The 54,639-nt window shown below is 62.4% G+C and carries 40 protein-coding genes, 1 tRNA gene, 2 pseudogenes and 1 riboswitch (1 of these 44 cut by a window edge); of the genes and pseudogenes, 30 read left to right on the forward strand and 13 right to left on the reverse strand.

The features are described 5' to 3' along the window. The 3 genes in view from UCMB321_RS19885 to purM are tightly spaced (at most 11 nt apart) and all read right to left on the reverse strand, a layout consistent with a single transcriptional unit that may run on beyond the window. Positions 1–704 carry the 5' portion of a DUF3108 domain-containing protein gene (locus UCMB321_RS19885; protein WP_040070141.1) on the reverse strand. It extends 10 nt beyond the left edge of the window, so the window shows 704 of its 714 coding nt (coding positions 1–704); it begins with the start codon at positions 702–704; its stop codon lies beyond the left edge, outside the window. A gap of 8 nt (positions 705–712) precedes the next feature. Next, a complete protein-coding gene (gene purN, locus UCMB321_RS19890; protein ID WP_040070179.1) occupies positions 713–1,363 on the reverse strand; it encodes a phosphoribosylglycinamide formyltransferase in 651 nt (216 codons plus the stop codon). 11 nt (positions 1,364–1,374) lie between these two features. Beyond that, the gene (gene purM, locus UCMB321_RS19895; RefSeq protein ID WP_040070142.1) at positions 1,375–2,433 is read right to left on the reverse strand and encodes a phosphoribosylformylglycinamidine cyclo-ligase; all 1,059 of its coding nucleotides are present in this window, start codon (positions 2,431–2,433) and stop codon (positions 1,375–1,377) included. 376 nt (positions 2,434–2,809) lie between these two features. On the opposite strand from purM, the pseudogene UCMB321_RS19900 reads away from it, so the two are divergent. From UCMB321_RS19900 to UCMB321_RS19925, 6 genes and pseudogenes are all read left to right on the forward strand, one after another. Beyond that, positions 2,810–3,874, forward strand: a pseudogene (locus UCMB321_RS19900) (DUF2066 domain-containing protein). A 49-nt stretch (positions 3,875–3,923) separates the two neighbouring features. Further along, positions 3,924–4,997, forward strand: coding sequence for an AI-2E family transporter (locus tag UCMB321_RS19905; RefSeq protein ID WP_040070143.1), 1,074 nt, complete (start codon positions 3,924–3,926; stop codon positions 4,995–4,997). A gap of 124 nt (positions 4,998–5,121) precedes the next feature. After that, positions 5,122–5,826 (forward strand): DnaA regulatory inactivator Hda, encoded by a 705-nt coding sequence (gene hda, locus UCMB321_RS19910; protein WP_017127762.1) that lies wholly within the window; start codon positions 5,122–5,124, stop codon positions 5,824–5,826. 210 nt (positions 5,827–6,036) lie between these two features. Beyond that, the gene (locus UCMB321_RS19915) at positions 6,037–6,672 is read left to right on the forward strand and encodes a C40 family peptidase (RefSeq protein WP_040070144.1); all 636 of its coding nucleotides are present in this window, start codon (positions 6,037–6,039) and stop codon (positions 6,670–6,672) included. Between the two features lie 232 nt (positions 6,673–6,904). Beyond that, complete coding sequence (locus UCMB321_RS19920; RefSeq protein WP_040070145.1) at positions 6,905–7,441, forward strand: C40 family peptidase; 537 nt, start codon at positions 6,905–6,907, stop codon at positions 7,439–7,441. 24 nt (positions 7,442–7,465) lie between these two features. After that, positions 7,466–8,128, forward strand: a complete 663-nt coding sequence (locus tag UCMB321_RS19925) for a class I SAM-dependent methyltransferase (RefSeq protein WP_040070146.1) — start codon at positions 7,466–7,468, stop codon at positions 8,126–8,128. 8 nt (positions 8,129–8,136) lie between these two features. Here UCMB321_RS19925 and UCMB321_RS19930 read toward each other — a convergent pair whose 3' ends face one another. Continuing rightward, positions 8,137–8,715 (reverse strand): hypothetical protein, encoded by a 579-nt coding sequence (locus UCMB321_RS19930; protein ID WP_040070147.1) that lies wholly within the window; start codon positions 8,713–8,715, stop codon positions 8,137–8,139. 129 nt (positions 8,716–8,844) lie between these two features. Continuing rightward, positions 8,845–9,065: riboswitch (cobalamin riboswitch) on the forward strand. Positions 9,066–9,148: 83 nt separating this feature from the next. Between UCMB321_RS19930 and cobO the strand changes: the two are divergent. The 13 genes and pseudogenes from cobO to UCMB321_RS31615 all read left to right on the forward strand — a co-directional run bounded on the left by cobO (position 9,149) and on the right by UCMB321_RS31615 (position 20,052). After that, a pseudogene (gene cobO, locus UCMB321_RS19935) lies at positions 9,149–9,767 on the forward strand (cob(I)yrinic acid a,c-diamide adenosyltransferase). After that, the gene (locus UCMB321_RS19940) at positions 9,764–11,122 is read left to right on the forward strand and encodes a cobyrinic acid a,c-diamide synthase CobB (protein ID WP_040070148.1); all 1,359 of its coding nucleotides are present in this window, start codon (positions 9,764–9,766) and stop codon (positions 11,120–11,122) included. The pseudogene cobO and the gene UCMB321_RS19940 overlap by 4 nt, the downstream one beginning before the upstream one ends. Continuing rightward, positions 11,119–11,769 carry a 5,6-dimethylbenzimidazole synthase gene (bluB, locus tag UCMB321_RS19945; RefSeq protein WP_040070149.1) on the forward strand — a complete coding sequence of 217 codons (651 nt, stop codon included), beginning with the start codon at positions 11,119–11,121 and terminating at the stop codon, positions 11,767–11,769. Before UCMB321_RS19940 ends, bluB begins: the two co-directional genes overlap by 4 nt. Beyond that, entirely contained in the window at positions 11,766–12,674 is a 909-nt protein-coding gene (cbiB, locus tag UCMB321_RS19950; RefSeq protein WP_040070150.1) for an adenosylcobinamide-phosphate synthase CbiB, read from the forward strand. Before bluB ends, cbiB begins: the two co-directional genes overlap by 4 nt. Further along, entirely contained in the window at positions 12,667–13,659 is a 993-nt protein-coding gene (gene cobD, locus UCMB321_RS19955; RefSeq protein WP_040070151.1) for a threonine-phosphate decarboxylase CobD, read from the forward strand. Before cbiB ends, cobD begins: the two co-directional genes overlap by 8 nt. Then, positions 13,656–15,110, forward strand: a complete 1,455-nt coding sequence (locus tag UCMB321_RS19960) for a cobyric acid synthase (RefSeq protein ID WP_040070152.1) — start codon at positions 13,656–13,658, stop codon at positions 15,108–15,110. Before cobD ends, UCMB321_RS19960 begins: the two co-directional genes overlap by 4 nt. Positions 15,111–15,125: 15 nt before the next feature. Continuing rightward, entirely contained in the window at positions 15,126–15,647 is a 522-nt protein-coding gene (gene cobU, locus UCMB321_RS19965; protein WP_040070153.1) for a bifunctional adenosylcobinamide kinase/adenosylcobinamide-phosphate guanylyltransferase, read from the forward strand. Further along, entirely contained in the window at positions 15,644–16,699 is a 1,056-nt protein-coding gene (cobT, locus tag UCMB321_RS19970; protein ID WP_040070154.1) for a nicotinate-nucleotide--dimethylbenzimidazole phosphoribosyltransferase, read from the forward strand. The genes cobU and cobT overlap by 4 nt, the downstream gene beginning before the upstream one ends. Then, the gene (gene cobC / locus UCMB321_RS19975; RefSeq protein ID WP_040070155.1) at positions 16,696–17,271 is read left to right on the forward strand and encodes an alpha-ribazole phosphatase family protein; all 576 of its coding nucleotides are present in this window, start codon (positions 16,696–16,698) and stop codon (positions 17,269–17,271) included. The genes cobT and cobC overlap by 4 nt, the downstream gene beginning before the upstream one ends. After that, positions 17,268–18,005: an adenosylcobinamide-GDP ribazoletransferase gene (locus UCMB321_RS19980; protein WP_040070156.1), complete on the forward strand. Its 738-nt coding sequence runs from the start codon at positions 17,268–17,270 to the stop codon at positions 18,003–18,005. The genes cobC and UCMB321_RS19980 overlap by 4 nt, the downstream gene beginning before the upstream one ends. A gap of 253 nt (positions 18,006–18,258) precedes the next feature. Further along, the gene (locus tag UCMB321_RS19985) at positions 18,259–18,672 is read left to right on the forward strand and encodes a MarR family winged helix-turn-helix transcriptional regulator (RefSeq protein ID WP_040070157.1); all 414 of its coding nucleotides are present in this window, start codon (positions 18,259–18,261) and stop codon (positions 18,670–18,672) included. A 61-nt stretch (positions 18,673–18,733) separates the two neighbouring features. After that, positions 18,734–19,933, forward strand: coding sequence for an MFS transporter (locus tag UCMB321_RS19990; protein ID WP_167337451.1), 1,200 nt, complete (start codon positions 18,734–18,736; stop codon positions 19,931–19,933). After that, positions 19,930–20,052, forward strand: coding sequence for a hypothetical protein (locus UCMB321_RS31615; RefSeq protein WP_280806659.1), 123 nt, complete (start codon positions 19,930–19,932; stop codon positions 20,050–20,052). Before UCMB321_RS19990 ends, UCMB321_RS31615 begins: the two co-directional genes overlap by 4 nt. Before the next feature lie 108 nt (positions 20,053–20,160). On the opposite strand, the gene UCMB321_RS19995 is transcribed toward UCMB321_RS31615, so the two are convergent. The 3 genes from UCMB321_RS19995 to UCMB321_RS20005 form a co-directional block, all read right to left on the reverse strand. Then, positions 20,161–21,438, reverse strand: coding sequence for an OmpP1/FadL family transporter (locus UCMB321_RS19995; RefSeq protein ID WP_040070159.1), 1,278 nt, complete (start codon positions 21,436–21,438; stop codon positions 20,161–20,163). Positions 21,439–21,581: 143 nt separating this feature from the next. Further along, positions 21,582–22,064, reverse strand: a complete 483-nt coding sequence (locus tag UCMB321_RS20000; RefSeq protein ID WP_040070160.1) for a hypothetical protein — start codon at positions 22,062–22,064, stop codon at positions 21,582–21,584. Positions 22,065–22,354: 290 nt separating this feature from the next. Further along, positions 22,355–22,579, reverse strand: coding sequence for a hypothetical protein (locus UCMB321_RS20005; RefSeq protein ID WP_040070161.1), 225 nt, complete (start codon positions 22,577–22,579; stop codon positions 22,355–22,357). Between the two features lie 1,184 nt (positions 22,580–23,763). Here UCMB321_RS20005 and UCMB321_RS20010 point away from each other — a divergent pair. Then, the gene (locus tag UCMB321_RS20010; RefSeq protein WP_167337452.1) at positions 23,764–25,128 is read left to right on the forward strand and encodes a DNA recombination protein RmuC; all 1,365 of its coding nucleotides are present in this window, start codon (positions 23,764–23,766) and stop codon (positions 25,126–25,128) included. A gap of 148 nt (positions 25,129–25,276) precedes the next feature. Here UCMB321_RS20010 and UCMB321_RS20015 read toward each other — a convergent pair whose 3' ends face one another. Further along, a complete protein-coding gene (locus UCMB321_RS20015) occupies positions 25,277–28,747 on the reverse strand; it encodes a hybrid sensor histidine kinase/response regulator (protein WP_040070163.1) in 3,471 nt (1,156 codons plus the stop codon). 235 nt (positions 28,748–28,982) lie between these two features. Next, a complete protein-coding gene (locus UCMB321_RS20020; protein ID WP_040070164.1) occupies positions 28,983–29,525 on the reverse strand; it encodes a TetR/AcrR family transcriptional regulator in 543 nt (180 codons plus the stop codon). Positions 29,526–29,615: 90 nt separating this feature from the next. On the opposite strand from UCMB321_RS20020, the gene UCMB321_RS20025 reads away from it, so the two are divergent. Continuing rightward, complete coding sequence (locus UCMB321_RS20025) at positions 29,616–30,812, forward strand: MFS transporter (protein WP_040070165.1); 1,197 nt, start codon at positions 29,616–29,618, stop codon at positions 30,810–30,812. A gap of 90 nt (positions 30,813–30,902) precedes the next feature. Beyond that, positions 30,903–31,643, forward strand: coding sequence for a hypothetical protein (locus UCMB321_RS20030; protein ID WP_157016014.1), 741 nt, complete (start codon positions 30,903–30,905; stop codon positions 31,641–31,643). Here UCMB321_RS20030 and UCMB321_RS20035 read toward each other — a convergent pair. Next, entirely contained in the window at positions 31,610–32,572 is a 963-nt protein-coding gene (locus tag UCMB321_RS20035; protein ID WP_040070166.1) for a GlxA family transcriptional regulator, read from the reverse strand. The two genes, UCMB321_RS20030 and UCMB321_RS20035, sit on opposite strands and share 34 nt — an antisense overlap. 124 nt (positions 32,573–32,696) lie before the next feature. Between UCMB321_RS20035 and UCMB321_RS20040 the strand changes: the two genes are divergently transcribed. The 7 genes from UCMB321_RS20040 (at position 32,697) to UCMB321_RS20070 (ending at position 51,670) form a co-directional block, all read left to right on the forward strand. Beyond that, positions 32,697–33,323, forward strand: coding sequence for a cysteine hydrolase family protein (locus UCMB321_RS20040; protein WP_040070167.1), 627 nt, complete (start codon positions 32,697–32,699; stop codon positions 33,321–33,323). After that, positions 33,320–33,631 carry a cupin gene (locus UCMB321_RS20045; protein ID WP_040070168.1) on the forward strand — a complete coding sequence of 104 codons (312 nt, stop codon included), beginning with the start codon at positions 33,320–33,322 and terminating at the stop codon, positions 33,629–33,631. Before UCMB321_RS20040 ends, UCMB321_RS20045 begins: the two co-directional genes overlap by 4 nt. Positions 33,632–34,094: 463 nt before the next feature. Then, positions 34,095–38,951 carry a Tc toxin subunit A gene (locus UCMB321_RS20050; protein ID WP_040070169.1) on the forward strand — a complete coding sequence of 1,619 codons (4,857 nt, stop codon included), beginning with the start codon at positions 34,095–34,097 and terminating at the stop codon, positions 38,949–38,951. 122 nt (positions 38,952–39,073) lie between these two features. Next, complete coding sequence (locus UCMB321_RS29570) at positions 39,074–43,609, forward strand: Tc toxin subunit A-related protein (RefSeq protein WP_052451323.1); 4,536 nt, start codon at positions 39,074–39,076, stop codon at positions 43,607–43,609. A gap of 84 nt (positions 43,610–43,693) precedes the next feature. Further along, on the forward strand, positions 43,694–48,355 hold the full coding sequence (locus UCMB321_RS20060) for a COG1361 family protein (RefSeq protein WP_040070170.1): 4,662 nt from the start codon (positions 43,694–43,696) through the stop codon (positions 48,353–48,355). A gap of 191 nt (positions 48,356–48,546) precedes the next feature. Continuing rightward, a complete protein-coding gene (locus tag UCMB321_RS20065) occupies positions 48,547–49,701 on the forward strand; it encodes a TDT family transporter (RefSeq protein WP_040070171.1) in 1,155 nt (384 codons plus the stop codon). A 91-nt stretch (positions 49,702–49,792) separates the two neighbouring features. After that, positions 49,793–51,670, forward strand: coding sequence for an MFS transporter (locus UCMB321_RS20070; protein ID WP_040070172.1), 1,878 nt, complete (start codon positions 49,793–49,795; stop codon positions 51,668–51,670). A 137-nt stretch (positions 51,671–51,807) separates the two neighbouring features. On the opposite strand, the gene sugE is transcribed toward UCMB321_RS20070, so the two are convergent. The 3 genes from sugE to rdgC all read right to left on the reverse strand — a co-directional run bounded on the left by sugE (position 51,808) and on the right by rdgC (position 54,366). Further along, on the reverse strand, positions 51,808–52,125 hold the full coding sequence (sugE, locus tag UCMB321_RS20075) for a quaternary ammonium compound efflux SMR transporter SugE (RefSeq protein WP_040070173.1): 318 nt from the start codon (positions 52,123–52,125) through the stop codon (positions 51,808–51,810). A 115-nt stretch (positions 52,126–52,240) separates the two neighbouring features. Then, entirely contained in the window at positions 52,241–53,206 is a 966-nt protein-coding gene (locus UCMB321_RS20080; RefSeq protein ID WP_040070174.1) for a bile acid:sodium symporter family protein, read from the reverse strand. Between the two features lie 239 nt (positions 53,207–53,445). Beyond that, positions 53,446–54,366, reverse strand: coding sequence for a recombination-associated protein RdgC (gene rdgC / locus UCMB321_RS20085; RefSeq protein WP_040070175.1), 921 nt, complete (start codon positions 54,364–54,366; stop codon positions 53,446–53,448). A 160-nt stretch (positions 54,367–54,526) separates the two neighbouring features. Between rdgC and UCMB321_RS20090 the strand changes: the two genes are divergently transcribed. Beyond that, positions 54,527–54,602: transfer RNA gene (locus tag UCMB321_RS20090), tRNA-Val, on the forward strand. Positions 54,603–54,639 lie beyond the last annotated feature (37 nt).

Below are 54,639 nucleotides of genomic sequence, written 5' to 3' on the forward strand. Positions count from 1 at the left end.
TTGACCTCTTTGCCGGCCACGGTGCCTTCCTGGAGCATGATGTTGTACTCCTTACCGTCGGTTTCCACCTGTTGCAGGCGGACCAGCAGGTAGTCCCAGTCCTTGGCGAACCACATGACCGTGGTGCGCTTGTTCTGTGTCGGGTCGCGTACGCGCTCGACCTTGATCGCATCGACCGAACCGGCCTTGGTGCTGACTTTTTCCGAACCCAGGACACGGAAGTCGTAGGTGTCGGTGTCGGTCCCTTCGACCACCTGGTAGCTCATGCTTTTCTTGCCGGCCGCGACATCGCGTTGCAGGGCCAACTGATAGGTGGACTTGTCCAGCATGCCGCTGTTGAGGGGCACCTTGACCGGATCACCGCGATCGCTGCCGGTGACCATCTTCGAGGACCAGTCGAAATCCAGGTTGATTTTCTTCGCCTTGCCCAGGCCGCCACGTTCGAACGTGTAGCTCTGTGGCAGCAGGGTGTCCTTGTCGAGGCGAATGGTGCTTTCCTCGGTCAGGCTGGCGATCATCATGGAAGCCTTGAAACTCAAGGTCCAGGTGCCGTTGTCGTTCTTCGACAGGCTGCGCTCGGCCGAACCGCTCATGGGCAGTTGCTTCCAGTCGGCGGTGTAGCTGGCGGAGAAGGGTTGAAGATCCGCCGCTTGCACGGCCGGCAAGGCGAGCAGGGTAAGAGCGAAGAGCAGGGCACGACGCATAAAATCTCCTAGATTCGAATCATGTGGCCGCTGGCCGCAAGTAATTGACCGTCCAACAATGCACCCTGTTCGTTCAGGACCAAGCGCCCCTCGGCGAACCAGCGTACCGCCAGCGGATAAATCCTGTGTTCCTGAGTGTGGACCCGTTGCGCCAGACTGTGCGCGGTATCGTCAGACTCTACCGTAACCACAGCCTGTACGACCAGAGGTCCGCCGTCGAGTTCCTCGGTGACGAAGTGCACGCTGCAGCCGTGTTCCCGATCACCGGCGTCCAGTGCGCGCTGATGGGTGTGCAGGCCTTTGTACTTGGGCAGGAGAGAAGGGTGGATATTCAGCAGGCGACCCTGATAGTGCCGGACGAAGTCAGCGCTGAGAATGCGCATGAAGCCGGCCAGGACCACCAGTTGCGGATTGAAGGCGTCGATCAGTTCGATCAGGGCGGCATCGAAGGCTTCGCGGCCGTCGAAGGCCTTGTGGTCCAGGACGCGGGTTTCGATCCCCGCGTCCTGGGCGCGTTGCAGGCCGTAGGCGTCGGCGCGGTTGGAGATCACCGCGGCGATGCGGGCCGGAATGTCTGCGGACCGCACGTTGTCGATCAGGGCCTGCAAGTTGCTGCCGGTGCCGGACAGCAACACCACGACGTTACAGGTCGAGGTCATTGGCTCGGACATCAGTGCGCCTTGAGGTTCTTCAGCTCGACCTGGGCAGCGCCTTCGGCGGCCGCGGCGATCTGGCCGATGACCCATGGCTGTTCGCCGGCTTCACGCAGCACCTTCAGCGCCGTTTCGACGTGTTCCTGGGCCACGCAGATCACCATGCCCACGCCGCAGTTCAGCACGCGGTGCATTTCGGTTTCATTGACGTTGCCTTTTTCCTGCAGCCAGTCGAAGACCGCCGGACGCTGCCAGCTGGCCACGTCGACCACGGCCTGGGCGCCCTTGGGCAGTACGCGTGGGATGTTGTCCAGCAGGCCGCCGCCGGTGATGTGGGCCATGGCCTTGACCGCGCCGGTGTCCTTGATCAGCTTGAGCAATGGTTTGACGTAGATGCGGGTCGGAGCCATCAGCAGGTCGGTCAGCGGTTTGCCGTCGAGCTGGGTGTTTTCGATATCGGCACCGGATACTTCGATGATCTTGCGGATCAGCGAGTAGCCGTTGGAATGCGGGCCGGAAGACGGCAGGGCGAGCAGGGCATCGCCGGTGGCGACTTTCGAGCCGTCGATGATCTCGGCCTTTTCCACCACGCCGACGCAGAAGCCGGCCAGGTCGTAGTCTTCGCCTTCGTACATGCCCGGCATTTCAGCGGTTTCGCCGCCCACCAGGGAGCAGCCGGACAGTTCGCAACCGGCACCGATACCGGTCACCACCTGGGCGGCGGTGTCGACATTGAGCTTGCCGGTGGCGTAGTAGTCGAGGAAGAACAGCGGTTCGGCACCGCAGACCACCAGGTCGTTCACGCACATGGCCACCAGGTCGATGCCGATGCTGTCGTGCTTGTTCAGGTTCAGCGCCAGGCGCAGCTTGGTGCCGACGCCGTCGGTGCCGGAGACCAGGACCGGCTGCTTGTAACCGGCCGGGATCTCGCAGAGGGCGCCGAAACCGCCCAGGCCGCCCATGACTTCCGGGCGCGCGGTGCGCTTGGCCACGCTCTTGATGCGTTCGACCAATGCTTCACCGGCGTCGATGTCTACACCGGCGTCCTTGTAGCTCAGGGAGGGTTGCTTGCTCATGATCCAGGCCTTTAGGGGGGATTCAGGGGTATCGACCGGAAGCGGTTGCGCCCATGGGGAAAACGAACGGGGTCGAGTTTCCTGGGGGGCTGACGCTTGCCGGTCTGCGAAGGCGCGCGATTTTATCAGGCTTGGGCAGCAGCGGCCATCCTCGGGCCGACGGCAGGGTCATATCGTGTTAAAAAAATCCCTGTGCGCTCGTGCTGGCTGCAATTGATGCGGCTGTATAAGGTATAGCCTTCGATCTGCTGTCTTTTATGACAGGGGAAAACTTTTCAGTGATTGTGTGAATGATGGCACTGCGCCGTGGTCCTAAACCTGTCGCTTTGTATTCATGCGGTCTTGGCTACCGCTTTCTGCCGTTCGGGAATTTTTCATGCGTCTGTTCAAATTATTGAGTGTCGGCTGTCTTTCCCTGCTGAGCCTGGCCATCCACGCACAAACCTTGAATGGCCTGTACCAGGTGCGCGAGCCGGTCGCCAGCCAGGCGCCGGATGAACGCAACCAGGCCACCCAGCGTGCCCTGGAAACCCTGGTGTTGCGCCTGACCGGCGATCCCAAGGCGCTGCAGAGCCCGGGCCTGGCCGAGGTGCGCAAGGACCCGCAGCAGATCATCAGCCAGTATGGCTACGACGCCGGGCCGCCAGAGAGCCTGCAGGTGGATTTCGACCCGGCGAGCACCGACCGCGCCTTGCGCGGTGCCGGGTTGGCTCTGTGGGGCAGCAACCGGCCGGCGATTCTCGGTTGGTGGCTGAACGATTCGGCCTAGGGCGCCAACCTGGTCGGTGACGGTCAGGCGGCGGCCGAACCGCTGCGCCGGGCGGCACAGCACCGCGGCCTGCCACTGCGCCTGCCGTTGGCCGACCTGGATGAACAGATCGTCGGTACCGCGAAGAATCTCGAGGGCAGCGATGCCTCGCCGTTGCACGCGGCCTCCGAGCGCTACGGCGCCGATGCGTTGCTGGCAGTGCACGCCCATCAGGACGGCGGCCAGTGGCAGGCGAAGTGGCGCTTGTGGCTGGGCAACCAGAAAGAACAGGGCACGGCCCAGGGCGCCGATACCGCCGCGCTGGCGGATGCCGTGCTGTTGGCGGTGAGCGAGCGCCTGGCGCCGCGCTTCGCGGCCAAGCCCGGGGTGGCCACCGAACAACTGCTGGAAGTGCAGGGCATGAACCTGGAGCGCTACGCGGTCCTGGGGCATTTGCTCGAACCCTTTGGCGCTCGGCCGCAAAGCGTGGACGGCGACCGGATCGTCTATCAGGTCAGCGGCAGCGCGGAACAGTTGCGCGCGCAGCTGGGGCTGGCGAAGTTGCAGGAGATCCCGGCCGGCGAAGCCTTGCCGGCGGTGCCGGCCAGTGCTCCGGCGCCCGCTCCTGGCGCTCCGGCTGCGGCCCCTGTGGCACCGGCACCGGCGAAGGCGCAGCTGCGTTTCCGTTGGTAGGTTTTCGGTTCTATCGAATTTCTTTCTATATATAAGGCTGGAGTCGTCCATGACCGACACACGTCAATGGTTCTGGTTGGGCGCGGCGATCCTGCTGTGCGCGTTCGTGTACCTGCTGCATCCGATTCTGTCGCCGTTCCTGGTGAGCCTGCTGCTGGCCTATATGTTCGACCCGGTGGTCGGTCGCCTGGAAAAACTTGGGATGTCCCGTACCTGGGGCGTGGTGTCGGTGTTCGCACTGTTTATCCTGGTATTGATGGCCTTGCTGCTGGTGCTGATACCGATGCTGGCCAAGCAGTTCTTCCGCCTGTACGAACTGGCGCCGCAGATGCTCGACTGGCTGCAGCACACCGCGATGCCCTGGGCCCAGCACAAGTTCGGCCTGGCCGACGGTTTCTGGAAGTTCGACAAGGTCAAGGCGGCCATCAGCGAGCACATGGGGCAGACCACCGATATCGTCGGCGTGGTGCTGTCCCAGGCGACGGCTTCAGGCCTGGCCCTGATCGGCTTCGCGGCGAACCTGTTGTTGGTGCCCGTGGTGAGTTTCTACCTGCTGCGGGACTGGGACCTGATGATGGCGAAGATCCGCAGCCTGCTGCCCCGTGACCGCGAGGCGCGCATCGTCTCCCTGGCGGGCGAATGCCATGACGTGCTCGGGGCCTTCATGCGCGGTCAGTTGCTGGTGATGCTGGCGTTGGGGGTGATCTATGCCGGCGGCCTGATGCTGGTCGGCCTGGAGCTGGGCCTGTTGATCGGCCTGCTGGCCGGGCTGGCGGCCATCGTTCCCTACATGGGCTTCGTGATCGGCATCGGCGCGGCGATTGTCGCCGGCCTGTTCCAGTTTGGCGGCGAGCTGTACCCGATGATCGGCATCGTCGCGGTGTTCATGATCGGCCAGGCCCTGGAAGGGATGGTGCTCACCCCGCTGCTGGTCGGGGACCGCATCGGCCTGCACCCGGTGGCGGTGATCTTCGCGATCCTCGCCGGTGGTGAGCTGTTCGGTTTCACTGGCGTATTGCTGGCCTTGCCGGTGGCGGCGGTGATCATGGTATTGGTGCGGCATATGCACGATCTGTACAAACGCTCGGGCATGTACGGCGGCCAGGAAGGTCCCGAGCTCTGATGAGCGCACGCAAACCTTTGATTTTGCTTGTGGTCTGCTGCATTGTGCGCCCAGCCTCACGGGTATAAACTTTGCAGACTTTACACAGAGGCCACTAACGGTTCCCGGTAACCGTTCAGTCAGCATGAAACCGATTCAGCTGCCCCTAGGTGTGCGTCTGCGTGATGACGCCACCTTCATCAACTACTACCCAGGCGCCAATGCCGCTGCACTCGGCTATGTCGAGCGGCTATGCGAAGCCGACGCCGGGTGGACCGAAAGCCTGATCTACCTCTGGGGCAAGGACGGCGTGGGGCGTACCCACCTGTTGCAGGCGGCCTGCCTGCGTTTCGAGCAGTTGGGTGAACCGGCGGTGTACCTGCCGCTGGCGGAGTTGATGGATCGCGGTGTCGAGTTGCTGGACAACCTCGAGCAGTACGAGCTGGTCTGCCTGGATGACCTGCAAGTGGTTGCCGGGCGCGCCGATTGGGAAGAGGCGCTGTTTCACCTGTTCAACCGTCTGCGCGACAGCGGGCGGCGCCTGCTGATTGCCGCATCGACTTCGCCGCGTGAACTGCCGGTCAAGCTGGCCGACCTGAAATCGCGCCTGACCCTGGCGCTGATTTTCCAGATGCGCCCTCTCTCGGATGAAGATAAGCTGCGGGCTTTGCAACTGCGTGCTTCAAGACGTGGTCTGCATTTGACCGACGAAGTAGGGCATTTCATCCTGACCCGTGGGACTCGCAGCATGAGCGCCTTGTTCGAGTTGCTCGAGCGGCTCGACCAGGCTTCCTTGCAAGCCCAGCGCAAGCTCACCATCCCCTTTCTCAAAGAGACCCTGGGCTGGTAAAACCGGGGCTTTCAGCGCTTTTTCGCCAAATTCCAGACGTCACGAAACCCACGCCGGAAGCTTTTTTCAGGCGCGCGGGAACCGTTTGGGTATTAAGTCCTTAGATGTTTTCAAGAAACGACCGAGTCACATCTTGTGCCATAAAATTTGCAAATGAGGGTGATAGAGGGCATAGTCACGCCTTCTAACAAATCAGCCACGGTCGTGCCCATGCTAAATCGCTTCGCACCCCTCGTGCCTCTCGCACTCGTTACCCTGTTGTTTGGTTGCGCGGCGCATACGCCGGTTTCGCAACAGCAGGTCGATAATTCGGTCAAAACCGCCTCGGTTTCTGGCGTCAAATCCTCGTCCGTACTGGACGACGAGCTGGCCACGGAAAAAGAACTCGCCGAGTTCGCCGACGGCAAGCCTTACCAGTTGCCTGTCCTTGCCGACAGCATTCTCGAGCGTGGCATGTCCCTGATCGGTACCCGTTACCGTTTTGGCGGCACCAACGAGAGCTCCGGCTTTGACTGCAGCGGCTTCATCGGTTATCTGTTCCGTGAGGAAGCCGGCCTTGACCTGCCGCGTTCCACCCGTGAGATGATCAACGTGAAGGCGCCGCTGGTTGCGCGTAACAAGCTCAAGCCGGGTGACCTGCTGTTCTTCGCCACCAATGGTCGTCGCGGTCGTGTCAGTCACGCCGGGATCTACCTGGGCGATGACCAGTTCATCCACTCCAGCAGCCGCCGTAGCGGTGGTGTCCGGATCGACAGTCTGGGCGACAGTTACTGGAGCAAGACCTTCATCGAAGCCAAGCGCGCCCTGGCGATGGCTCCGACCGTGGTCACAGCCAGCAACAAGTAATCATCCGGACGTTTTCAGTGCCATCGGCCCCACTGATGGCTAAATGCCAAGCTCCATGCCAGGCAAAACTGTACAAAAAACGTCCGAAGTTAAAGTGATACTTGAAGTTTGGTGTATAGCCGCTAGAATCCTGAGATATTGTCGAGTATCTGACCGCGCAAGCCCCCCTTGCGCGGTTTTGATTTCTCTACGCCACGGCAGAGCAAGCCGCATTCAGTCAGGATTTCTGCACATGTCGACCTCGGCCCGTATTGCCTTGATTGCCCTCGCAGCGCTGCTCGGCGCCTGTGCCGGTCATGCGCCACCGCCGCCTGCGCCCGTGGCTCGTCCCTTGGTCTTTGCCCCCCAGCAACCCTCCTCGCCAGAAGCCGAAGACGTGCTGTTCCGTGCCTTGGGTCTGGTCGGCACGCCCTATCGCTGGGGCGGTAATACACCGGATTCGGGTTTTGATTGCAGTGGCCTGATCAGCTATGTGTATCGCGACATGGCCGGTATCAACCTGCCGCGTTCGACCCGCGAGATGATCGTGATGCGGGCACCGAACGTGCCGCAGAATGCACTGCAGACCGGCGACCTGATCTTCTTCGCCACCAGCGGCGGCTCCCAGGTCAGCCATGCCGGCATCTATGTCGGCGAAGGTCGCTTCGTTCATGCGCCGGCCACCGGTGGCACGGTGAAGCTGGACAGCCTGTCCAAGGCCTATTGGCAGCACGCCTATCTGAACGCCAAGCGGGTGTTGCCGGCCGGACATCTGGCGAGCAATCCTTAAACAACGTGTTGCCGCGAGGTTGTCATGACCGCTCGCACCCTCAAGTTGGACGATGCCCTCTACAGCTATCTGCTGGACGTGTCCCTGCGCGAAACGCCCGTGCTCAAGCGTCTGCGTGACGAAACCCAGGCGCTGCCCATGGCGCGCTGGCAGGTGGCGCCCGAGGAGGGGCAGTTCCTCGCGCTGCTGGTCAAGCTGACCGGCGCCCGGCGCTTGCTCGAAGTCGGTACCTTCACCGGCTACAGCGCCTTGTGCATGGCCTCGGCCTTGCCGGAGGGCGGCAGCCTGCTGTGCTGCGATATTCCCGGAGACTACAACGCCACCGCGCTGCGCTACTGGCAGGAGGCGGGTCTGGCCGGGCGCATCGAACTGCGTCTGGCGCCGGCGCTGGAGACTCTGGCGCAGCTGGAGCAGCAAGGGCAGGGCGGGCAGTTCGACCTGGCGTTCATCGATGCCGACAAGGCCAATTATCCGGCTTACCTGGAAAGTGCACTGCGCTTGCTGCGTCCGGGCGGCCTGGCGATTTTCGATAACACCCTGTGGAGCGGGCGGGTGCTGGAGGCGGATGCCGAGAGCGCGGACACCCGGGCCATCCAGGCACTGAACCGGGCCTTGAAGGATGACGCGCGGGTGGATCTGTCGCTGTTGCCGCTGGGCGATGGGCTGACACTGTGCCGTAAGCGCTAGGCGTTCGTTCAGGCTTCCTTGAACAACATGGCGATGCCGGGGTGATACTGACCCGCTTCGTTGTGCAACTTGCGATAAGGGTAGGGGAAGTACCAGGCCACGGCGCAGGTATGGGCTTTTTGCAGGTCGTCGACCATGTCCTGCAGGTCTTCCGGGCTTGGGCTCTGCTGAGCCTTGAATGGCGAGACGAACAGGCAGCCGAGCTTCAGATGGTGGGGATGGCTGACCTTCTTCGCCTCGCCTACCACATCGAGCAGGGCCGGCATCGGGTTCAGGTTATTGACCTTGGGCCAGCGCTGCGTGGCCTTGATATAGGTCGACTCCTGCGCGGTGGCGATCTGCAGGTCGCAACGTCCGCTGCGGTCGCCGTCTTCGAGCTGTTTCTTGGTCTGGAAATGTTCCAGGGTGACCATTTCCGCCGCCCAGGCCGCCGCCGACAGCAATCCGAGGTTGGCGCGCTCGTTGAACCAGTAGGGCGCCTGACCATCCCCGAGGAGCTGGTTGTAGCGATCAATGCACTCGGGCCAGCGTTCCAGGGCGGGACGCAGGAATTCCAGTTTCGGATTGCTGATGATCAGGCCTTGCATGGGGCTTCCCTTTTTTATAGTTGGACGGGGTGTGGCTATTTGATATCGCTTTCTTCAACGTAGCACAAATTCTGGCGCCGGCTTTTTGCTGTGACGGCTTTAATTGACGCTCCACCCCCAACCCTCTAACCTTCGCCGATTGTTTCAGGTGCTCTGTGGCCGACGGCCGACAGGGTGAAACAGGGAAGCCGGTGAGCCCTTCGACAGGTGCGATTCCGGCGCTGCCCCCGCAACGGTAAATGAGTCAAGACCGCGCCTTGAGCCACTGTGTCCAACCGACATGGGAAGGCGCGCGGTCCCGCGCATACGCGCTCATGAGCCCGGAGACCGGCCTGATCCATCCCACAGCGTCACGGCGGGCGATGCTGGACGGCTCCGGCCGCGTTTTTCCCTGCCCCCCGTTTGCCTTATCCAGCCCCAACGGAGAGCTGCCATGAACGAATCCCCCGATCGCGACGAGCGCCACCTGGCGCGCATGCTGCGCAAAAAGGCAGTGATCGACGAGCGTATCGCCAGTGCCCCGAACGAATGCGGCCTGTTGCTGGTACTGACCGGTAACGGCAAGGGCAAGAGCAGCTCGGCCTTCGGCATGCTCGCCCGGGCCATGGGCCATGGGCCATGGCATGCAGTGCGGCGTGGTGCAATTTATCAAGGGCCGCAACAGCACCGGCGAGGAGCTGTTCTTCCGGCGCTTCCCCGAGCAGGTGCGCTTCCATGTGATGGGCGAAGGCTTTACCTGGGAAACCCAGGACCGCCAGCGCGATATCGCCGCCGCCGAAGCCGCCTGGGCCGTTTCCCGGGAAATGCTCCGTGATCCGGGCATCGGCCTGGTGGTGCTCGATGAGCTGAATATCGCCCTCAAGCACGGTTACCTGGACCTCGACCAGGTGTTGACCGACCTGCAAGCCCGTCCGCCGATGCAGCACGTGCTGGTCACCGGACGCGGGGCCAAGCCGGAAATGATCGAGCTGGCCGACACCGTGACCGAAATGGGCCTGCTCAAGCATGCGTTCCAGGCCGGGATCAAGGCCCAGAAGGGCATCGAACTATGAGGCAAACCCGTCATTGCCCGGCGGTGCTGATCGCCGCGCCGGCTTCCGGCCAGGGCAAGACCACGGTGACGGCGGCCCTGGCGCGCCTGCACCGCAACCAGGGGCGCAAGGTCCGGGTGTTCAAGTGCGGCCCGGACTTTCTCGACCCGATGATTCACGAGCGCGCCAGCGGTGCGCCGGTCTATCAGCTGGATTTGTGGATGGTCGGCGCCGAGGAAAGTCGTCGCCTGCTCTGGGAAGCGGCGGGCGAGGCCGACCTGATCCTGATCGAAGGTGTCATGGGGTTGTTCGACGGTACGCCGTCCAGCGCCGATCTGGCCCGGCATTTCGGCGTGCCGGTGCTCGGGGTGATCGACGGTACGGCCATGGCCCAGACCTTCGGCGCCCTGGCCCTGGGACTGGCGCGTTACCAGCCGGACCTGCCGTTCGCCGGGGTGCTGGCCAACCGCGTCGGCACCCAGCGTCACGCGCAATTGCTCGAAGGCAGCCTGACCGAAGGTCTGCGCTGGTACGGCGCGCTCTCCCGGGAGACCGGGATCGAGTTGCCGAGCCGCCATCTCGGCCTGGTGCAGGCCAGTGAACTGAATGACCTGGACCGGCGCCTGGACGCCGCCGCCGAGGCCCTGGCCGGCAGTTGCGAGGTGGCGCTGCCGCCGCCGGTGGCCTTCGAGGCGCCTGAACCGGTCGCCGTCGAACCGCTGCTGGCTGGCGTGCGCCTCGCCGTGGCCCGTGACGAGGCCTTTGCCTTCACCTATGGCGCCAACCTGGACCTGTTGCGGGCCATGGGCGCCGCGTTGCGGTTTTTCTCGCCGATTCACGATCGACACTTGCCCGAGGCGGACAGCCTTTATCTGCCCGGTGGTTATCCGGAGCTGCATCACCAGGCCCTGGAGCGGAACGCGCCGATGCTGGCGGCGATTCGTGCCCATCATCAGGCCGGCAAACCCTTGCTCGCCGAATGTGGCGGCATGCTCTACCTGCTCGACGCGCTGACCAATGTCGAAGGGCAGCGCGCCGAGCTGCTGGGCCTGCTGCCGGGCGAGGCGGTGATGCAGAAGCGCCTGGCGGCCCTGGCTTTGCAAGCGGTGACCTTGCCGGAAGGGCTGTTGCGCGGCCACACCTATCACCATTCGCTGACCACCACGGCGCTGGAACCGATTGCCCGGGGCCTGAGTCCCAATGGCGGGCGCGGCGCCGAGGCGGTGTATCGCCAGGGGCGGATGACCGCCTCTTACGTGCATTTTTATTTTCCGTCGAATCCGCGGGCGATCGCCGCGTTTCTGGCACCTGATATCCACCTTGCCAAGGCCGGCGCACTCTCGGAGAGCGCGGACTTGCCCGCGCAGAGGCCATGACCGACAACGCTTTTACCCCTGAAGAACGTGCGGCGGTCTACCGCGTCATCGGCGAGCGCCGCGATATGCGCCACTTTGCCGGTGGCACCGTAGCCCCCGAATTGCTCTCGCGCCTGCTGGAAGCGGCGCACCAGGCGCCCAGCGTCGGCCTGATGCAACCCTGGCGCTTCATTCGCATTACCCGGCGCGAACTGCGCGGCAGGATCCAGCAGTTGGTGGAAGAAGAACGGGTACGCACCGCCGAGGCCCTGGGCGAGCGTTCCGATGAATTCATGAAGTTGAAGGTCGAGGGGATCAACGACTGTGCCGAGGTGCTGGTCGCCGCGCTGATGGATGACCGCGAACGACATATCTTCGGTCGGCGCACCTTGCCGGAAATGGACCTGGCTTCCTTGTCCTGCGCCATCCAGAATCTCTGGCTGGCGGCCCGTGCCGAAGGACTGGGCATGGGCTGGGTCTCGCTGTTCGAGCCGTTGGCACTGGCGCAACTGCTCGGTCTGCCGGCGGGGGCCAAGCCGCTGGCGGTGCTGTGCCTGGGACCAGTCGAGGCCTTCTATCCGGCACCGATGCTGGTATTGGAAGGCTGGGCGCAGCCGCGGCCCTTGAGTGAGCTGTTATATGAAAATTATTGGGGAGTGAGTCAATGAGTGTGGCGTTGTTGAGTGTCGCTGGAGTAGCGCTGGATGCGCTGCTGGGCGAACCCAAACGCTGGCATCCGCTGGTGGCGTTCGGCCGTCTGGCGGACCGTATCGAACAACGTTTCAATTCTGCTGGCCGGGGCTGGCGCAGTCACGGGGTCACCGCCTGGGTGATGGCGGTGGTGCCGCTGACGCTCCTGGCCACGGCCTTGTCGTGGGCGCCCTATGTCGGCTGGATCGTCGAGATCCTCGCGCTCTATTGCGCCCTCGGCCTGCGCAGCCTCGGTGAACACGTGGCCCCGGTGGCCCAGGCGTTGCGCAGCGATGACCTGGACCGCGCGCGCCAGCGCGTGGGCTATCTGGTCAGTCGCCAGACCGCGGAGCTCGATCACACCGAAGTGGCCCGCGCGGCCACCGAGTCGGTCCTGGAAAACGGCAGCGATGCGGTGTTCGCCGCGCTGTTCTGGTTTGTCGTGGCCGGGGCACCCGGCGTGGTGCTGTATCGCCTGAGCAACACCCTGGACGCCATGTGGGGCTATCGCAACGAGCGTTTCGAGCGTTTTGGCTGGGCGGCAGCGCGGATCGACGATGTCTTGAACTATATTCCTGCACGGCTGGTGGCCCTGACCTACGCCGTGCTCGGCAAGACCGGACTGGCACTGCAGTGCTGGCGCCGCCAGGGACCGACCTGGGACAGCCCGAACGCCGGGCCGGTGATGGCGGCCGGAGCCGGTGCGCTGGGGGTCGAGTTGGGCGGAGCGGCGATTTATCACGGTGAACTGCATCAGCGCCCGCAGTTGGGCGAAGGCGACCCGGCCAGTGCCGATTCCATCGACCGCGGCTGGCAGTTGGTGCAACGAGGGGTGTGGTTGTGGTTGCTGATTCTCTGTCTGGGAGCTGAGATCTATGCTTGAGCACGGCGGGCGCTTGCGCAAGGCGGTGGAACACTATGGGATTGCCGAGGCCGACTGGCTGGACCTGTCCAGCGGTCTCGCGCCCTGGCCCTGGCCGATCCCGCCTATCCCCGAGCGCGCTTGGGCGCGCCTGCCGGAAACCGATGACGGTCTGGAGCGGGCCGCCTGCGCCTATTACGGCGCGCCCCAGGTGTTGCCGGTGCCCGGTTCCCAGTCGGCGATCCAGTTGCTGCCGCGCCTGCGCCGTTCCGGCAAGGTCGGCGTGCTGTCGCCTTGTTACGCCGAACATGCCGAAGCCTGGCGGCGCAATGGCTACGTCGTGCGCGAAGTGCTGGAGCACGAAGTCGACTTTTTTCTCGACAGCCTCGATGTGCTGGTGGTGGTCAACCCGAACAATCCCACCGGCCTGAGCCTGGCCCCGGAGCAGTTGCTGGAATGGCACGCCCGGCTGGCCCAGCGCGGTGGCTGGCTGGTGGTGGACGAAGCCTTCATGGACAACACGCCGCAGCGCAGCCTGGCCGCCCACAGCCACAAGATTGGCCTGATTGTCCTGCGCTCGTTCGGTAAGTTCTTCGGCCTGGCCGGTGTGCGCCTGGGGTTTGTCCTGGCCGAAGGCCAACTGCTCAAGTTGCTGGCCGAACAGGTCGGCCCCTGGGCCGTCAGCGGGCCGACGCGGGTGCTGGGGCAGGTGTGCCTCGCCGATACCGCCGGCCATGAGCGCCAGCGTGTGCGCAGCGAGCAGGCCAGCCAGCGCCTGGTGGAACTGCTGACGCGTTTCGGCCTGGCGCCCCAGGGCGGTTGCGCGCTGTTTCAGTGGTTGCTGACGGCGCGGGCCGAGCAGCTCCATGAGTTCATGGCCCGTCGCGGCATTCTGCTGCGCCTGTTCAGCCAGAACAGCAGCCTGCGTTTCGGTCTGCCGGCCGATGAAGCGGATTGGCTGCGTCTGGAGCAGGCGTTGCGCGCCTTCGACGAGGTGCAGCCATGACCACCCTGATGGTGCAAGGCACCACCTCCGATGCCGGCAAGAGCACCCTGGTGACCGCCCTGTGTCGCTGGCTGACCCGCCAGGGCGTGCGGGTGGTGCCGTTCAAACCGCAGAACATGGCGCTCAACAGCGCGGTGACCGCCGACGGCGGCGAGATCGGCCGGGCCCAGGCGGTCCAGGCCCAGGCGGCGGGCCTGGCGCCCCACACCGACATGAACCCGGTGCTGCTCAAGCCCAACAGCGATACCGGCGCCCAAGTGATCATCCATGGCCGCGCCGTGACCACCATGAATGCCGTGGCCTATCACGATTACAAGGCCATCGCCATGCAAGCGGTGCTGGCCTCGCACCAACGGCTGAGCGCTGCTTATCCGGTGGTGATGGTCGAAGGCGCGGGCTCGCCGGCGGAGATCAATCTGCGCGCCGGGGATATCGCCAACATGGGCTTCGCCGAGGCGGTGGATTGCCCGGTGCTGCTGATTGCCGATATCAATCGCGGCGGGGTATTCGCCCATCTGGTGGGTACCCTGGAGCTGCTGTCGCCCAGCGAGCAGGCGCGGGTCAAGGGGTTCATCATCAACCGCTTTCGCGGCGATATCGCCTTGTTGCAACCCGGGCTGGATTGGCTGGAGCAGCGCACCGGAAAACCAGTGATCGGCGTGCTGCCCTACGTGTCGGACCTGCACCTGGAAGCCGAGGACGGCCTCGACCGGCGCCAGGCCGACAAGGCCGACCAGGTGCTGAACGTGGTGGTGCCGGTGCTGCCGCGCATCAGCAACCATACCGATTTCGATCCCTTGCGCCTGCATCCGCAGGTCGATCTGCAATTCATCGGTCCCGGCCAGGCCATTCCGGCGGCGGACCTGATCATCCTGCCCGGCTCCAAGAGCGTGCGCAGCGACCTCGCCTATCTGCGCCAGCAGGGCTGGGACACGGCGATCAATCGTCACCTGCGTTATGGCGGCAAGCTGCTGGGGATCTGCGGCGGCCTGCAGATGCTCGGTGAGCAGGTGCATGATCCCCTGGGGTTGGAAGGGGCGCCGGGCTCGAGTGCCGGGTTCGGGCTGCTGGCCCTGAGCACTGAACTGGAGCAGGAGAAACAACTGCGCAATGTGCGTGGCCGCCTGGCGTTGGAAGACGCCGAGGTCAGCGGTTATGAGATCCATGCCGGGGTGACGGTCGGGGCGGCGCTGGAGCAACCGGCGGTGCATCTGGACGATGGTCGTTGCGACGGTGCCCGCAGCGCCGACGGACAGGTGCTCGGGACTTACCTGCACGGTCTGTTCGAGTCACCCCGGGCGTGCGGCGCACTGCTACGCTGGGCCGGGTTGGCGCAGGTGCAGGAGGTGGATTATCACGCCCTGCGCGAGCGCGACATCGAGCGCCTGGCCGACCTGGTGGAAAAACATCTGGATACCGACCGCTTGCGCCAGCTCTGCGGTCTTGAATAAGGACGTCTACGGACCATGCTGCAACTGATCCTTGGCGGTGCCCGTTCCGGCAAGAGTCGCCTGGCTGAACGCCTGGCGGCTGAAAGCGCGCTGCCGGTGACCTACATCGCCACCAGCCAGCCGCTGGACGGCGAATTGAATGAGCGGGTCGCCCTGCATCGCCAGCGTCGCCCGGCCCATTGGCAGTTGATCGAAGAACCGCTGGAACTGGCCCGGGTACTGCGCGAGAACGCGGCGGCCGACGCCTGTCTGTTGGTGGATTGCCTGACCCTGTGGTTGACCAACCTGCTGATGCTGGACGACGCCGAGCGCCTGAAGGTCGAGCGCGAAGCCCTGTTGCAAAGCCTGGCGCAATTGCCGGGAGAGATCATTTTTGTCAGCAACGAGACCGGTCTGGGTATCGTGCCGCTGGGCGAATTGACTCGCCGTTATGTCGATGAAGCCGGTTGGCTGCATCAAGCTCTGGCCGAGCGTTGTCAGCGTGTGGTGCTGACGGTCGCCGGCCTGCCTCTGACTTTGAAAGGAACTGCGTTATGAGTGAATCGTGGTGGCTGAATCCGTGCAAGGCAATTGATCTTCAGGCGCAAGACGCGGCCTTCGAGCGTCAGCAGCAACTGACCAAGCCCACCGGCTCCCTGGGCCAGCTGGAGCAGGTCGCGGTGCAACTGGCGGGTTTGCAGGGGCGGCTCAAGCCGCGGGTCGACACGCTGTGGATCGCGATTTTTGCCGGCGACCATGGCGTGGTGGCCGAAGGGGTGTCGGCTTATCCGCAGGAAGTGACCGGACAGATGCTCGCCAACTTCGTCGGTGGCGGCGCGGCGATCAGCGTGCTGGCGCGGCAGTTGGGCGCGCAGTTGGATGTCAACGACCTCGGTACCGTCACGCCGATGCTCAACCTGCCGGGTGTGCGTCATCTGCAGATCGGCGCCGGTACCGCGAACTTCACCCAGGCCCCGGCCATGACCGAAGCCCAGGGCCGGTTGGCGCTGGAGGCCGGGCGTGACAGCGTGCGGCGTGCGGTGGCAGTGGGCAGCGAGTTGTTTGTCGGCGGCGAAATGGGCATCGGCAATACGGCCTCGGCCAGCGCCGTGGCCTGCGCGCTGTTGAAATGCCCGGCGGCGCTGTTGGCCGGCCCCGGCACCGGGCTGGACCCGGCCGGTGTCAGCCACAAGGCGCAGGTGATCGAGCGGGCGCTGGCGCTGCATGCCGAACACACCGACGACCCCTTGCAGGCGTTGTTCCGCCTGGGTGGTTTCGAGATCGCGGCGCTGGCCGGGGCCTACCTGGCTTGTGCCCAGGAAGGCGTGGCGGCGCTGGTCGATGGCTTTATCTGCAGCGTGGCGGCGATGGTGGCGGTGCGCTTGAATCCCGAGTGCCGGCAGTGGCTGATCTTCGCCCACCGTGGCGCCGAGCGTGGCCACCGGCATGTCCTGGAAAGCCTGCTGGCTGAACCTTTGCTCGATCTGGGCCTGCGTCTGGGCGAGGGTAGCGGCGCGGCGCTGGCGGTGCCGTTGCTGCGTCTGGCCTGCGACCTGCACGGGCAGATGGCGACCTTCGCCGAGGCGGCCGTGGCGGATCGCCCGGCATGACCTTGCGCCTGGACCTGTTGCGTCACGGCGAAACCGAACTGGGCGGCGGCTTGCGCGGTAGCCTGGACGATGCCTTGACGCCCCGGGGCTGGGAGCAGATGCGGGCCGGCGTGGCGCAACATGGGCCTTGGGACCGGGTGATCAGTTCGCCCTTGCAGCGCTGCGCGCGTTTTGCCGAAGAGCTGGGCGCGGGCCTGGGTGTGCCGGTCGAGATCGAGAGCGACCTGCGGGAGTTGCATTTCGGTGCCTGGGAAGGGCAGAGCGCGGCGGCGTTGATGGAGACGGACGCCGATGATCTGGGACGGTTCTGGTCAGACCCCTATGGCTTCACGCCGCCTGACGGCGAGCCGGTGGAGCGGTTTGCCGAGCGGGTGCTGACAGCGGTGTCGCGCCTGCACCAGCGTTATGCCGGCCAGCGCGTGCTGCTGGTCAGTCATGGTGGCGTGATGAAGGTCTTGCTGGCCAGGGCCCGTGGGTTGCCGCGTGAACAGTTGTTGCAGATCGAGGTGGCCCATGGCGCCTTGTTCGCGTTGCAGGCGACGGCCGACGGCGGGCTGAGGGAGACGCCTTGAACCGCCTGCCGTTCTGGATCGCCTTGCAGTTTCTCAGCAGCCTGCCGATTCGCTTGCCGGGGATGCCGGCTCCCCGGGAAATGGGGCGTTCGTTGCTCTGCTATCCATTGGTGGGGCTGCTCTTCGGCGTCGTGCTTTATGTGCTCGATGGCCTGTTGGCGGGCGCGCCGCTGTTGCTTCACGCCGCCTTGTTGCTGACGGCCTGGGTGCTGCTCAGCGGCGGCCTGCACCTCGACGGCCTGGCCGACAGCGCGGATGCCTGGCTGGGTGGCTTCGGCGACCGTGAGCGGACCTTGCTGATCATGAAGGACCCGCGCAGCGGGCCGATTGCCGTAGTCACGCTGGTGCTGGTGCTGCTGTTGAAGTTCTGTGCCTTGCTGGCGTTGATCGAGCAGCGGCAGACGCTTGTGTTGTTGCTCGTGCCGCTGATCGGCCGTAGCGCCTTGCTCGGCTTGTTCCTGACCACGCCTTATGTGCGCGCTGGAGGGTTGGGGCAGGCGTTGGCCGATCATCTGCCACGGCGGGCCGGCTGGTATGTGCTGCTGGCGAGCGCACTGTTCTGCGGCTTGCTGGCCGGGTTCAAGGGCGCCTGGGCGGTGTTGCTGGCGGTGCTGGGCTTCTGCTGGTTGCGGCAACTGATGATGCGACGCCTGGGCGGCACCACGGGTGATACGGCGGGGGCATTGCTGGAGTTGCTGGAAGTGGCGGTGCTGGTGGGCTTGGCGTTGGTCTGATCGTTCTACGCCAGCCTTGCGACCGCTATCGCCAGCAAGCCGGCTCCCACGGATCGGTGTCCCACCGCAGAATATCTGCCAGCCCGGCACTTGTGGGAGCCAGCAATCTGGCCCCCACAAGATTCGCGGCGGGAATAGACTTTGTGGGAGCCGGCTTGCTGCGGGCGGCGTTCCGACGATGGTGTCGGTTGTCACACCACTGAATATTGCTCAAAAACTTGTTTTCAAAGTGTTACGGGTATATACACACATCATGTTATCAACCGATTGCTTGTGCATCAGCCTGCGTCGCGCCGCTCGTGGCGTCAGCAGGCATTACGACGGCGCTCTCGACGGCTTCGGGATCAATGTCGCCCAGTATTCTCTGCTGTGCAATCTCCAGCGCCTGGACCAACCGAGCATTTCCAGCCTGGCCGAAGCCATGGGCCTGGATCGCAGTACCCTGGGGCGCAACCTGCGGGTGTTGGAGTGCGACGGCCTGGTCACCCTGACCGAAGGCGCCGACCAGCGTAACCGCCTGGTCAGGCTCACCGATGCCGGGGCCGAGCGGCTGGTGGCCGCCGGGCCTGCATGGCAAGCCGCGCAGCAACGTCTGGCGGAGCGCTTGGGGGATGAAAAGCGCAGGGCGCTGCTGGCGTTGCTGGAAGAGTTGGCAAGCGGCGAGTAATCGCCGTTTTATTGATATAAAGCGGGTATATACCCGCAAATGGAGCATAACAATGACATCGATGTGGCGTGCAAGTGGCTGGATTCTGCTCGGGAGCGCGCTGATTCTGGCGCTGTCCCTGGGGGTGCGGCATGGTTTCGGGCTGTTCCTGCCACCCATGAGCGCGCAATTCGGCTGGGGCCGCGAGGTGTTCGCCTTTGCCATTGCCTTGCAGAACCTGATCTGGGGGCTGGCCCAGCCGTTCACCGGGGCCTTGGCCGATCGCTTCGGTGCAGCCAAGGTGGTGTTGATCGGTGGCCTGCTGTACGCCATCGGATTGGTGTGCATGGGCCTGTCCGACTCCGCGTTGACCCTGTCCCTGAGTGCCGGCCTGTTGATCGGTATCGGCCTGTCGGGGACCTCGTTCTCGGTGATCCTCGGTGTGGTCGGGCGCGCCTTGCCACCGGAGAAACGCAGCATGGGCATGGGTATCGCCAGCGCTGCCGGCTCCTTCGGCCAGTTCGCCATGCTGCCGGGTACCTTGGGGTTGATCGGCTGGCTCGGCTGGTCGACGGCGTTGCTGGTGCTGGGTGTGCTGGTGGCGCTGATCGTGCCGCTGGTGAGCATGCTCAAGGATAAGCCGCTGCCCAAGCTGGCGGGCGAGCAGACCTTGTCCGAGGCGCTGCGGGAGGCCTGTTCCCATTCCGGCTTCTGGTTGCTGGCATTCGGCTTTTTTGTCTGCGGTTTCCAGGTGGTATTCATCGGCGTGCACTTGCCGGCCTACCTGGTGGACCAGCATCTGCCGGCCACGGTCGGGACCACGGTGCTGGCGCTGATCGGCCTGTTCAATATCTTCGGCACCTACACCGCCGGCTGGCTGGGCGGACGGATCTCCAAGCCGCGGCTGCTGACCGCCCTGTACCTGGCGCGAGCGCTGGTGATCACGGTGTTTCTCTGGGTGCCCGTCACGCAGTTCAGTGCCTATCTGTTCGGCATGGCAATGGGCTTTCTCTGGCTGTCGACGGTGCCCCTGACCAATGGCACCGTGGCCACCCTGTTCGGCGTGCGCAATCTCTCCATGCTCGGCGGGATCGTGTTCCTCTTCCATCAGTTGGGCTCCTTCCTCGGTGGCTGGCTCGGTGGGGTGGTGTATGACCGTACTGGCAGCTACGACTTGATCTGGCAGGTGTCTATCCTGCTCAGCCTGCTGGCGGCGGCCTTGAACTGGCCGGTGCGTGAGCGGCCCGTGGCGCGCTTGCAGGCGCAGGCGGGCCTGGCATGAGTGCATTCTGGTCGCGGCTCCTGGCCCTGGCGGTGATCGCCGTGCTGTTGGCGCTGGCCTGGTGGGGCTGGCATCGGGGTGGCCTGGCGTTGATGCAGTTGGGCATGGGGGCTTGCTAGGAAGGTGCTGGAGAAGGCTGTCGCCATAAACATCGTGCAATAAAAAACCCGCATCAGACGATGCGGGTTTTTTTATACGACCGACGAGCGGTTCAGGCTAGCGGTGAATCAGAACTTGTACGTAGCGCCCAGGCCATAGCCCCATGCGCTGTTTTCGTATTTGGCGTTATAGCTGGCCAGGGTGTTGGATTTGCTGACGGTGACGTCCTTTTCCTGGAGATAGGAAACGGCGGCGTCGATGGTCAGATTGTCATTGACGGCATAACCGGCACCGACGCTGAAGATCGTTCGGTCACCGGTAGGAATGCGTGGCGAACGGTCGGTATTGTTGGTTGGCGACTGGTCGAAGGTCAGGCCTGTGCGCAGGACCCACTGTTTGTTCAGCTGGTACGAAGTACCCAGGGCATAGGCCCAGGTGTCGCGCCAGTTCTGCTCTTCCGAGATAGTACCGAACAGTTGTGGGGACAGGACACCACCCGAAGCAGCGGTCACGCCTTGGTTTTGGACGGTAATGTCCTTCAGGCGGCTCCAGCGAGTCCAGGTGGCGCCTGCATAGAGTTTCCAGGCGTCCGACATATCCTGGGTGACCGACAGGTCGTAGGATTCCGGCGTCGTGATTTTCAACGAGGCATCATAGCGATTGCTGTTGACCGCACCGGTAAGCGCGGTGGGCGAGGTGATCTGTGTGTGCCCATCCAGATCGTAGTTGACCTTCGAGTGATAGGTCAGGCCTACGCGCGTGGTATCAGTAGCCTGGACCAGGACACCGAGGTTGAAACCCCATGCCGTGTCGTCGCCCTTGATCTTGACATTGACGTCCGAAACCAGAGGGTTGAGCGTCAAGTCCGATTGCAGCTCACCGGAGATACGGTTGATGGTAGGACCGAAACCAACCGATACCTTGTCGTTGAAGGCATAGCTGATGGTGGGTTGCAGGGTCGCGACCTTGACTTCGCTCTTGCTGCCGAACGCACGGCCCTGGAAGTTGGAGCCGTAGTTGGTGATCAGGCCGAAGGGCGCGTAGGCACCGAAACCGATCGACCATTGGTCGTTGAGCTGGTTGGTATAGAACAGCATGGGGACCGTGGTGAACGGAACCATGTCGCCGTCGTTCTGGCCCCTTGAGCGGCCGCTGACGTCCTTGATGTCGGTCGAGGCGTCGATAGCCGCGGCGCCGACGGTGATTTGCTGGCCCTTGAGGCGGGACATACCGGCAGGGTTGCCATAGACAGTGCTTGGATCATCGGCAGCAGAAGATCGACCCGCATAACCCATCCCCATCCCGCTGATGCTCTGCTCGTTGAGGGCAAAGCCACTCGCGAAAAGCTGGGTGGATGCCAGGGCAACAGAAAGGCTGAGTGTGGTCTTGAGTATTACTTTTTTCATTATTAGAACTCCGTGTGATCACCGAGGCGAAAACTACCAACATTTTCGCGTCGGCGCTATAGGCTGTATCGCAGGAGATAGAGCGGTTTTGTAGGACAATCCGACCAGAATCGGTAGGTTTTTTCAGATACTGTTCCTTTGCTCTAGCAAGCGATCGGAGTGACTGATGGGTCACAGCTTTGCCAGGCTCGAGTGAAATCTCTCAGGCGTCCTTGTGGGTGGAAAATCTGTCGCCAGATCCGCGCCATACCGAGCAGATCGTCGATGGCGGGCAGGTGAGGGTGGTGTTCTTCCACCAGCAACCAGGCGATGGCGGTGGCGTAGCGCAGGTTCACGGCAAGTTCGAGGTTCGGGTTGCTGAAAAAAGCGTGCTGGCTGGCCAGGCCGCGAACCAGGCTGGCCAATTCCGGGTCCGTGGCCAGGTAACGGTCCCAGAGCGCGGCATGGCGACTTTCGTCGATGCAATACAGGCCGTGTCCACGGCGATCATGCAGGGCCGAGCCCAGGTCCGACTGGCTGGCGGCGATGCCCAGCAGCAGGGCTTCGGCGCTCGGGCTGTGGCGGCCCAGGTACATCAGGGTCGGACGAATCACATAAAGGCGCAGTTCCCTGGCGGCGATACCCATGACACCCTCGATGCTCCTGCCGTGTGATCGGCGATTTTTATTGGTCGGCGTGGCCTGGCCCCTGGCAGCGATGGAGGCGTTCAGGCCCGCCGGAAGCGGCCCGGGCCGCTTGAGTTGAAGTGTAGTGTCATATCTTCGCTGTAAAGGACTGTTTTTAAAATATTTAAGCCATGAGCATGCGGCTTATATATTTATTCGTACTTAGCTATACAGCCAAAATCGCGAAACTTCAGGCAATAAAAAGCCCGGCGATAAGTGCCGGGCTTTTGAGTTACTGCTTGTTTCGAGCTTCAGGCAACCAGGGCCTGGCGCGTGCGTTCGATCACTGCCTGCAGCGGTTCGGCGCTGGAATACTGGTCTGGATACAGGCGTTCGCTGTGACGAGCGATACCGTGTTCGTTGACCAGCGTGAAGCTGAAACTGCCTTTGCGAGCGGCCATGATCAGGCAGTTCATCGGTGCGAAGGCGTTGGTGAGGGTGCGAATAGCATCCTGGGTCTGGATTTGAGTCGACATAATTATTAGGTGTCCCTGCAAATGACACGGAATCTGATCCGTGTAACGTTAAAACGTTCCAGTAGCGTCGAACCACAATGGGGCGGACGAAGAACCTGACTGGAACAAAGCAGCCAGTTTGCAGCGCATGAGATTAAGTGGCGCTTGGGCTGGCAGGTAGGTACTCAGGAGGGCAGGCAATCACGGCAAGGGCAAAGGTTCTGGGCCCGGGGTGAAGATCCTGATCAATCTTGCAGGTTGGTTCGGTCAGAGTAACAACATTCGGCAGCGGCCTTTCAAAAGGCTGTGCTGGGAAAGATTTACCTGGAAACCATCGAGGGGTCGATCCCTTTTTCGAGCGACTGATCCATTCGGAGCGTGCTTGTGGGGATATGTTCGACCGGAATTGACTTTCAGCTTGGTACTAACGGCGCGGATACTATCGCATTGAAACGGATAAGGGAAGGGTACTGGCGAAAAATATCCATCGGGGACGCTGCCTTCGGTCGAAGCCGGATCTCGTCGACAGGGAGCGGCGGACCCTCCGCTCGCCGGGGCGGACGGACCGGTGCCAGGGCGGGTGAAAAGGGTGGGTTGCCCCTGCCTGTGCAAAAACGGTGCGTCGATATAACCGTTATCGCACTACTTGTGCACAATTACGGTACGGCTTGTCACCTGACTGTCACCTGGGCAATCTGTCGCTCGAATGCCTGTATCGCCCATACAAGTCAATGAAAAATATCGTCTTTTTTTATTGGTGAAAAAATCGACAGTTTGACTGCGAGCCCCGTTCCATGCGGCTTTGCGAGGGTTGGAGAGGGGTTGTCCACTGAGTTATCCACAGCTTCTGTGGATTGTCCCAAGCGCTTGCTCTAGCCCGGGCATGCGGCGTTTTTTCGACTTTACCCGTGCGAAAAAGAGCGTAGAGTGGCGCGCCCCGCGATCTGGCGTGCAGTGCCACATGAAACTTCGGTCAGTTGCCTTGCTTGCATCCGTATCCGACAGGATTTCTCCTCGCCTCGAGCTGTCCGTCGCCGATCACCTTCGTTACCCTTGATTCTTTACCACCTGTTGGCTGCTTGGGAGTTCTTATGGCGTTGGATCTGACCAGTCTCTTGCTGGGTTTGGCGGGCGCGGCGCTGCCGCTGCTGGCGCTGGCCTGGCAGTTGCAACGCCGGGCAAGTGCCGCCCAGGTCGAACTGGGGCTGCTGGACGAGCGCTTGAGCAGTGCCCGCCTGGGGTTGGACGGTGTCAACGCGCAGCTGGACGCCTGCCGCGACGAGGTCAGCGACCTGAGTCAGGCCAATACCGTCAAGCAGGCGGAGCTGGCTGCGTTGCGCCGGGAAGTCGAATTGCTGCAGATCGAGCGCGACAACGCCCGCGACGCCGCCCACGCCTGGAACCTGGAGCGTGCGCAGAAGGAGGTCGAACTACGCCGGCTGGATGCCCAGGCGGCGTCCTTGGGCGCCGAGCTGCGCGAACAGCAGGACAGCCATCAGCAGCGCCTGAACGACCTGCAGGGTTCGCGGGACGAATTGCGTGCCCAGTTTGCCGAACTGGCCGGGAAGATCTTCGACGAGCGCGAGGCGCGTTTTGCCGAAAACAGCCAGCAACGCCTCGGACAATTGCTCGACCCGTTGAAAGAACGCATCCAGTCCTTCGAAAAACGCGTGGAAGAAAGTTATCAACAAGAAGCCCGTGAACGCTTCTCCCTGGGCAAGGAACTGGAGCGTCTGCAGCAGTTGAACCTGCGTCTGAGCGATGAGGCGACCAACCTGACCCGGGCGCTCAAGGGCCAGAAGACCCAGGGTAACTGGGGCGAGTTGATCCTCGAGCGGGTGCTTGAGCATGCCGGGCTGGAAAAGGGCCGCGAGTACCAGACCCAGGTCAGTCTGAAGGGGCCGGACGGCGAGCGTTTCCAGCCGGATGTGCTGATCCTGCTGCCCGGTGACAAGCAGGTGGTGGTGGACTCCAAGGTCAGCCTGACCGCCTATCAACACTACGTGGGCGCCGCCGACGAGGTGATCGGCCAGGCGGCGCTCAAGCAGCATGTGCTGTCGCTGCGCAATCACGTCAAGGGGCTGTCCGACAAGGACTACAAACGCCTGGAGGGTTTGCACAGCCTGGATTTCGTCTTGCTGTTCGTGCCCATCGAGGCGGCGTTTTCGGCGGCCCTGCAGGCCGAGCCGAACCTGTTCCAGGAAGCCTTCGACCGCAATATCGTGATTGTCAGCCCGACCACCTTGCTCGCCACCTTGCGGGTGATCGACAGCCTCTGGAAGCAGGAGCGGCAGAGCCAGAACGCCCGGGAAATCGCCGAGCGGGCCGGCTGGCTGTACGACAAGTTCGTGCTGTTCATCCAGGACCTGGACGAGGTGGGCAATCGCCTCCAGCAACTGGACAAGGCCTACGCCGCCGCGCGGAACAAGCTGACCGAGGGGCGTGGCAACCTGATCAGCCGCAGCGAACAACTCAAGTTGCTGGGGGCGCGGGCGAGCAAGAGCCTGCCGGCGGAGCTGCTGGAGCGGGCGATGACCGACGAGGACGGCGTGGTGCAACTGCCGGACTGATCTTAAGGCGAACATTGGTCCCTGTAGGAGCAGCCGGTCGACGCTCGATTGCTCGCGATGGTAGTCAGGACACCGCGGGGTATCAGGTGCCTAGCGTCATCGTTGACGTCCATCGCGAGCAAGCTCGCTCCTACAGTGAACCGGTCTTTCAGAGGGGCAGATGCCGGCTCAACAAGGCCCGCAATGCCGCCGGCTTCACCGGCTTGGCCAGGTACTCCAATCCTGCCCCATGCACCTGCGCGACGGTCTCCGGGCGCAGGTCGGCGCTGATGACCACCCCGGGCAGCGGCTCCGCCAGGCGCGTGCGCATCCAGGTCATCAGGCCGGTACCGGTCTCGCCGTCATCCAGGTGATAGTCCACCAGCGCCAGTTGCGGGCGCAGGCCGCCATCGAGCAACGTGGCGCATTCCTCGCGATTGCGCGCGGTCGATACCCGGCAGCCCCAGCGGGTCAGCAGGCTATGCATGCCGATCAGGATACTGTCCTCGTTATCCACGCATAACACCTGCGCACCGCTCAGTGCCTGGCCGTTGACCGGTGCGCGCTCGCCGGCCGCGCTTGCCTGCTGGCGGGCCAGCGGCACGCTGACGCTGAAGACACTGCCGCGCCCGGGCCAGGAGCGCACTTGCAGGCGATGCCCCAGCACCCGGCACAGCCCGTCGGCAATCGCCAGGCCCAGGCCCAGGCCCTTTTCGGCACGGGTCTGGTGGCTGTCCAGGCGTTTGAACTCTTCGAAAATCACCTGGCGCTTGTCCTCGGGAATGCCCGGCCCGCGGTCCCAGACCTCCAGCGACAGTTGCCCTCCCTGGCGCCGTACCCCGAGCAGGACCGGACCCTTGGCGTAGCGGAAGGCATTGGTCAGGAAGTTCTGCAGGATCCGGCGCAACAGCTTGATGTCGCTGTTCACCGGCAGGCGACTGCCGCGGACCCGGAAGCTCATGCCCTGTTCCTGGGCCAGGGCCTTGAACTCCGCCCCCAGGGTGTCGAACAGCTCGTTGAGGACAAAGGGCTGCGGATGGGGCGTGATCTTGCCGTTTTCCAGACGCGAAATGTCCAGCAGGTCGCTGATCAGGTCTTCGGCCGAGCGCAGCGAGCTGTCCAGGTGCTGGACCAGTTGCCGGGCGTCCCGGGACAGGCTGTCGTCCTGGTGGGAGAGGGCGGCGGAGAACAGCCGGGCGGCATTCAGCGGCTGCATCAGGTCATGGCTGACCGCCGCCAGGAAACGGGTCTTGGACTGGTTGGCGGCTTCCGCCGTGCCCTTGGCCTCGGTCAGGGCGACGTTCAGTTGCGACAGTTCGTGGGTCCGTTCGGCGACGCGCTGCTCCAGCCCCTCGTTGGCCTCGGTGAGGGCCTGTTCGGCCTCGCGGAACGCGGTGATGTCGGTGAAACTCATGACGAAACCGCCACCGGGCATCGGGTTGCCGATCAGTTCGATCACCCGTCCGTTGGGGAACAGGCGCTCCGAGGTATGCGCGCGGCCCTGGCGCATCCAGTGCAGGCGCCGCGCGACATGCACTTCGGCCTCGCCGGGGCCGAGCAGGCCACGTTCGGCGTTGTAGCGAATGATATCGGCAATCGGCCGGCCGACGCTGATCAGGCCGTCCGGGAAGTTGAACAGTTCCAGGTAGCGACGGTTCCAGGCCACCAGCTTCAACGACTGGTCGACCACGCTGATGCCCTGGGTGATGTTTTCGATGGCGCCCTGCAGCAGGGCCCGGTTGAACTGCAGCACTTCGGAGGCTTCGTCGGCGATGCGCACCACGTCTTCGAGCTGCATTTCCCGCCCTTCGATGGCGGCTCTCACCACCGCCCGGGTCGAGGAGGCCCCGAGTACCCCGGCCAGCAGGCGTTCGGTGTGGGCGATCCAGTCGCTGTCGGCGTTCTGGTTCGGGTTGAAAGCCTTGCCCTGGCGATAGGCGAAGCGGATAAAGCTCTGCTGCGCGCGCTCCTCGCCGACAAAGCGTGCGGCGAGGGTCAGCAGGTCTTCGATCTGCACCGCCAGCAGCGAACGGCCGCCGGGGCGGGCGTGGAGTTCCTGGCCGATGAAGCGTCCGGCCTGCCAGTGCTCGGAGACCCGCGTGCGCGACAGCACCGAGACCCAGGCGAACAAGGTGAAGTTGCCCGCCAGGGACAGCACCACGCCTTGGGTCAGGGGGCTGATCGGCAGGTTCAGCGGGTTGGCATGCAGCCACGCCAGGCCAGGGAAGCTGTTCAGCGACCAGCCCAGGCTGTGGGCGGTGATCGGCAGGACCAGGGTGTAGAACCAGAGGAAGGTGCCCCCGGCGATCCCGGCAAATACACCGCGCCGGTTGGCCTGTTTCCAGTACAGCGCGCCGAGCATGGCCGGCGCCAGTTGGGTCACGGCGGCGAAGGCGATCTGGCCGATGGTCGCCAGGCTCGCGTTCGAGCCCAGCAGGCGGTAGCTGACGTAGGCCAGCAGGAGGATGGCGACGATGCTGACCCGGCGCACCGAGAGCATCCAGTGGCGGAAGACTTCGAACGGTCGCTCGGAGTTCTGCCGACGCAGCAACCAGGGCAGCAGCATGTCGTTGGAGACCATGGTCGACAGCGCGACGCTGGCGACGATCACCATGCCGGTGGCTGCCGAGGCACCGCCGATAAAGGCCAGCAAGGCCAGCGCCGGATGGGCCTGGGCCAGGGGCAGGCTGATGACGTAGGAATCGCGTAATACGTCCGTGGGCAACATCATGCGCCCGGCCAGGGCGATGGGCACCACGAACAGCGCCGCCAGGATCAGGTAGGCGGGGAACACCCACTTGGCCAGGCGCAGGTCCTGCGGCTCGATGTTCTCCACCACGGTGACATGGAACTGCCGGGGCAGGCAGATGATCGCCATCATCGCCACGCCGGTCTGCACCACCATGGACGGCCAGTTGACCGTTTCCTCCCAGTATTGCGCCAGCAGCGCCGAGGTGCGGGCCTGGTCGAACAGGTCGTCGAAACCGTCATACAGGCCGTAGGTGATGAAGGCCCCGACGGCGAGAAAGGCCAACAGCTTGACCAGCGATTCGAAGGCGATCGCCAGCACCATGCCCCGGTGGTGTTCGGTGGCGTCGAGGTTGCGGGTACCGAAGACGATGGTGAACAGCGCCAGGATCAGCGACACCACCAGCGCCGTGTCCTGGGCCCGCACGCCCATGGCATCGGCGCCGGCGCCGATCAGCAGGTTGACGCCGAGGACGATGGCCTTGAGTTGCAGGGCGATATACGGCAGCACGCCGACCAGGCAGATCAGCGCCACCACCACCGCCAGGGTCTGCGACTTGCCATAGCGGGCGGCGATGAAGTCGGCGATGGAGGTGATGTTTTCCTGTTTGCTGATCAGCACCATCTTTTGCAGGACCCAGGGCGCGCACACCAGCAACAGCACGGGGCCCAGGTAGATCGGCAGGAATGCCCAGAGCTGGTCGGCGGCCTGGCCGACCGCGCCGAAGAAGGTCCAGCTGGTGCAATAGACGGCCAGGGACAGGCTGTACACCCAGGCCCGCATGCGCGGCGGCAGGGGCGCGCTGCGGCGGTCGCCATAAAAGGCGATGGCGAACATGATGGCCATATAGGCCAGGGCGACGGCGGCGATCAGCCCGCTGGACAGTGACATGGAAACTCCGGGCAAAAGACATTCCCAGGGCAGTCCGGCCCTGGCACTACAGTCTCGCACGATGGCCGGGCGGCGTCAGTGTCGACCAAGGTCGCAGCCCTGCTCGGGGCACTGGGCATGACGATACCGTTCCATTGGCTGGAACATTGTAGGAGCCGGCTTGCTGGCGATGAGGCCCTTGAGCCCTGCGGTGACTACCCGGACGCCATCGCCAGCAAGCCGGCTCCCACAAGGTCTACGCAGAGGCGAGTGCCAGGTCTATCTGCCGGTGTAAGGCTTCGACACTCAACGCCTTGTCCGAGAACAGCACGCGGAACACCGTCGGCGCGACGATCAGGTCGAGCAGGTGCTCGACGCCGGGCTGCGTTTCATCCGGGTAGCGATCGAGAATACTCTGCAACTGCCCGCCGAGGATGGTCGTGCAATAGCCGGTGGTGGCGCGGCATTGCACATCACGCATCATCTGCCGACCCGGTTCCGAGCTGATTTCATCCAGGTACTGTTCGGCCCAGGCCTGCAGGTCGCCGCGCAGGCTGCCGGTGTTGGCCGGTTCGGCCTCCGGGCGCATGCGGGCAAACGCCACATCCGCCAGCAACGCCGCCAGGTCGCCCCAGCGCCGATAGATGGTCGAGGGCGTGACGCCGGCCCGCGCCGCAATCTGCGGGACGGTCAGGCTCGCGCGGTCCTGCTCTTCGAGAAGCGCACGGACGGCCTGATGAATCGATTCCTGCACCCGGGCGCTGCGACCACCCGGACGTACACTTTCTTTGATCGCCATGCCAAAACCTTAACACAAAGAATTTGCTTTAAGCGAAAAGCCGTAGCACACTCCGCAAAAGCAAAATTTTAGCTTTTATGGAGTATGCTCATGTCCAATAGCGTCGAAACGCCGGTTTCCAACCGTGCCAGCCTGGTGTTCCTGTCGATCACCTTGTTGACCTTTCTGGCCGCCTCCAGCGCGCCGACGCCCTTGTACCACCTGTACCAGGAAACCCTGCAGTTTTCCGCGGCAACCCTGACGCTGATCTTCGGGGTGTATGCCCTGAGTCTGCTGGCAGCGCTGCTGACGGTCGGTTCGCTGTCCGACCACCTGGGCCGCAGGCCGGTGATCTTTGCCGCGCTGCTGTTGGATATCGGCGCGATGCTGTTGTTCATCCTGGCCGACAGCGCCGCGTTGCTGATCGCCGCGCGGGCGCTGCAAGGCTTTGCCACCGGCATGGCCACCAGCGTACTGGGTGCGACCCTGCTGGACAACGACAACCGCAAGGGACCGCTGATCAACAGTCTTGCCCCCCTGCTGGGGATGGCCTGCGGTGGTCTCGGTTCCGGGCTGCTGGTGGAGTTCGCGCCTCACCCGATGCAGTTGGTCTACTGGATTCTGTTCGGCCTGCTGGTGCTGCAGGCGCTGTTTGTCTGGCGCCTGCCGGAAACGGTCAGTGCGCAGCCGGGCGCCCTGGCGTCGTTGCGCCCGACCCTGCATGTGCCGCCGCAAGCGCGTCGGGCCCTGTGGCTGTCGTTGCCGGTGGACGTCGCGGTCTGGGCCGTGGGCGGTTTCTACCTGTCGCTCGCGCCTTCGCTGGTACGGGCCGCCACCGGCTCGACCTCCAACCTGATCGGCGGCGTCCTGGTGGCGGTGCTGACCCTCAGTGGGGCGCTGGCCATCTTCACTTTGCGCAACCGTCCTGGGGAAAGAGTCCTGCGCCTGGGGGCCGCTTTGCTGGCGACCGGTGTCAGCCTGATCCTGCTGGCCGTGCACAGCGCCAGTCTGCCGCTGTTTCTCTTCGCGACCCTGGTGGCGGGCAGCGGTTTCGGTTCGGGCTTCCTCGGCGCCTTGCGCAGCGTGCTGCCGCTGGCCTTGCCCCATGAGCGGGCGGGGCTGATGGCGGCCTTTTATGTGTTGAGCTACCTGGCGTTCTGCCTGCCGGCGTTGCTGGCGGGTAACCTGAGCCACCATTTTGGTCTGATCGCGACGACGGATGGCTATGCCGCGATGTTGATCGGGCTGTCCCTGGGGGCCTTGCTGATGTTGTCGTGGCGCCGTCCGGCGCGGGACCTGGTGGTCTGAGCCGGTGGTCCGGCTGATCGGTTATTGCAAGATCGAAGGTGGGGGCGCTGGTCAGACTGAGGCCTTTTAGCGGAATGACCACGGCGCGCCATGACGATTCCCCCACGCCCCGGCACCCGGACGCCATCGCCGGCGTCCGCCCAGTTGGCCTTGCAGCTCCAGTCCGCCGACCTGACGCAAATGCTCAGCCTGTTGCAGGAGGTGGCCTGGCAACCGTTGTCTGCCCAGGCACGCTTGTTCCTGCAGCCCGAGAGCCTGTTCGGCTTGCATCAATTGCTCTCCCATGTGCTGCCCTCGCGGCGGATGCTACCCCAGGGGGCGGTGCCCATGGCGTTTGCCCTGCGGACCCTCAGGCAGGCGATGTTGCAAGAGCCCGATCCGCGGCGTCGGGTCGAGCTGGCCCATGACTGCGTCGATGCGCTGCTGCTCAGGACCCAGGGGGTGTGGATCGGCAAGCGCATTGCCCAGTTGCATGGCCTGGAGGCCATGGATGTCGCGACCCAGGGGTTTATCGAACTGATCCAGGCCTGTGCGGCGATTCTCCGCGATCATGCATTCGTCATGGCGCGCCTGGGCATCGGTGCCGGTTGGTTCGGTGGCGAAACCGGGGTCGCCGCGAAATTGGGCAAGGCCGCCACCTATGGCTCCGGCGGACACATCAACCGGGCGCGTTTTGCGATTTTGCGCAGTGCGCTGGTGCGCGGCGATGAAATCAAGCGACCGGTGCGGGGTGCGGAGCCCGTGCTGGATGCCGGCTGGCTCCTGCAGGGACAGTGTCCGGCATTCGCTGACGGGCATCAGGCTTGGCGCCCGACAAACTGTGCCCGATAAGCCGACGGCGAAATCCGTAGCGAGGCGTTGAAATGCTGGCGCAACGACAGGGCGCTGCCGAAGCCTGCCTCCAGGGCAATGGCCTCAATACTCTGGTCGCTGCTTTCCAGCAGACGCTGGGCATGACTCAGGCGTTGCCCCAGCAGCCACTGGCCAACGGTGGTCCCGGTCAGTTGCCGAAAGTGCCGGGTGAATGAGCGACGACTCATCGCTGTCCGGTCCGCCAGCTCATCCAGGGAATGGTTCCGGGTGAAGTTTCGCCCGAGCCATTGCAACAGTTGCCCTATGCGATCCTGCTCGGCGGCCATGGGCAGCGGTCGCTCGATGAATTGCGCCTGTCCACCTGAGCGATGGGGTGCGACCACCAGTCGCCGGGCCACCTTGTGCGTGACCTCGGCACCGCACAGTTGCTGCATCAGGTACAGGCAGCAATCCAGGCCGGCGGCGGTGCCGGCCGAGGTCAGCAAGTGATCGGATTCGGCATACAGCACGTCGGCATCCAGCAGCACCCGCGGGTAGCGGCGGGCGAAGGCCGCGGCCCAGTGCCAGTGGGTGGTGGCCTTGCGTCCGTCCAGCAGCCCGGCTTCGGCGAGGACAAAAGCCCCCAGGCACAGGCCGACGATGCGCGTGCCTCGGTGGTATGCCTGGCGTAGCGCTTCCAGCAACGGCTCGGGTGGCCGCTCTTCGGTGTCGCGCCAGGACGGCATGATGATCACGTCGGCCTGGTCCAGGGCCTCAAGACCATGGCGAACCTGGATATCGAAACCTGCGGAGGTACTCAGTGGGCTTGGCTCGAATCCGCAGACCTTGAGGGAGAAGCGCGGCATCTCGATGCCTTTGCGCTGCTCATCGAATACCAGTGTCGGCACGGACAAATGAAAAGGGCTGATGCCGTTGAAGGCGATCACGGCGATATGGATCGTGCTCATCTGCTGTGGACTCAGGGCAGCGGTTTGGCCTGATCTTATCGAAGATTGTCCTTCGGGCCACTTATTGATTTGCAGGCGGCGGGCAATCATGAGGCCTCAAGCGTTTTCACCCAGGAGCCAGACCATGTCCCAGTCACCACGCCGTGCGTTGATCGTCATCGATGTGCAGAACGAATATGTTACGGGCAACCTGCTGATCGAATACCCGCCGGTGAGTGAGTCGCTGGCCAATATCGGCAGGGCCATCGATGCGGCGAACGCCGCGGGGATTCCGGTGGTGGTCGTGCAAAACGACAGTCCGGTGGGGGCGTCGCTGTTCGCGATCGGCTCGCCGGGCTGGGAGTTGCATACGGTGGTCAGTTCACGGCCATACGATCATCTTATCCACAAGGCATTGCCCAGTGCCTTTGTCGGAACCGACCTGGCGCAATGGCTGGAGGCGCGCCGGATCGACACCCTGAGCGTGGTGGGCTACATGACCCACAACTGCGATGCCTCGACGATCTTCGAAGCCACCCATCGGGGCCTGGCGGTCGAGTTTCTCAGCGATGCCACCGGCTCCCTGCCGTATGCCAATGAGGCGGGGCAAGCCAGTGCCGAGGAGATCCATCGGGTCTTCAGCGTGGTCTTCCACACGCGCTTTGCCGCCGTGGTCAGCACCGCGCGTTGGCAGTCCGCCGTGGAGGAGGGCGTGGCCTTGTCCCGTTCTTCGATCCCGGCATCCAATCAACAGGCGGTGCAACGGCCATGACCATTATCCGCAGCCGTGACTTTACTGGCGGCCGTCCCTGGGCGGCGCTGGACATCGCCAGCATGAATGGCATCGGCACCCGCTTGCACTGGACCGACCAGCCCTATATCTGGCACATCAATGAGGGGCAGGAGGTGTTTGTGGTGCTCGGTGGCCGGGTGCGCATGCGCTATCGCAAGGACGGGGTCGAGCAGGCCGTGGTGCTGGCGGTCGGCGACATCTTTTACGCTGAAATCGGCTGTGAGCACCTGGCCGAACCTTTGGGCGAGGCGCGGGTGCTAGTGGTTGAGGCCGTGGGCAGCCTCTAACTGTTATCGATAAAGTATCGCAGTTAGAGACGCTCCTTTCGGAGGAGGCGCCTGTTTTCGGAGTGAGGATCACTTCGGCATGTTCGGTAGCGTCGGGTGGGGGGCATGGGCGATTTCGGTCCATTCCCCATTTTTTACAGTTGCTGGAAGCAAAAACCTGTGCTTACCTCATTCCAGGTTCGCCATTGATTTCAAGCCGAATGGATGACGACCCGTGTTGGACTCCAAGCGCGAGTCCGGACAAGTGTTCACAGGTAAGGCCCATCGTAAGCAGGCGGATAGCATTGATCGCTGGCAAGGCGCAGCTGTTCGCCGTGAGGTGGGTTTCAGTTTTACTGGGTAGTTTCGCGCGCAGGCTGTGGGTCTAGAAGTCTTTCTTCGGAGAACTTTGATGCCACTTGATCCTCGCTCGTCTACCAGTTCCCATTCGTCAGCTTCCTGGGCTCCGTTGGCGACAAGCATAATGTCGCAGTTGAACCCGTCCGGAAGCGAAATCATCAATGCCATTGTTATGCAGGCGGGCTCGATCCTGGAGCTTGCGCGGGAGCACCCTCAGCGATGGGTTGCGCAGGGCCTGCGCATGGGGCCCGCGCAGGAGCTGCACGAGCGTGCGGTGAGCGCGGCGATATGGATTGCGCGGCAGTATCGCGAGCGTGAGCTCAGAGGCGTGGATCGCCTGACCTATGATGTGCGCTGCGGTTTTGCCTCACTCACGGATGGGCCGCGTTATGACATGGAGTTTGACGAAGACTGGTCGAACATGGCCCGTCCGAATGCCATCGAGGCAAGAACTTCACCCGTGGCCTATCTGGTCAGTCTTTACAAAAAGGCACTCTCCCTGGAGGGCGCAGGAGGCGAGGGCAACCGCTTTCATTTGGCGGTTCGGCGGCCGGATATTGCCGCCGAACTGATCGATTCCGCGGCGATGACGCAGGAATGTTCGGTGTTATTGCTGTCGACGAAGATTCTGGAAGCCTCGCTTCTCGACGCTGGGCAGCTATCGGATCCCGACGCCGTTGAGGCGGACAGGGTCCTGGCAAGAGCGCGTTATCCGCTGAGCATGCCGTACGAGCATTGGGTTGAACAGCTTCAAGTGATCCTGTCGCTTTTTGACTCCTCTGTTTCGGCGTTTGGCGAACTGGCGCGGGCAACCGATCCGGATTTTCATTACTTTGCCTTTTCAGGCATGCAGACAGATCGCGGCGACGATACCTTCCTTCTGAGTTTGCCGATTGGACCGGCGCGTCGGGAACTGCTCCTGGAAGCGCTGTTCAACGGCGCCCGACCAGGCAACGAAGAGGAGATGGCGAACTTTTACTGGACGACGTATCGGGTCTATTCCAGGACGGCTTTGGAAGACAGCGCGCAATTCTGCACGCGCGTCGGGATAACGCGGGACGCGCTTCCCGGGTTGTTTGCCGTCAGGGAAGACGCGCCGGTTTTGTCCACGCACGTGTCGCCGGCGGCGGTTTCCCTGCAGGAGCCCGGCCCCCATGATTTTGGCGCGGTTTACATCAACGGTGCGCGATCACCGGCCATTGATCTGGAGGCGTTGCCTGACACGCACCCCGCCCCACTGAAAAAGGACGCGGAAACCGTTCCGGTTGAGCCGCCTGTTCAGCTTCGGAACCTGACGGATGAACGGGCGGATCGCATCCACCGGCTTATCCGGCTCAGCCGGTGGCTCGGGACCTCTTTTCGAGAGATGGATCAACTGATTGTCGCCGCCCATCACGCCGAGAAAGAAAGCGGAGCGCCACAAATCACCCGTAATACGCTGAAAGCACTTGGGGTCTTTTGCGAAGTGCGGCAGCGTTATGGGGTCATCGCGGAGGATTTTGCCGCCTGGCTCGACAAGGTATCGATTTTTGGCGCCGGAGAGCTGGCCGCCCAATATGACCGTATTTTTGTCAACCATGGGCTTTTGGGCGCCCCCCTGGTTCTGGACGATTCGCCGTTCAGCGCGCGGATCGAAGACAACATGGATGATCACGGGCGGGAAACCGTCCAGGCGATTTGTGCGAGCCTTGGCCTGGATACGTCCGAGTTCACCTATATGGCGCGGGTTGTCGCCAGTAGCTACGACCCGCCGGAACTCAAACGTAACCTGGAGGTCTTGTCCTCCTTTTATCGCATTGTCAGCATCGCCCGTTATTTGGAAGTGCCTCCTACGATCCTGATCGGGCTTGTGCAGACACTCGGCCAATCGGGGCCGATTCTGAAGCAGATTGCGGGCATCCCTTCGGTCGATGCGCTGCCCACGCTGGGCGCCACGGACTTTTCCGCGGCGTTGATGGCGGTTGTCGATTGCGTGCAATGGTGCCGGGAAAAAGGCATCGATCTGGCGTGGTTCGTGCGAGCCATGCGCTCAAACACGACCGTTCCCGTGGCCAGTGACAGTGAACGGCAATTGGTCGCCAGTCTGCATACGATGCTGGGAAGCCTGCGCATCACCAATGAAGTCCTGGAGCAGGCAGGTGTTCCCGCGGCGTTGAATGTCATGGCGACGACAGTCGGCATTGATTGGGTTTCAGTGCTGACGGACGTTATCGATGCCCAGGGCATTGTACTTGACGGTGTCTCGGGCTCGGACACGGATTACGCGACGAGCGTTCGCAATATCGTCGCCGATGTGGTGGAGAGGATCGCCCAAGGCGGGGATCCTCTCGCCATGGATGACCAGGGTGAGGCGGACACGCTTAAAAACACCGTGGTGGAATCCGTGACGGCGGTCATTCTGCGGATGCGGGCTTCGCAGCGGGCGCTGGTCGAAGAGCATTTAGCCACCTACCTGGCGATTTCGTCCGATCTTGTCCTGCCTCTCATCGAGTGGGCCGATCAGAGCGTTTACGACATCTTGCGCTGGGTGTGGGAGACCCAAGGCGTGGTGACCCCCGCAGAGTCGTTGCGCGCGATGGCCTTGCAGATGTTGAGCTCATCCGATCCGGTGGCACGGCGTTTTCGTGCCACGGTCCGTTATCAGGAAGAGTTCCTCATGGAGGGGGACGACGGCTTTGAAGATTGGAGCAATGTTGACGTCATGCTCCAGAAGCTGGGGAGCCTGTATCGCCTGGCCGATGTTGTTCGCCAGTTCGAGTTGGATGGCGAAATGCTGAGCCGCCATGCGGCCAACAAGCGGCAGCTGGAAGGCTCGCCCGATGCCCCCGACTCATTCGGATTTGCCCCAGGCCTGGACGCCACCGGCGCGATTGCGCTGACCACGCTCTATCACCTGCAAACCTATCGCGATGTCACCTCGCGAATGGAAGCGTCCCCATCGGCATTGATGGACTATTTGTCCCTGGTCAACGATCCGCAGGCCTTTGACCCTGATCTTGTCGCCGAGAGCGAGGATTATGCCCGCCTGATGCAGGATGCGGCCGCCGTCAAGGTCGCGGAAATGTTGGGCATCAGTGCGCGCGAGGTGCTTGAGGCCGCGCGTTTTATTGCACCGACGGGGGTGATTACGCAACTGAGCCAATTCAATGGCCTTATCCGCATGCTGGAAATGGCTCGCACGAGCGAGCTGAGCATTCTGGCTCTGCATGAACTGGGCGGATTGCCGGTGTCGGCCAATACGGAAGACTATCGCAACGCCGTGCAATACGCGCTTGGCAGCCTCTATGCCGGTCGGCTTCAACTGGGCGGTTCCGGCAATGCCCCCGAGGTCGGCCAGGCGACAACGAGTGAGGTTTCGGTCGACCGCACGCGCCTGGTTGCCAACGCGCTGAGCTTGGACCCGCAGAAGGCGCAGGCGCTGTATCGCCTGCTGGTGCGGGACTTGAGCGGCAAGCCGCTGGTCAATATCCGCGTGCGTTGGTCGTTGACCGGCCCCGGGGCTCTGGATGCGGATATATCCCATACGGATGCGGACGGTGTGGTCGAAGTCACGCTGACATCGAGTGCCGAGATGGGCATCACCACGGTTTTTGCAACCATCGGGCTCGACCAGCGTATTGCCATGCCGGCGGTGACGATCGACTGCGACGAGGAAACGCTGAGCTTGCGTCAGCCGAAGCCGGATGGGGAGGTTGCAGCCAAACTGGCCGGTCGTCGTGAGTCTTTCGAATTGTCCGTTATCCTGCGCGACGGTTATGGGAACTGGGGGCGTAACCGGCGTGTGCGCTGGAGCGTGATCGAGGGGCCTGGTCAGTTCAAGAAGGATACGACGATTGCCGATGAAAACGGCGTCGCCCGTGCCGAGCTTTACAGCAACGAGGTCGGGGTCACGAAAGTCCGGGCAACCCTGGGCGCCGGTCTGGAGCTTGAAGGGTTTGCAACGTTTCGCTTCATCGACGCACCCTTTATCGATAAGAACCTCTACAGGCTGCGTTTCAAGGGGCCGAATGTCGTGGGGCAGGGCGTCAGCGTCGCCTGCCGCGTTCTCTCCCTGAGCGGAGCGGGCAAACCGGCGGAACGCATCGACTGGAGCGTGCAATTCGCCGATGGGTCGCAGTATGAATCTGACGCGCCAGTTGCTTCCGATTCTGACGGATACGCAGTGCTTGAGTTGCCTGCGTCGGTGGTGAAGGAAGGCGCCATGACGGTCCGCGCAACCCTGTTGCCGTCACAGGGCGGAGACGAGAGAGCGGAGTTCTTCGAACAAGTCATGACCATTCTGCCCGTGCCGAGGCTCGCCGCGGCGTCGCCCGCCACTGTGTCGGTGATTGCCCAGGCCGGCGAAGTGGTGCATGTGCGGGTGCGGGTGGAAGCCGAGGTCGAGACAGACACCGGGCCGATGTTGCAGGGGGTTGGCGAATACCCCGTGCAATGGACCACGGGTGGCGCCGGGAGCGACGAGGAGACGCGAACCGACTCCGACGGCCTGACGGTGTTTGCCGTGCCGATTGATCGGGTGGGCGCCTATACCCTGTCGGCGACGCTGAATGCCCCCGCGGGGCAGGCAGTGACATTCACGGTGAATGTCCTGGCAGAGCCGAACTGGCGGTTCACCTTGACGCCGATCGATTCGCAGGCGACCGAAGGCGAGCAGGATTCGCTGACGTTTATCGTCGGCAGGAAATACACCCTGACCCTCGACGATACGTCCGATGCCAGCAGTACGACAGGACGCGAGATCGCCCTGACCTGGAGTGGCGTCAACCCCGTCGGCCAGGGGCTGGTGGCCAATCCGAGCTTCTTGCAGATGCGTCCGTTGCCTGAGGGCGGACGCTTGAGCTGGCAAATCGAGTGCAGGCAACTGCCGGATCCCAGGGCGGTGTTTTCGATCGGCGCGACACTGCAAGGCGTCAAGTACAGCCAGATCCTGCGAACGAAAATCCAATTGGATGAGCCGTCGTTCCGACGACCGGGACGCTGAGTACCGCTGTCACGGCAATGGTTTTTCTACGTATTTCAGACGTACAACGATTCCTCCATGCCGATCTCTGGACTGGACAAGGGGGATCAGCCATCAGGAATGAAATTCCAGGAGGCGAGGTCATGACAGATCTCACGACGAAACTCGAAGCCTTGAGCAAGCAACGCCAGGAAGCGCTCCTTGAATGTTATCTGGGCGCCGTGGCGGCCCGGGATGGCGATACGAACGTGCTGGCGGCCCCCGCTGATCTCGATGCGTATCACCTGTTCGACCACCATGTCGACACGGCCCCGAAAACATCCACCGTGGGTGAGATGATCGCCAGCTTGCAGCGCTATATCCATGGTATCTATTCCGGCGACGAGCCGGGTTTCGGCCAGCATTTCGATGAGCGGGAAGTCGAGACCTGGCGTCAGTGGGAAAGCCGTTATGCGATCTGGGCCGGCGCGGAGAAACTGCAAAGTTATCCGGAAAACTATATCGATCCGGAATTGCGTATTGTCAAAACCCAGTTTTACGAACAGCTGGAAGGGGATCTTGCACAAGGGCGCCTCAATACCGAGCGTGCACAATCGTCCGTGCTCGCCTATCTCGAGAAATTCGAGGATGTCGCCGATATCGATGTGCTCAACGGTTATATCGATGGGCCTTTTGTGCTGTCCGATTCAACGGTTTATCGGGCGGATTATTATTTTCTCGGACGCAAGCGCGCCGATGACAAATATTACTGGCGCAAGGCTGCCATTACCCTCGGCGAGGGACAAACGCGGGTGCCTCCCAGTGCCTGGAGCGAATGGGAACCCATCGAGGCGGGGATTGGCGATGCAGCGAGTGTGCGCCTGACCGCTTTTGGCAACCGGCTTTATGTCTTCTGGGTGAGCAGGTCGTCCCTCAATGAGATCGGGGAGAGCGAAGGACCCAACTGGGACCAGTTTGATATTCGCTTTTCCTATCGCAGTTTGAGCGGCACCTGGACCCCGTCCTTTGCCGTTGATACGGTCATGCTCGAGCGCGGCAGTGGGCGTCGCAAGAGCTATCAACGCGTGCGCCCGAACATGGGCCACAATCGTCTCCTGGCGATGACCAGTGATAGCAGGCGTGACAAAGGCGGAAAACTGATGGTACTGGGTGTTGCCCTGTCGACCATCGATGAGATGCAAACAGAGTGCTATTACGCGTGGGATGAGTTGTTGAACCGTGTCGATCTCGACGATCAGGAACAGCAACATATCAATGATCTATTCGCACTCTATGAAAATCAAAATTATCTTCAAAGGCGTATACCGTTACTGGGCGAGAAAACTGACTACAACGGATGGGCAGTCGGGTCCATTCGGACCAAGGACTCCGGAGATCAGCCAGAATACACGCGTTATCTGGACCTGGGGGCGACGAACAACGCAGGGCGGTCCCTCCTCGTCAGCGTGAGAAGCACCATTGCAGCCTATGAAATGTGGCTGGGGAATTCCTCCGTGCGCGTTCATCCAAATGCGATGGTGCAGCATACTTTTTTTGATATTGAGTTCAGCGTAATGGGGGCCGCCTATATTGAAATGGGCATGATCGGTTATGGTGTGGTGTTTAACTTTAAAGAGGGGAACTATAAGCCCGACTCATGTCGAATAGGTTTTTTGAAAGAGGATGGGAACGTTGGGGAAACGCTTGATCTTTCTTTGGATGACTCCGCGATCGTTCAGAAATATTTCCCAGCGCTTAATGTGGGTGGGCGTTATAGCGATACGTTTAAATATATGGCGCGGCTATCGGATAATGACTGGAAAACCCACGATACCTGGTTGAGGGTTACCGTCAATGGCGGTTCTGCGTTTGAAATAAGCAAGCCGTTTTCCCATCGTTCCATCGTGCCCGCCCCCTTCGTGCCGTCCATTTGGCTTGGGACAGTAAAGGTGCCCACTGGCGATCTGCCGCTGTTTCGATTCAACGGTGGTGCGGGGTTTGCCAAAGCGGTCCCCTTGACGGCAAACCCGCAGATTGTTGCCGTCGGGTTGGGGGAATATTCAGGCGGTACCTGGAGCATGGGCTATCAGGAATTCGAGGTGTTGCTGAAGGCGCCGCCGCTCAACGGACCGAGCATCGTCCTTGGCCCCGAGAACGCTCAGAGCCAGGCCGGTCAGTTTCTGGATTTTGGCGGTGAGTTCGAGGCGGCGCGAGCCGTCGAGGCCATCCGCCTGAACACGACATTCGGCCGCGAACTGGTGGAGCGGGCCGCGCTCTCCATCGACAATTTGCTTTCCTGGGACAGCCAACACACCGAAGAACCGCCGCTCCCGGGCTCCGATAAGCCGGAGTTTCTCGACTTCCAGGGCGCGAACGGGCGTTATTTCTGGGAAATATTCTTCCATTTACCGCATCTGGTAGCGGTGCGGTTGCGCCGTGAAATGAGTTACGAGGACGCGCTGGGGTGGCTGCACCATCTCTTCGATCCCTCCGCCAGGATCAATCCGGGACGGACCGAAACCACCGCCTATTGGCGCTCGCGTCCGTTGTTGATGGAGGGCGATCCCAGCTTCGAAGTGGCATCGCCCGCCGATCCGGATGCCATCGCCTATAGCAACCCGATCCATTATCGCAAACGGATTTTCCGTGACTATGTCGAAACCCTGATCGAATGGGGGGATTGGCTCTACAGGCAACTGACACGCGACAGTCTGACCGAAGCCAAAATGCTCTATCTGAGGGCCGCGCGCATGATGGGACCGGCCCCTGACGTGCGTGGGGCATCCCACTGGACGCCCAAGACACTCAGTGAGTTGGAAGGCGCCCGAAACCTCGAGGGTTTCGATGCACTCGCCCCATCGCTATCGGTCGATACGTTGATCAATCTGCCGCTGACCTCTGGCCATGCACTGTTGGCGCCCATGCTGGACCACCCGGACTTTCGGCCGGAAATCAACCGGGACCTGCTGGATGTCTGGGACATTCTGGAGGCTCGATTGCACAACCTGCGGCACTACCTGACCCTCGATGGCCAGCCCATCGACCTGCCGCTTTACGACACGCCCATCAACCCGAAGGACCTGATGCGGGCCCAGGCTGGTGGCGGTGGCTTCAACCTGCGGGACATCCTGACGCCACCGATCGTCCCGCCTTATCGTTTCATGGCCATCTTGCCCCGTGCGCAGCAAGCGGTGCAGACCCTGTGCAGGTTTGGCGATCAAGTCCGGCAATATATGGAGCAGGCGGATCGCTGTGACCAGGAAACCCTGCAACAAGAACATCTTATCGAGATGGCGGGGTTCACCCACGACCTGCAAACCGAATTGTTGCTCCATGCCCAAGTCACGCTTGATGCCCTCAAGGCTTCCCAAGGGGTGGTTGGCAAGCGGAAGGAATATTTCCAGGGGTTGATCGACAGGGATCTCAACGCCGACGAAGCCGCGGTGGCCGATAATCTGAAGAGTGCAAAATCAACCGCCTTGGCTGCTGGAGGGAGCAGTGCTGTAGGGCACGGGATGGATACCATGGTCAATATTGTCGGGATGGCAGCTGGCGGTATGAAGCTTGGTGGTTTTGCACATGCTGCCTCAGCATTAACCAGTGCCTACAGTCAAAGCGAATCATTCTGGGGCAATCTGCATGATCGCTACGGTTCGCAAAAGCGCCTGCGTGAAGAGTGGAACTTCCAGCGCGACGCGGCGACCGCCGAGGAAGCAGCGCTGCAAAAGCAGCTGGACGCCCAGGAAATCCAGATCCAGGCCTCGAGGATCTCGGTTAATCAGCAGGCTCGCGGCATCGAACAGGCCAGGGAGATGTATACGTTTCTCACCCAGACCCGCACCTCCCGGGCATCGCTCTATCGCTGGATGCAAAGCAAGATGGCAACGCTTTATTTCCAGACCTACGATGCGGTGACGGCCCTGTGCTTGTCGGTGCAGGCCTGCTGGCAGTATGAAATCGGCGATTATGAAACCCATTTCATCCTGCCAGGCGCATGGGTCGACAGCCATCATGGCTTCACGGCTGGCGAGACGTTGACGCTTGGCCTGCTGCGCATGGAGTCGGCCTATGTCCATCGCTATGAACGGCGCCTGACGATCAGGAAGATGGTCTCGCTGCGCGACTATTTCGCGCCAGAAGAGTGGTCAGACAAGCTTCAGTTGCTCGAGAGCACCGGTAAACTGGACTTCAACCTCGATAGCCGGTTTTACGACAGCGACTATCCCGGCCATTACCTGCGCCAGATCCGGCGTGTATCGGTCACGCTGCCGGCGCTGCTCGGCCCCTATGAAATGGCCTGCATGACGCTCACGCAAATCTCCAGCAAGTTGTTGATCAAGCCCAGTCTCGGTGGCGCCCGCCATCTCTATGACCCACAGCATCCCGATGCCGATACCACCCATGTGCGCTATAACCTGCGCGCTCAGCCGCAAGTCGCGGTGTCCGACGGATTGGACGATGACGGCGTCGGCTCGCGCTATTCCTTCGAGGACGATCGCTACGCCTCCTTCGAGCGGACCGGCGCAATCTCCTCCTGGCAGATCGCCTTTCCAAGGGCTGAGGATTCAGACAAGCAGAGACGGCTTATCGCGTCGCTGACCGACATTATCGTCCAGGTGGAATACACCGCTCTCGATGGCGGTAGAGACTTTTCCGAAAAAATCGAAGCACTTTTAAATGAGACGGGGTTTCGCCAGTAGGACGGAGAGCACACAAGGCTTCGTTCAAGACTGGCACGCAGTCGCCCGGACCGACGCAAACACAACCTGTCAGGGAGTGTGGACATGAACCTGCAAAAACGGATCAATCGGAACCTGTTGGGCACGGCAGCCGACCTGCCCACGAGCACCTGGCCTCCCGAATGGAGGAGACGCACGGGAGCAGGTTTCAGCGGTGCCGATCTCATCTATGTCTCAAGCAACGACACCCAGCGTCGGTACGTCTATCTCTATGGCGAAGCGGAAGCCGCGATCGAATTCGATCTGCCAATCGACCTCCTCCTGACGGCGGAGGGCGGATATCAAGTCAGGTTCCTGTATCAGCCGACGCAGCGAGCGAGCGAAAATCCCAGGGTGGTGGCGTATTTCAACGCTGGGGTGCATTTCTGGACACGTGAGTTGCAGACGAGCACCGCGCACGCTGCCGTGGCGCAGCCAGGCGATTGGCTGATCTGCGATGACAGCATTGATCTGAACGATGCAAACACCCAGCCAAAGGCTCTCCTGGCCTTGCAATCCGGACTCTTCGATCCATTGGCCGCTACCGATGCAACGACCGAGCCCGAGAATGATCAGCAGGTCGCGCAAGAACCGGGCTGGCCGCTCGGCCCGGGCGAGCTGCATTTTTCCGGCAAGGCCCTGGGGACGGAGGTCTCTCCCGAGATGGCCGAAGGGGTGTCGGTGTTCGTGCATCTCAAGCCGCTGGCGCTGAGCACCAATGAACCCAAGCCCGAGTTTGGCGGGGCCCGCGCCCGTTATTGGGTGGAAAAGGGCGGCCGCACCTATATGCCGATCTGTCGAGGGGGAGGGACGCACGTTCTCACCCTGCCGGTGACTGCGGACTGCGGATGGGCGGGCGCCGGGATTTATATCGGCACCAGCGCCTATGCCTCCTTTACCGATCAGAGCGAGGCAGGGCAGGCTGGCCTGCAAGTGATACCTACAGACCCCGACGCGGATGACGAGGCCCAGCATATCGCCAAAGCCTGGGACATTCGCAACGATGCCGACGAGGATGACCTCGGTGTCAACGGCCGGACGGCAACCCTGTGCTTCGAAAGTGTCTACCATGCCGCCCCCTATGAGGCGTTGGCCTGCATCGTCGGGCCCTACAAGCTCGACATCACCGACCACCGGCAGCCCGACTATTGGCCAAGCGTCGAGGAGGGGGAGACCATCGATCTTCAGGTGAAGGTGAATTACGCCGTCTCTGGCAAGCCGGAACCCGGCGTTGCCGTCGAATGGCGCCACGGGAGCAACCTTCTGGAAACCGAGCTTACCGGGGAGGGTGGTTGGGCTGTATTCAGCTATCAGCCAACTGCCGATGCCACGGTTATCGCGGTCGTCGACAGCCCTTACAAGCCTGAAGCCGACACGCAGGACTTTGTCGTCAAAACCATCCCGACCCGCCTATGGGCGCAGTTCGAACTCAGCGTCGATGGAACGGAAATTTCACCCGACGACCATTGGTGGATTCTGCCCGGCCAGTCCTACCAACTGACCCTCAAACCACGCGCCGGCAGCGTGCTGATCGGTCAGGATCTGGCGCTCGCCGTCGATCCCGCGCAAAGCCTGCAACTCGAGCCGACGGGGGCTCGACCCCTGGCCGCGGGCGGCCTCACCTGGCGCGTCACGACGGCGGCAGATGCCAGTGGCGCCTTTGCACTGCGCCTCGACTGCAGGCGCTTCAAACAACCGCCGATATTGAATGGCACGACCAACAAGTTACCTGCCTTGACCATCGACGAGGCGCCTGACGACCGGCTCGATCCGATGGCTGCGGTGGCTACGCTGACGGCGGTAGTGCCGCACTATAACGGCATGCTGAGCACCGACGAGATCAGCGTCACCTGGACCGGGGCGGCCGGCAGCCCTGCGGAGGGGTCGCATACCACGTCACCGATTGAGGTGGGAACGATAGGGGAGAAGACGATCCCATTGCCGGTGTCGGTGATCGCCTTCAGTCTGGGCAAGCCGGTGACAGTCAGCTACACCGTGATTCGCGATGGCTCGTCGTTACCGGCCTCGGACCCCCTCACGCTGCCTGTTGGCGTCTTGCCGCAGAGCGCGCTGGAACCCAGCCGGCCGCGTATCCTCGAGGCCGCGCAGGAGGGCAATGGCGCCGAGCTGGACGTGGGCACGTTGACTGGAAACGGTACTTTGCGCATCAATAGCTGGCCGCTTATTGCCGCGGGGCAGTACGTGTGGCTGCGCCTGAAGGGCTTCAAACCCGATAACTTGGCCTATGACGTCACGCTATGGGAGCCGCCCAACAAAGTTTCCAGCGACTGGGTGTCAGCTGGCTTCGCGACCAACGTCGCGCAGAACGCGTACCTGCGGGCGCTGAAGGACGGCAGCACATTGACGGTGGAGTTCAAGGCCTCCTTCAACCAGAGCACCGAAGAAAGCCAGGCCACTCCCTTCCCGCCGCGCACCTATACCATCCGCGCGGTACTGGACTTGCGCGCCCCCAGCATCAAGCAGGCCACCGGCACCGCCCCCACCCAACAACTCAATCCCGTGGCGGCCAAGGATGCCCTGACCGTGGTGATTCCGGACTACGGTGTCCAACCCGGCGATCAGGTCAGCGTGACCTGGGCAGGCACTGCTGAAGAGGGTTCCTACGTCACCACACCACAAGCACTTCCCCCCAACCGCGAGATCGCGATCCCTATCGAGGTGATCGCTTTCAACCTGGGCCGGTCGGTAACGGTCAGCTACACCGTGACCCGTAACAACAATGAACCGCTGCCGTCTGACCCACTCAATCTGGCGGTACAGACCCTCGCCGAAGACTATCTGCTGGGCGCCAAGCCGAAGATTCTGCAGGCCGCCAACCAGGGTAGTGGTACTGAACTGGATCTGAATTCCATCAGTGCCAATGCGACCTGCTGGGTCGGCATCTGGCCGCTTATCGCCCCGGATCAGGATGTGTGGCTGCGCCTCAAGGGGACCAAGGCCGACGGGACAGTCCCCTATGACCTGAATATCTGGGCACCGCCGCCACGGGGCCCAAGGACCAGTCCAGTCTGGATCGATCAAGGGTCCTATGAAGTCCCGGCCGCCTATAGCTACCTGAAGGAATTGAAGGATGGCAGTACCCTGACAATGGAGTTCAAGGCGGACCTCAGTAAAACCACCAACGAAGCCAATGCAATCACCTTCCCGCTCCGTACCTACACGGTCAAACTGGAGTTGGCCGGACCGACCCTCGACAGCGTTAAAGACGCCAGCAACGAAGAGGTCGAGGAGGGTGAACTCACCGTCAGCACCACGTTGAAACTCTCGGGTCTGGCGAGCGAGGGCCAGAAAGTCGAGATCTTTGACGGCAGTGGAGCAGGCGCGGTTTCCAAGGGCCAGACGACAGCCGATCTAACAACCGGTATCTGGACCCACAATATAACCGTCGTAGAAGGCGAGCGCCGCCTCTACGCCAAGGCACTTTATCCCGTCGACGGCTCGGTATACTCGAACGTACGCAAGCTCAAGGTCGTGGCGCTGGTCCCACCGACCCTCGACAGCGTTAAAGACGACAACAACGAAGAGGTCCAGGAGGGCGAGCTCACCGTCAGCACCAGGTTGAAACTGTCGGGTCAGGCGAGCAAAGGCCAGAAAGTCGAGATCTTTGACGGCAGTGGAGCAGGTGCGGTTTCCAAGGGCCAGGCGACAGCCGATCGAACAAACGGTATCTGGACCCACGATATAACCGTCGCAGAAGAAGCCTGCCGCCTCTACGCCAAGTCGCTCTATCACAGCGGCGGCTCAGTATTCTCGAACGTGCGCAAGCTCACGGTCGTGGCGCTAGTCAAACCGACTATTGTCAGTCTCAAAGACGCCAACGATAAAGAAGTCCCTGCGGATATCCTCAACCGCTACACCGTCAGTACCAGGTTGAAACTGTCGGGTCAGGCAAGCAGGGGCCAGAAAATCGAGATTGTCGATGGCTGGTACGAAGACGAAGTTTTCAAGGGCCAGGCGACAGCCAATTCAGTAACCGGCACGTGGGAGTGCACTTTAACCGTCGCACCTGCATCGTACTCCTTCTTTGCCAAGTCGCTCTATCACAGCGGCAACCCGGTATATTCGACCGTACGCCACGTCAATGTCGTTCCGCTGGTCATCCCGACCCTTGAGAGTGTCAGAGGCACCGGCAATCAAGAGGTCCCAGATGGCGAGATCACCTTCAGCACAAGCTTGACACTGCGTGGTAAGGCGAGCAGGAAGCAAACAGTCGAGATCTTCGAGGGATCTGGAGCCAGCGCGGTGCCCTTGGACCAAGCGACAGGCGATGTACTGAACGGCAGTTGGATGCAGTTCGTAACCCTCGCAGAAGGACCCCGCCGCCTCTACGTCAAGTCGCTCTATCACAGCGGCAACCCGGTCTACTCAAACGTACGTACGCTTATTGTAACGGTGTTGGTCCCACCGACCCTTGAAAGTGTCAAAGACGCCAACGGTCGAGAGGTCCAGGACTTCGGAAACACCAGTAGTACCACGTTGAAACTGTCGGGTAAGGCGAGCAAGCGCTGTTCCGTCGAGATATTCGAGGGTACAGGAAACACCGCGGTTTCAATGGGCGTGGCGACAGGCAATTCAGTAAGCGGCAGTTGGACTATCACCATATCCATCGGAAGAATAGCAGGAGGACGCCGCCTTTACGCCAAGTCGCTCTATCACAGCGGCAACCCGGTCTACTCAAACGTACGCAACGTCATCTTCGTGCCGTGACGGGCGATGACCGACGACTGACCGCCCGGCTAGGCGTGAGCCGGGCATGCCTTCTGGAAAAGACGGACGGTGCCGACAGTTATTGACTGCTTATCTATAAAACAGATAACAGTTAGAGAAATTACCCGTTATATGGATATTCGATCTGGTTCTATGATGACTGCAACCTCACCCGAGGACAGGAGTCAGTCATGCAAACGTGCCCCAATAGCGTCAAACCCGGAATCCGGCCTTTAGGCCACCTGCAGCATCCCCGCGAAGTCATTCGCCAGTTCACCCCCAACTGGTTCGCCGCCACCATGGGCACCGGTGTCCTGGCACTGGCCCTGGCGCAGTTGCCGATTGAAGTTCCGGGCCAGCGTGCCTTCGCCGAAGGCCTGTGGCTGTTCAATATCCTGCTGTTCGCCGTGTTCAGCCTGCTCTACGGCGCGCGCTGGGTGTTGTTCTTCCATGAGGCGCGGCGGATTTTCGGGCATTCCACGGTCTCGATGTTCTTCGGCACCATTCCCATGGGGCTGGCGACCATCATCAATGGTTTCCTGCTGTTTGGCGTGCCGCGCTGGGGCGACGGCGCGGTGCAGGTCGCCGAAGTGCTGTGGTGGATCGACGTGGCCATGTCCCTGGCCTGCGGCGTGCTGATTCCCTACCTGATGTTCACCCGCCAGGAGCACAGCATCGACCAGATGACGGCGGTCTGGCTGTTGCCGGTGGTGGCCGCGGAAGTGGCGGCGGCCAGCGGTAGCCTGCTGGCGCCGCACCTGCTCGATACCCATATGCAGTTCAACGTGTTGATCACCAGTTATGTGCTCTGGGCGTTCTCGGTGCCGGTGGCGTTCAGCATCCTGGTGATCCTGCTGCTGCGCATGGCCCTGCATAAATTGCCCCATGAAAACATGGCGGCCTCGAGCTGGCTGGCGCTGGGCCCGATCGGTACCGGAGCCTTGGGCATGCTGTTGCTGGGCGCGGACTCGCCAGCGATTTTTGCCGCCAACGGCTTCGCCGGCATCGGTGAAATCGCCAGCGGGTTGGGCCTGGTCGCCGGGATCATTCTCTGGGGCTTCGGCCTGTGGTGGATGCTGATGGCGGTGCTGATCACCCTGCGTTACCTGCGTCGCGGCATCCCGTTCAATCTCGGCTGGTGGGGCTACACCTTCCCCCTGGGCGTCTACTCCCTGGCGACCTTGAAACTGGGCAGCACCCTGCACCTGGGCTTTTTCAGTGGTTTCGGCCTGCTGCTGGTGGCCTTGCTGGCGGTGCTCTGGCTGATTGTCGGCTCGCGGACCCTGCGCGGTGCCTATAAAGGCGAGCTTTTTGTTTCGCCTTGCCTGGCAGGAATAGCGAAATAGTTGCCCGATATTAGGTAAGGTTGTGGCCCGGGGGCGGTGATCCGCCTTCCAACAAGAAAGCCGCTCTCGGCGCCACTCAGGTACAGGGAAGATGAGTCACCCCTCACAGTTCAATCTGCTGCGTACACGGCGCTTCCTGCCGTTCTTCGTGACGCAGTCCCTCGGCGCTTTCAACGACAACCTGTTCAAGCAGTCGTTGATCCTCGCCATCCTCTACAAGCTCGCCCTTACGGGGGATCGCGGTATCTGGGTCAACCTCTGTGCCTTGCTGTTCATCCTGCCGTTCTTCCTGTTCTCGGCCCTGGCCGGCCAGTTCGGCGAAAAGTTCGCCAAGGACGCGCTGATCCGGGTGATCAAGCTGGGTGAAATCGTCATCATGGCGGTAGGGGCGGTGGGCTTCGTGTTCGATCACCTGTCGTTGATGCTGCTGACACTGTTCGCCATGGGCACCCACTCGGCGCTGTTCGGCCCGGTCAAATACTCGATCCTGCCCCAGGCCTTGCGCGAAGACGAACTGGTGGGTGGCAACGGCCTAGTGGAAATGGGCACCTTCCTGGCGATCCTGGCGGGGACCATCGGCGCCGGGATCATGATGTCTTCGGCGCACTACGCGCCGGTGGTTTCTACCGCCATCGTGCTGGTGGCGGTGCTCGGCTACCTGGCCAGTCGAGGTATTCCCCGGGCGGCGGCGGCGAGTCCGCAGTTGCGGCTGAACTGGAATATCTTCAGCCAGTCCTGGGCCACCTTGCGCCTGGGCCTGGGGCAGACGCCCGCGGTGTCGCGTTCGATCGTCGGCAACTCCTGGTTCTGGTTCGTCGGGGCGATCTACCTGACGCAGATTCCGGCGTACGCCAAAGAGTGGCTGTACGGCGACGAAACCGTGGTGACGCTGATCCTCACGGTGTTTTCGGTCGGTATCGCCGCCGGCTCCATGCTTTGCGAACGGTTGTCGGGGCGCAAGGTGGAAATCGGCCTGGTGCCCTTCGGTTCGTTCGGGCTGAGCCTGTTCGGCCTGATGTTGTGGTGGCATTCCGGACACCTGCCGCAGAACGTGCAGGCCAACGACTGGCTGACGCTGCTGGGTTTTCACCAGGCCTGGTGGGTGCTGGTGGATATCCTCGGGCTGGGTATCTTCGGCGGTTTCTACATCGTGCCGCTGTATGCCTTGATCCAGTCGCGTACCGCCGAGAACGAGCGGGCCCGGGTGATCGCCGCCAACAACATCCTTAACGCGCTGTTCATGGTGGTCTCGGCGATTGTCTCGATCCTGCTGCTGAGCGTGGCGAAGCTGTCGATTCCCGAGTTGTTCCTGGTGGTGTCGCTGATGAACATCGCGGTCAACACCTACATCTTCAAGATCGTGCCCGAGTTCAGCATGCGTTTCATGATCTGGCTGCTCAGCCATTCCATGTACCGCGTCGAGCACCGCAATCTGGAGTCGATTCCCGATGAGGGGGCGGCTTTGCTGGTCTGCAACCATGTGTCGTTTGTCGATGCGTTGCTGATCGGTGGCGCGGTGCGGCGACCGATTCGCTTCGTGATGTATTACAAGATCTACCGCTTGCCGGTACTCAACTTCATCTTCCGCACGGCTGGGGCCATCCCGATTGCCGGGCGGGGTGAAGATCTGGAGATCTACGAGCGGGCGTTCAGGAAAATTGCCGAGTACCTGAAGGACGGCGAGTTGGTGTGCATCTTCCCCGAGGGCAAGCTGACCACCGATGGCGAGATCAACGAGTTCAAGGGCGGCATGACCCGGGTGCTTGAGGAAACCCCGGTACCGGTGATTCCGCTGGCGCTGCAAGGCTTGTGGGGCAGTTTTTTCAGCCGTGATCCGAGCAAGGGCCTGTTCCGCCGCCTGTGGTCGCGAGTGACCCTGGTGGCGGGAGCGCCGGTGCTGGCCGAGGTGGCGGTGCCGGCGCAACTGCGTGAGCAGGTGTTGCAGTTGCGGGGCATAGCACGCCGATAGAACGTTGCGTGTTCAACCATTATTCATGGTTGAACACGGACCTTGTAGGCGCTGGCTTGCCGGCGATGGCGTCCGATCAGGCGATGCTAGGCTTACTGGCCTCATCGCCGGCAAGCCGGCTCCCACAGGGGATCGTGTCAGGCGGCTGAGACCTTCAGCCCGACCAACCCGGTAATGATCAAGGCAACACTCGCCAGGCGGAATAACGCCATGGACTCACCGAACAGGATGATCCCGGCGATCACCGTGCCCACCGCGCCGACCCCGGTCCAGATCGCATAGGCGGTGCCCAGCGGCAATTCCTTCATGGCCAGGCCCAGCAGGCCAAGGCTGATGGCCATGGCCGCGACGGTGAGTGCGGTGGGGAGCGGGCGGCTGAAGCCGTCGGTGTACTTGAGGCCAACGGCCCAGCCGACTTCGAAGAGACCGGCGAAAAACAGAATGATCCAGGACATGAAGAGCTCCATCTATGGATGGGGTCGTCCCCGGATGGATAATGCCTAAAGCCACAGGGTCGTCCCTGTGCTGCGCACTATAGTGCCCATTCTTGTCCCGATGATCAAGTTTCCTTCAGTTCAGGGCACTGTCAGCGGCCTGTTCGCGGTCCTGCTTTTCGCTCATGCGCCGGAACCAGGTCGAGAGCAGGGCTCCGGAAATATTGTGCCAGACACTGAACAACGCGCTGGGTACCGCCGCCAGCGGCGAAAAGTGCGCGCTGGCCAGGGCGGCGCCCAGCCCTGAGTTCTGCATGCCGACTTCCAGCGCCAGTGACTTGCGCTGGGCCAGTGGCAGCTTGAACAGGCGGCCGGTGAAGTAGCCCAGCAGGAAGCCGAAACTGTTGTGCAGCATCACCACGGCCATGATCAGCAGGCCGGATTCGGCGATCTTCGCCTGGCTGGCAGCGACCACGGCGGCGACGATGATCACGATGCTCACCACCGACACCAGCGGCAGGACTTCCACCGCATGCCGGACCCGCTCACCCAGCAGGCGTTGGGCGACGACCCCCAGCACAATCGGCAGCAACACCACCTGCAGGATCGACCAGAACAGCTCGGTGAACGACACCGGCAACCAGGCCGAGGCCAGCAGCCAGATCAGCGCCGGAGTCAGCAGCGGGGCGAGCAGGGTGGTGACGGCGGCGATGGCCACCGACAGCGCCAGGTCGCCCCGGGCCAGCCAGGTCATGACATTGGAGGCGGTACCGCTCGGGCAGCAGCCGACCAGGATCACCCCGACGGCGATTTCCGCCGGCAGCTGGAAGGCCCGGCAGAGCAGCCAGGCGACGCCCGGCATGATAATGAAGTGGGCGACCACGCCCAGGGCCACGCGCCAGGGATGGCGGGCGACTTCGGCGAAGTCGTCGAGTTTCAGGGTCAGGCCCATGCCGAACATCACCAGCCCGAGGAGCGGCACGATGGCGATTTTCAGGGGGCTGAACCAAGTGGGTTGCAGGAACGCCAGCACGGCGAAGATCAGCACCCAGTAGGCGAAGGTGTTGCCGACGAAGCGGCTGAGCGTGGCCAGTGCGCGCATGGTGTTTTCCTTGTTATGTGCGGTGTCGAGCGGGGTTGCCCCAATGCGGGCCAGCCAGATAAACGGGATCTTGAAAACGCCGCGAAACCTGTAGGAGCCAGCTTGCTGCGGGCGGCGTTCCGACGATGAACTCAAGAGCGCCGCGTGGTTTCAGATGCCCCGCGTTATCGTTGATGTCCATCGCCAGCAAGCTGGCTCCTACACAGGGACCGCGTTGGGTCCTTACCGCCCAGTCGGCATCAGATACCCTGCGGCATTTCCTCGCCACCCAGGGCGTCGAACAACTGCGGCAGGAATTCGCCGAAGGTCAGCATCATCAAGGTGAAGCTGGCGTCCAATTGGCCCAGGGCTTCGTCGCCGCCGTCCTGTTCGGCCTGGTCCTGCAGCAGGTCCTCGAACTTCAGGCGCTTGACCACCATCTTGTCGTCGAGCACGAAGGCCAGTTTGTCCTGCCAGGCCAGGGACAGCTGGGTGACCACCTTGCCGGTGCTCAGGTGCAGCTGGATTTCCTCGCCGGTCAGGTCCTGGCGCTTGCAGCGCACGATGCCGCCGTCTTCATGGGTGTCACGCAGCTCGCATTCGTCGAGGACGAAGAAGTGCTCCGCGGCAGCCAGGGTCTTCACCCAGTCGGTCATGATCGCGCTTGGCGCGGTCTTCACGGTCAGCGGTCGCACCGGCAGGGTGCCGAGCACTTCACGCAAGGTCGACAGCAGGTCCTCGGCGCGTTTCGGGCTGGCCGAGTTGACCAGGATCAGGCCCTGTTTCGGTGCGATGGCGGCAAAGGTCGAGGAACGACGGATAAAGGCCCGGGGCAGGAACGCTTGGATGATTTCATCCTTGAGCTGGTCGCGCTCCTTCTTGTAGACCTTGCGCATCTGTTCGGCTTCGATCTCCTCGACCTTTTCCTTCAGCGCATCGCGCACCACGCTACCCGGCAGGATACGTTCCTCCTTGCGCGCGGCCACCAGCAGGAAGTCGCCGCTGACGTGAACCAGCGGTGCGTCCTCGCCTTTGCCGAAGGGCGCGACGAAACCGTAAGTGGTCAACTCCTGGCTTGCACAGGGGCGGGCCGGTTTGCTCGCCAGTGCGGTCTCCAGCGCCTCGGCATCAAAAGGCAGATCTTGGGTCAGGCGATAGATCAGCAGGTTCTTGAACCACATGGGGTGCATCTCTCCTTTATACAAAGGAGGGCATTATTCTCTTCGCGGCCCCATAGGCCAACCCTCTGCTAAGTCTTTGGAAGGCCTGAGAAAAATATTAAAGAAAGTGCTTGCCAGAGTGTGGAACGCTCCGTAGAATGCGCGCCACACCGAAAGCGAAGGGTGATTAGCTCAGCCGGGAGAGCATCTGCCTTACAAGCAGAGGGTCGGCGGTTCGATCCCGTCATCACCCACCATTCGTGATCAGTGTTACGCGCAGCGGTAGTTCAGTCG

It is taken from the genome of Pseudomonas batumici (assembly GCF_000820515.1).
In the GTDB taxonomy this organism is placed as follows: Bacteria; Pseudomonadota; Gammaproteobacteria; order Pseudomonadales; family Pseudomonadaceae; genus Aquipseudomonas; species Aquipseudomonas batumici.

Coding starts and splice junctions, on each gene's coding strand:
- UCMB321_RS20020 (WP_040070164.1), bottom strand. CDS start 29,525: ATGGCGATCAAAGAAAGTGTACGTCCGGGTGGTCGCAGCGCCCGGGTG.
- UCMB321_RS19905 (WP_040070143.1), top strand. CDS start 3,924: ATGACCGACACACGTCAATGGTTCTGGTTGGGCGCGGCGATCCTGCTG.
- UCMB321_RS19930 (WP_040070147.1), bottom strand. CDS start 8,715: ATGCAAGGCCTGATCATCAGCAATCCGAAACTGGAATTCCTGCGTCCC.
- UCMB321_RS20040 (WP_040070167.1), top strand. CDS start 32,697: ATGTCCCAGTCACCACGCCGTGCGTTGATCGTCATCGATGTGCAGAAC.
- UCMB321_RS20005 (WP_040070161.1), bottom strand. CDS start 22,579: ATGTCGACTCAAATCCAGACCCAGGATGCTATTCGCACCCTCACCAAC.
- UCMB321_RS31615 (WP_280806659.1), top strand. CDS start 19,930: ATGAGTGCATTCTGGTCGCGGCTCCTGGCCCTGGCGGTGATCGCCGTG.
- rdgC (WP_040070175.1), bottom strand. CDS start 54,366: ATGTGGTTCAAGAACCTGCTGATCTATCGCCTGACCCAAGATCTGCCT.
- UCMB321_RS19915 (WP_040070144.1), top strand. CDS start 6,037: ATGCTAAATCGCTTCGCACCCCTCGTGCCTCTCGCACTCGTTACCCTG.
- bluB (WP_040070149.1), top strand. CDS start 11,119: ATGACCGACAACGCTTTTACCCCTGAAGAACGTGCGGCGGTCTACCGC.
- UCMB321_RS20045 (WP_040070168.1), top strand. CDS start 33,320: ATGACCATTATCCGCAGCCGTGACTTTACTGGCGGCCGTCCCTGGGCG.
- UCMB321_RS19990 (WP_167337451.1), top strand. CDS start 18,734: ATGTGGCGTGCAAGTGGCTGGATTCTGCTCGGGAGCGCGCTGATTCTG.
- UCMB321_RS19920 (WP_040070145.1), top strand. CDS start 6,905: ATGTCGACCTCGGCCCGTATTGCCTTGATTGCCCTCGCAGCGCTGCTC.
- purN (WP_040070179.1), bottom strand. CDS start 1,363: ATGACCTCGACCTGTAACGTCGTGGTGTTGCTGTCCGGCACCGGCAGC.
- sugE (WP_040070173.1), bottom strand. CDS start 52,125: ATGTCCTGGATCATTCTGTTTTTCGCCGGTCTCTTCGAAGTCGGCTGG.
- UCMB321_RS19985 (WP_040070157.1), top strand. CDS start 18,259: ATGTTATCAACCGATTGCTTGTGCATCAGCCTGCGTCGCGCCGCTCGT.
- UCMB321_RS20065 (WP_040070171.1), top strand. CDS start 48,547: ATGCAAACGTGCCCCAATAGCGTCAAACCCGGAATCCGGCCTTTAGGC.
- UCMB321_RS20050 (WP_040070169.1), top strand. CDS start 34,095: ATGTCGCAGTTGAACCCGTCCGGAAGCGAAATCATCAATGCCATTGTT.
- cobD (WP_040070151.1), top strand. CDS start 12,667: ATGCTTGAGCACGGCGGGCGCTTGCGCAAGGCGGTGGAACACTATGGG.
- UCMB321_RS19940 (WP_040070148.1), top strand. CDS start 9,764: ATGAGGCAAACCCGTCATTGCCCGGCGGTGCTGATCGCCGCGCCGGCT.
- cobT (WP_040070154.1), top strand. CDS start 15,644: ATGAGTGAATCGTGGTGGCTGAATCCGTGCAAGGCAATTGATCTTCAG.
- UCMB321_RS19995 (WP_040070159.1), bottom strand. CDS start 21,438: ATGAAAAAAGTAATACTCAAGACCACACTCAGCCTTTCTGTTGCCCTG.
- UCMB321_RS20080 (WP_040070174.1), bottom strand. CDS start 53,206: ATGCGCGCACTGGCCACGCTCAGCCGCTTCGTCGGCAACACCTTCGCC.
- UCMB321_RS20025 (WP_040070165.1), top strand. CDS start 29,616: ATGTCCAATAGCGTCGAAACGCCGGTTTCCAACCGTGCCAGCCTGGTG.
- UCMB321_RS20070 (WP_040070172.1), top strand. CDS start 49,793: ATGAGTCACCCCTCACAGTTCAATCTGCTGCGTACACGGCGCTTCCTG.
- purM (WP_040070142.1), bottom strand. CDS start 2,433: ATGAGCAAGCAACCCTCCCTGAGCTACAAGGACGCCGGTGTAGACATC.
- cbiB (WP_040070150.1), top strand. CDS start 11,766: ATGAGTGTGGCGTTGTTGAGTGTCGCTGGAGTAGCGCTGGATGCGCTG.
- UCMB321_RS20015 (WP_040070163.1), bottom strand. CDS start 28,747: ATGTCACTGTCCAGCGGGCTGATCGCCGCCGTCGCCCTGGCCTATATG.
- cobC (WP_040070155.1), top strand. CDS start 16,696: ATGACCTTGCGCCTGGACCTGTTGCGTCACGGCGAAACCGAACTGGGC.
- hda (WP_017127762.1), top strand. CDS start 5,122: ATGAAACCGATTCAGCTGCCCCTAGGTGTGCGTCTGCGTGATGACGCC.
- UCMB321_RS19925 (WP_040070146.1), top strand. CDS start 7,466: ATGACCGCTCGCACCCTCAAGTTGGACGATGCCCTCTACAGCTATCTG.
- UCMB321_RS20035 (WP_040070166.1), bottom strand. CDS start 32,572: ATGAGCACGATCCATATCGCCGTGATCGCCTTCAACGGCATCAGCCCT.
- UCMB321_RS20000 (WP_040070160.1), bottom strand. CDS start 22,064: ATGGGTATCGCCGCCAGGGAACTGCGCCTTTATGTGATTCGTCCGACC.
- UCMB321_RS19960 (WP_040070152.1), top strand. CDS start 13,656: ATGACCACCCTGATGGTGCAAGGCACCACCTCCGATGCCGGCAAGAGC.
- UCMB321_RS20030 (WP_157016014.1), top strand. CDS start 30,903: ATGACGATTCCCCCACGCCCCGGCACCCGGACGCCATCGCCGGCGTCC.
- cobU (WP_040070153.1), top strand. CDS start 15,126: ATGCTGCAACTGATCCTTGGCGGTGCCCGTTCCGGCAAGAGTCGCCTG.
- UCMB321_RS20060 (WP_040070170.1), top strand. CDS start 43,694: ATGAACCTGCAAAAACGGATCAATCGGAACCTGTTGGGCACGGCAGCC.
- UCMB321_RS29570 (WP_052451323.1), top strand. CDS start 39,074: ATGACAGATCTCACGACGAAACTCGAAGCCTTGAGCAAGCAACGCCAG.